The organism is Gandjariella thermophila (assembly GCF_005405885.1).
Lineage (GTDB): Bacteria > Actinomycetota > Actinomycetes > Mycobacteriales > Pseudonocardiaceae > Gandjariella > Gandjariella thermophila.
The window spans coordinates 55936-113606 of sequence record NZ_BJFL01000014.1; the positions used below are offsets into that span (position 1 = coordinate 55936).

Genomic DNA, 57671 nt, shown 5'->3' on the forward strand with positions numbered 1-57671 from the left:
CACGAACAGGTTGACCCCGTAGGCTCCGCCGGTGAGCTCCTCGGCACGGTCGATCTGCTCGGCCAGCGCCTCCGCACCGAGATAGCCGGCGGCGAGGAAGCCGAACCCACCGGCTCGCACCACCTCGGCGACCAGTTCGGGGGTGGACACCCCGCCGGCCATCGGCGCGACGATCACGGGAACCCGCAGCTCGGCGATCACCTCACCGACCCTACCGGCCCCGGCATACCACCGTTCGGGCGTGCTGCGCGGCCGCGGGCGTGCCACCGGTGTAAATACAGAGGGTAAGAGTTCGGAACACTCCGTGATGGCCCCATCGCGTTGTTCGACCGCGGGGAGACGGCGGCCCCCGCACCGAGGAGAGAACGTCCATGACCACCACCGCAGACCCGACGCCCGCGCTGCGTGACGAGTTGACCGCCGCGCTGGTCGACCGGGGTGTCCTCGCGTCGCCCGCCTGGCAGCGGGCGTTCCGTGCGGTGCCCCGGCACCACTTCGTCCCCCGGTTCGCCGTTCCCGGCCCGAACGGCCCGGTCCGTTACGACATCGCCGGCCCGGACCTCGCGGCGCAGAGCTCGGCACTGCGGCACGCCTACGCGGACACCGCCCTGGTCACCGCGTTCGACACGGAGGTAAGCCCGGCGCCCTCGGCGACCGCCGTGATGCTGGAGGCGCTGGACGCGCGCCCCGGCCACGCCGTGCTGGAGGTCGGCGCCGGCACCGGGTACCGCACCGCGCTGCTCAGTCATGCGCTCGGTGAGGAGGCGGTGACCACGGTCGACCCGGACGGGGAGCGCGTCGACCGGGTGCGCGCCGCCCTGTGCCTCGCTGGTTACCGGCCGACCGTGGTGTGCGCCGCCGAGGCGGCCGGGCACCCGGCCCGCGCGCCGTACGACCGGATCATCGCCGGCCGCCCGGTGGACCGGGTACCCGCCGCGTGGCTGGGCCAGGTGCGGGCCGGCGGCGCGATCCTCGCCGGCCTGGCCGGCCGGCTGCTCCTGCTGCGGGTGGCCGCCGACCACTCCGCGATCGGCCGGTTCCGCGACGGACTGCCCGGCCAGGCGGCCGTGCCGGACGCCGAAGGGGCCGTGGCCCGCCGGGTGATCGCGCTCTGCGCGGGGGAACCGGCCGCCTGCCGGACCACGGCATGGCCGGCCGCGCTGGACGAGCCGACCGTCGCGTTCCTGCAGCGGGTCACGCTGCCCGAGGTGCACCGGGTGGTGCTGACCGAGCCGGACGGGCCGGCGTACCTGTTCGCCGACCTGGCGTCCGGCTCGTGGTGCCGGGTCGGCCGCCGGTCCGGCCGCACGGTATGGGTGGCCGAGCGCGGGCCGCGGCCGCTGTGGTCGGAGGTCACCGCGCTCGCCGACGGTTACGAGCGCACCGGCCGGCCGCGGGTACACCGCTACGGGCTGTGTGTCACCGCCTCCGGGGAGCACATGCTGTGGCTGGACTCGCCCAGCCAGCCGGTGCGCCACATCTGATTCGGACGTCGCTGGCATGACGGGGGTCGAACGGCCTTGCACGGCCCAGTGCGGCAGTCGATCCTGGGGGCGTGACGGCTGGTCGGCGGCCGACACTTATCGCGTCGGTGCAGCGGGCGCTCCGCCTGCTGGAGGCGGTGAGCCGGTACGAGCGTGGCGCCCAGGCCAAGCAGTTGGCGCGGGAGACGGGATTTCCGCTGGCCACCACCTACCACCTGTTGCGCACCCTCGTGGAGGAGGGATACGTGCAACGGGTGGAGGGTGGTGCGTTCATGCTCGGCGGCGCCGTCGAGATGCTGCACGAGCGCGGCCACGGGCAACTTGAGCTGAGCCGCGTCCGGCCGGCGCTCGCCGCGCTGCGCGACCAGGTGGGCGCGGCCGCCTACCTGGCGCTGTACTCCGACGGCGAGGTGCGCGTGGTAGAGATCGCCGACGGGCCGCGCACGCCCCGGGTGGACATATGGGTCGGCTTCGAGGACGCCGCGCACGCCACGGCGTCGGGGAAGGCGGTGCTCCGCGCCCTGGGAGAGGAGGGCGTCCGCGAGTTCCTGTCCCGGCACCCGCTGCACGACCTCACCCCGCGCACCATCACCCGGCCCGCCGACCTGATGCGCAACCTCGACGCGCACGGGCCGATCGTGCTGGACCGGGAGGAGTACCTGCTCGGTAACGCGTGCGTGGCGATACCGTTCACGGACGGCGACCGGATCGGTTCGGTCGGCATCTCGATGCCCTCCCGCCGGCTGCTGCGCTGGGATCCGGCCATCCAGCGGCACCTGTGCGACACGGCCGAGCGGGTCGCGCGCGGCCTCACGCTCACTATTTGAAATCTCCGCCATTGGCACGAGCGGCGGATTCAGGTCTCCTGGGTAGTGCAGGGATCCCCAGGTACCGAGCACACCGGGACGGAGATGCGACCAGAAGACATACCCCAACAGAACCACGGGCTCCACGAGACGCGGTGGTGCCTGCTGAACTGCCACCGCGCGGCCAACCGCGACGAGCTGCGCTCGCTGCTCGATCGGGTACTCGACGAGTACGAGGCGATGGACTGGCTGGTGAAGCACCTGATGGAACTGCTCGCCCGGCACACCCGGCCCGGTGAGGACCCGCTGGTGGACCGCCTGCTCCGGGCGTACGCGGGCCCCAGCGCGAACTGAGCGATCCCGACCGCCCCGGACCCGGCACGGGTCCGGGGCGGTCCGGCGCGAACGAAACTGGCTACTTCTTGGCGGACTTGCCCTTGTCGCCGGTCTCGTCGGTGGACAGGGCGGCGACGAACGCCTCCTGCGGGACCTCCACCCGGCCGACCATCTTCATCCGCTTCTTGCCTTCCTTCTGCTTCTCCAGCAGCTTGCGCTTCCGGGTGATGTCACCGCCGTAGCACTTGGCGAGGACGTCCTTGCGCATGGCGCGGATGGTTTCCCTGGCGATGACCCGGGAACCGATCGCGGCCTGGATGGGCACCTCGAACTGCTGCCGGGGGATCAGCTCGCGCAGCTTGGTCGCCATCTTCGTGCCGTAGGCGTAGGCCTGGTCGCGGTGCACGATCGCGCTGAACGCGTCCACCGGCTCGCCCTGCAGCAGGATGTCCACCTTGACCAGGTTCGCGGTCTGGCTGCCCGCCTCCTCGTAGTCCAGCGAGGCGTAGCCGCGGGTGCGGGACTTCAGCGCGTCGAAGAAGTCGAAGATGATCTCTGCGAGGGGCAGCGTGTAGCGCAGCTCGACGCGGCTCTCCGACAGGTAGTCCATGCCGCCGAGTTGGCCGCGGCGGCTCTGGCACAGCTCCATGATCGCGCCCACGAACTCGGACGGCGCGATGATCGTGGTCCGCACCACCGGCTCGTGCACCTCGGCGATCTTCCCGGTCGGCCAGTCCGACGGGTTGGTCACCACCTGCTCGGTGCCGTCCTCCATCACCACCCGGTACACCACGTTCGGCGCGGTGGAGATGAGGTCGAGGCCGTATTCCCGCTCCAGCCGGTCCCGGGTGATCTCCAGGTGCAGCAGGCCGAGGAACCCGCAGCGGAACCCGAAGCCCAGTGCCGCCGAGGTCTCCGGCTCGTAGTTCAGCGCGGCGTCGTTGAGCCGCAGCTTGTCCAGCGCCTCGCGGAGCACCGGGTAGTCGGACCCGTCGACCGGGTAGAGCCCGGCGTACACCATGGGCCGCGGGTCGCGGTAACCGCCCAGCGGCTCGGTGGCGCCGCCCTTCTCCAGGGTGATCGTGTCGCCGACCTTGGACTGGCGGACGTCCTTCACCCCGGTGATCAGGTAACCGACCTCGCCGACGCCCAACCCGGAGCAGGGCTTGGGATCAGGCGAGATGATGCCGACCTCCAGCAGCTCGTGGGTGGCGCCGGTGGACATCATCCGGATCTTCTGCCGGGGCGTGATCTTGCCGTCGAACACCCGGATGTAGGTGACCACGCCGCGGTAGGTGTCGTACACCGAGTCGAAGATCAGCGCGCGGGCCGGGGCGTCCGCGTCGCCCTGCGGCGGCGGTACCTGGCGCACCACCTCGTCCAGCAGTTCGCGCACGCCCATCCCGGTCTTCGCGGACACCCGGAGCACGTCGCCCGGGTCGCAGCCGATGATGTGCGCCAACTCCGCGGCGTACCTGTCCGGCTCGGCCGCCGGCAGGTCGATCTTGTTGAGCACCGGGATGATGTGCAGGTCGTGCTCCATGGCCAGGTACAGGTTGGCCAGGGTCTGCGCCTCGATCCCCTGCGCGGCGTCGACCAGCAGGATCGCGCCCTCGCAGGCGGCCAGGGAGCGGGAGACCTCGTAGGTGAAGTCGACGTGGCCCGGCGTGTCGATGAGGTGCAGCACGTGGTCGGTGCCGCCCACCTGCCAGGGCAGCCGGACGTTCTGCGCCTTGATGGTGATGCCCCGCTCCCGCTCGATGTCCATCCGGTCCAGGTACTGGTCCCGGTAGGAGCGCTCGTCCAGCACACCGGTGAGCTGGAGCATCCGGTCGGCCAGCGTCGACTTGCCGTGGTCGATGTGGGCGATGATGCAGAAGTTCCGGATTCGCTCCGGCGACGTGAAGGTGGTGTCGGCGAAACTGCTCACTGGGTTCCTCGCGCGAACGGACAGGGACACCTCATGGTCCCATGTGGCACGGGGTGGTACCGCGCGCGGCCAGGCTACGTCGACCGGACGTCGGTCCGGAGCGGATGCCCCTCCGGCACCTCGACGATGACGATGCGCAGCCCGTCGGGATCGGCGATCCACATCTCGTGCAGGCCCCACGGCTCCTGCTTCGGCTCGCGCAGCACAGTCACCCCGCGGCCACGGAGTTCGACCGCGGTGGCGGCGAGGTCGCGGACCTGCAACCACAGCACGGTGGCCTCGCTCGGCGCCGGGCCGCCGCCCTGCCCGGACACCTCCAGATGGCCCTGGCCGAGGAAGAACACCGTGCCGCCGGGGAACTGCCTGGCCACCGCCAGGCCGAGGATGTCCCGGTAGAACGCGGTGGACCGTTCTGGGTCGCCGGCGCGCACGATGAGCCGGCTGTTCAGTACCTCCATGCCCTCCTCGGTACCGCGTCGGCCGTTCCCGCGCAGTCCGGTGGCCCACCGACCCGACGGTCACCGCCCACAGGAGCGCTATTTCAGCGCCGACGCGCTACACTAGCGCTGTGGCTACCATTCAGGTCCGGGACATTCCGGAAGATGCGTACGAGGTTCTGCGGCGGCGCGCACGGGCCGAGGGAAAGTCGTTGCAGGCCTACATGCGTGACCAGGTGATCGACATGGCGGCCAGGCGGACCAAGGCGGAGGTGCTGGCCGTCCTCGAAGCCACGCTTGCCGAGGAGCCGACCTCCGGAGTGACCGCGGAGAGCGTCGCGACTCACGTCTCGGCGGACCGCCGGTGAGCGAACTCGTCCTGGACTCGTCGGCACTGGTGTTCGCGTTGACCGGGATGATGCCGGAAGCGAGCAGCCTGCGTACCCGAATCAGCGCCGTGACATGCCATGCGCCGCACCTCATCGACGCGGAGGTCGGCAACGTGTTGCGGCGCCAGGAGTTGGCCAAGGAGATCACGCCGGCCGTTGCGGCAACCGCCTTGCGGGCGCTGCCGCACCTGGTGGACCAACGTTACGCACATACGGGGCCACTGGCGGAAGCCGCCTGGAAGCTGCGTGGGGCTGTCACCTTCTACGACGGTCTCTACGTCGCGCTGGCCATCACACTCGGGGTACCACTGGTCACCGCGGACGCACGGCTGAGCAAGGCGCCGAGTCTGCCCTGCGAGGTAGAACTCGTCGGCTGATGCGAAGGGCGGCGTCGGCACAGCACCGCCAATGCCGCCTGACAGACCAACGCGGCCCCACCTCCGGTCCGATCCGGAGGTGGGGCCGCGTCCGGCTGACTGAGGGTGCTCAGCTGTCGTTGCCGGTGGTGCTGGCCGCGCCGCGACGGCGACGCGTCCAGAGCAGGGCGCCGGTGCCGGCGCCGAGCAGCACGACCGCGCCGATGATCATCGGCACCACACCGGTCACACCGGTGTTGGCCAGCTTGCCGTTGTTGGAGGCGTTGTTGATCGGGCCGACGCCGCTGGTGCTGGTGGCACCGGCGCCGCCACTCTTCGAGGTGCTGGTGCTGGACGAGCTACCGGGCGCGCTCGGCGTGGTGGAGCCGCCGGGGTTGCCGCCGGACGGCGGGGTCACGATGCCGCCCGCGGGCAGGGTGCACACAGCCTGGCTGAGGACGATGTCCGCGCGGAGAACGGGCGCCAGCGGGCCGCCGGTCGTCACGTGCAGCGCGTTGACCTTCAGGGTGTTGCCGTCCTTCTTCTGCTCGCCGGCGACGAGGTGGATGGCGCCGGCCGTCCCCTGCGCCACCTGCTTGCCCGCGGCGTTCACGTCGAGCGGGTGCTGGGCGTCGACGACGTACTCCTGGTCCTTGATCCGCACCTTGACGATGTCGCTGTAGCCGCTCAGGCCGTGCGAGTCGCCGGTGCAGACCGCCCGAAGGACCTCGACGTAGATCAGGTCGTTCAGCAGGCTGACCTTCGCGATGCTCGCGTCGGAGACCAGCTTGCGGCCGTCGAAGTCGGACTTGCCGTTGAGCACGCCGACCTTGACGAGATCACCGGCGGGCGGCGGCACGTCCAGCTTCACCACCGACCTGTCCGCGCCCTTCGGGTAGTGCGCCATCGGCACCGGGGGCACGTTCACCTCGGCGGCGCCGCCGCCCACGTTGACGTCCGCCTGGACCGCGTACGCGTGGCCGGTGGGTCCGTCGTTGTTGCCGGTCGCGGCGGCCGGCAGGGCCGACACCGCCATCAGGGTCGCGATTCCGGCGACCCCGCCCATAACGGGCAGAATACGAGTCCAACGCACGGGAGTTCTCCCAATTCAGGATATCGGGGTGGGGACCTTCCTCTGAATCACCGTGCGCAGGCGGACCGGGTCAACGCAGGTGATCCAGATGAGGCCAGGACCATACAGCCTCCGGAAGAACCCGTGTCCACCCACCCCCCTTTTCTTCGCGGATCCTTGACCGCTCGTAGAAACAAACGTGACAACAGCGTAATGAAACTCGCCGTAACCTGAACCATTTCCGCTGCTCGCGGGCGGTAACGAGGGGAGCGCGCCGGGCGGCGGACCAATCGGCGTCGTCACACCCAAGACCACCCGAACGGGTGAAGCGCCGTGGGGCCGTCCCGGCGGGCTCGTGAGGCTGTCCGGCCGCCTGCCCCTCGCCCGCCCGGCCCGCCGGGGTTCACCCGCCGGGCCGCACCGCGTCCAGCAATTCCGGTCCCCGCGCGGCCAGCCGGCGATACGCGAGGCGCCCCCACCACCAGCCGAGCAGCGCACCGGAACCGATTCCGATCGGAATGCCGAGCCATGTCAACGTTGCCAGGTGCAGCGCATTGCCCAGACCGATCGCGAGACCGGGAGGTACCGCCGCGAACGCCAGCAGCAGCATGATGGCGAGCTGGCGGAGTACCCGCGCGCAGCCGGGGTTTCCACCGGAGGAAAACGGATTTCCATTCCCCTGCCGGGGCAGCGGGTATCCGGCGTACACGGACAGCAGCAGCACCATTCCGGCACCGGCGCCGAGCAGCGCCGGAGCCAGGCCGAGCACCCACGGGTACGCGTCTCCCGCGCCGGACACGCCGGGGGCGACCAGCGCGGCGGCCAGGGCCACCGGGCCCACCACGATCAGCCAGGCGAGCTGGCGGCCGCGCACGTCGGCCCGCTCGGCGCCCGGGGTCACCAGGGTCCGCCACAGCGCCGTGCCGTCCATCCCGTAGAGGTTGCCGGCCTGTAGGCAGGCGAACAGCACCAGCCACAGCGCGGCGTAGGGCACCAGGTTCACGCCGCTGTGCCGCGCACCCGCCGTGGAGAACACCGGCACCAGCAGCCCGACCAGCATCGACGAGAGCAGCACCACCCGGCGCCGCGCGTCCCGCCACCACATCCGCAGTTCCTTGCCGGCGACCGCGCCCACCGGGGTGGCCGGGAGCAGGCCCCGCCGCGGGTCCCGCTCGGTCCGCCGCCGGGCCCGCTCACCGCCGGAGGCGCCGGCCGGCACCGTGGTCATCCGCCGCACCAGCAGCCGCGACCAGGCCACCACCAGGACGGCGACCAGCACCGCCAGCCCGGCCAGCGCACCGAGTGCCATCGGCCACTCGCCGCGCGCCGCGGCCCGTACGGCGTCCGCGCCCCATCCGGTCGGCAGCGCCCGGAGCACGGCGGAGAACGTCGGCGACTCCCGGTTGACCAGGATCGGACCGATCGTCTGCACGGCGATGCGTACCGGGATGGAGAGCAGGCCGACCAGGGCGGCGAGCAGCACGCCGAGGTCCTTGCCGCGCCGGGAGCGCAGCACGGCGCCGAGCACGGCGAGCACCACCCGGGAGAGCACCACCGCGAACGCGAGCTGCAGCGGCACCGCGACCAGCGCGGTCACCCCGGCCGCGGGCCCGGCGCGCAGCCCGAAGCCGACCAGCCCGCACACCGCGATCAGCGTGGCCAGCGGCGCCGGCCCGACCAGCGCGGTGACCAGGAAACCGAAGGCCAGCCGGCGCGGTGGGATGGGCAGCAGCCGGAAGTGCTCGGGCTGCAGGGTCTCGTCGCTGCCGCCGGTGAGCACCGGCGCGACCAGCCAGCCCGCCGTCCACGCGGCCAGCAGCGCCGCGGCGATGTCCGTGCTGGCCTCGGGGTCGCCGAAGCCGGCGCCCATCAGCAGCGCGGTGGCCAGGCCGCCGGCGAGACCGAACAGCGCGCCGACGACCATGGCGACCGCGCGCCGGCCGCGCAGCCCGTGGGCGAGCATGCGCAGCTTCATCCGGATCAGGACGCCAACCACGACAGCCCCTCTCCTCCGCCGGTACGGCCGCCGACCAGGTGGACGAAGGCCTGTTCCAGGCTCTGCCCGCCACGGACCTCGTCCAGCGGCCCGCTGGCCACCACCCGGCCTCGGGTGATCACGCCGACGTGGTCGCAGAGCTGCTCGACCAGCGCCATCACGTGGCTGGACAGCACGACGGCGCCGCCGGAGGCGACGAAGCGCTGCAGGATGGTGCGGATGGTGGAGGCGGAGATCGGGTCGACCGCCTCGAACGGCTCGTCCAGCACCAGCAGCCGCGGCGCGTGCAGCAGCGCGGTGGCCAGCCCGATCTTCTTCCGCATGCCGGCCGAGTAGTCGACGACCAGGGTGCGCTCCGCGCCGTCGAGTTCGAGCACGCGAAGCAGTTCCTCGGTGCGCTGCGCCACGGTGGCCCGGTCCAGGCCGCGCAGCAGCCCGGTGTAGTTGAGCAGTTCCCGGCCGGTCAGCCGCTCGGGCAGGGACAGCCCGTCGGGCAGCACGCCGACCAGCGTCTTGGCGCGCACCGGGTCCTCCCACACGTCCACGCCGAAGATCCGCGCGGTGCCGGCGTCCGGGCGCAGCAGGCCGACCGCCATGGACAGCGAGGTCGTCTTGCCGGCGCCGTTCGGACCGACCAGACCGAAGAACGAGCCGCGCGGCACGGTCAGGTCGACGTGGTCGACGGCGACCGTGGCTCCGAAGGACTTGCACAGCCCGAAGAGCTGTAACGCCGGGCCGTGCGCGTCGTCCCGCCCGGCCCGGTACTGCGGCAGTGCCGCCTCGATGGATTCCACCCGATTCCTCCCCTGGTTCGGTGGTGGCGCACCCCTGCGAGGGTCATTCGGAACCGCCCAGCGACCACGGGCCGCTGCGAGCGGTCGGTGTGGCGACAGGGCTCCCGGAGCCCGCGGTGCCGGCCGAATCTTCCGAATCACACACAGTAGTGCGGCTCCACAAGAAAAGTGATATCACTTTGCTAGGACCTGCGGAAGGTCCTCTGTGTCGGGAGGTGTGACGATGACGAGTCCAACGGGGGTCTCCGCGCGGGGGACCGGGCCGGGTGAACCGCCGGTGATGATGCCGGCGGCACCGGTCGGGGAGCGCCGGGCGATCGCGTTCCCCGGTGCGCTGATGTTCCTGGTCGGGCTGGTGCTACTGGTGGTCGGTGTGCTGGCTGCCCTCGCCGGCGCTGGCCTGGGGCGCGGCGGGATGACGGTCGTCGGGATCCTGGTGGCCCTACTCGGCCTGCTGACCTTCCGCGGGCTGATCACGGTCAACCCGGGCGAGGCGCGGGTGGTGCAACTCTTCGGCCGCTACACCGGCACGGTACGCAGGGACGGATGGTGCTGGGTCAACCCGTTCAGCGGCCGACGCCCGGTCTCCACCCGGATCCGCAACCACGAGACCGCGGTGCTGAAGGTCAACGACTCGGACGGCAACCCGATCGAGATCGCCACCGTGGTGGTGTGGCAGGTGGCGGACACCGCGCGGGCGGTGTTCGCGGTGGACGACTTCGTCCGGTTCGTCGGCATCCAGGCGGAGACCGCGGTCCGGCACATCGCCAACAGCTACCCGTACGACAGCCACGAGGCGAACGGTCTGTCGCTGCGGGACAACGCGGAGGAGATCACCGAGAAGCTGTCCGCGGAGATCGCGGCCCGGGTGCAGGCGGCGGGCGTCCGGGTGGTCGAATCGCGGATCACACACCTCGCCTACGCCCCGGAGATCGCTCAGGCGATGCTCCAGCGCCAGCAGGCCGGCGCGGTGGTGGCCGCACGGCAGCGGATCGTGGAGGGCGCGGTCGGCATGGTGCAGTTGGCGCTGCAACGGATCGCCGAGCACGAGGTCGTCGAGCTTGACGAGGAGCGCAAGGCGGCCATGGTGAGCAACCTGCTGGTGGTGCTCTGCGGGGACCGGTCCACCCAGCCGGTGGTCAACACCGGGTCGCTGTACCAGTAGCCGCCGGGACTCCCGTGGCCGAGCGCAAGAGTTTCCTGCTCCGGCTGGACCCCGCGGTGCACGACGCGCTGGCCCGGTGGGCGGCCGACGAGTTGCGCAGCACGAACGCCCAGATCGAGTTCCTGCTCCGGCGGGCGCTGGCCGAGGCGGGGCGGCTGCCTTCGGACGCCGGCCGCCCGCCCCGCCGCGGCCGGCCCCGCCGGCGGCCGCAGGAGGACGGCGAGTAGCCGCAGCCGGCGTTGGCTGTGAGAGCGCGCACATCCGGGCGTGGGAGCGCGAACATGGCGGCCCGCCGACCGCTGCCGCCATGGCGTGAGAGCGCTCTCAAATTCGTCCGTTCGGGCCTGTGCCGGCGCGCTCGGCGGCACGAGGGTTCCAACGCCGGGATCGCTCGACCGCGGAAGGAAGTGACCCGGGCGCATCTGGTCCGCCCCGGCGACGCGATCACGGCCGCACGCGAACTCGCGGAAAGGAAGGCCCTGTGAGTCCCATGAGACGCATCCGCACCGCGCGCACGGTGCTGGCCGCGCTGGCCGCCGTCGCGCTCACCACCACGCTCGCCCAGTCCAGCGGGCAGGCCGAGCCCGCGACCGGGCAGCTTTACCAGGACGCCGCCGCGCCGGTGGACCGGCGAGCGGACGACCTGCTGCACCGGATGACGCTCGAGGAGAAGGTCGGGCAGATGGTGCAGATCCGGGTGGGCAAGCTGCGCGGCGACTGCCAGTGGACCGCCGGCCCGCTCCGCGAGGACTGTATGAAGACCGTGCTCGCCGACGACAAGGTCGGCTCGATCCTCTCCGGCGGCGGGGACTTCCCGGTGCCGGACAACACCCCGCAGGCGTGGGCCGAGATGACCAACGCGGTCCAGCGGTACGCGCTGGAGCACAGCCGGCTGAAGATCCCGGTGCTCTACGGGGCCGACGGGGTGCACGGGCACAACAACCTGATCACCGCGACGCTGTTCCCCCAGCAGATCGGGGTGGGTGCGACCTGGGACCCGGCGCTGGCCACCCAGCTCGGGGAGTCCACCTCGAAGGCGATGCGCGCCACCGGGGTGCTCTGGGACTTCGCCCCGGTCTCCGACGTGGCCAGGGACACCCGGTGGGGCCGCTACTACGAGACCTTCAGCGAGGACCCGTTGCTCGCCGGCACGATGGCCGCCGCTGACGTGCGCGGCCTGCAGACCAACCGGGACAAGAAGACCGCCGACCTGACCGCGACCGCCAAGCACTTCGCCGGCTACTCGCAGCCGGCGAACGGGCACGACCGGGTGCCGGCGCAGCTCCCGGTGCGCTACCTGCAGGATCAGTTCCTGCCCTCGTTCCAGGCCCAGTTCGACGCGGGCGTCGGCACGGTGATGGCGGACTCGGGCGCGGTCAACGGTGTCCCGGTGCACGCGTCGAAGTTCATGCTGACCACCGAACTGCGGCAGCGGATGGGCTTCACCGGCGTGGTGGTCAGCGACTGGCAGGACGTGCGGGCACTGGTCGACTCCTACCACGTCGCCGCGGACTACCCCACGGCGATCGCGATGGCGGTCAACGCCGGCGTGGACATGGCCATGGAGCCCTCCGAGGCCAGCGAGTTCACCCAGGACCTGATCCAGGACGTGCACAAGGGCCTGGTCAGCCAGCAGCGCATCGACGAGGCGGTGCGCCGGATTCTCACCCTGAAGTTCCGGCTCGGCCTGTTCGAGAAGCCGTACGTGGACGCCTCGGCGGCGAACGGGATCGTCAACGGCGCCGACCGTGACCTGGCCCGGCGGGCGGCCACCGAGTCGGCGGTGCTGCTGAAGAACGACCACAACGTGCTGCCGCTGGCGAAGAGCGTGGGCAGGCTCGTGATCACCGGGGATGCCGCCGACTCGCCGTCCGAGCAGTTCGGCGGCTGGACGGTGAACTGGCAGGGGCTCACCTCGGACAGCGGCCCGACGCCGCCGGTGGTGACCGTGCTGCAGGGCGTGCGCGAGGCGGTGGGCGCGGACCACGTGGTCGCCGCTTCCGACCAGGCGTCCGCCGTGGCCGCGACGAAGAGCGCGGACGCGGCGCTGGTGGTGCTCGGCGAGAAGCCGGGCGCCGAGGGGTTGAACGACAGCGAGAGCCCCGCGCTCACCGCCGACCAGCAGGCCCTGGTCAGCGCGCTGAAGGCGACCGGCAAGCCGGTGATCGTGGTGCTGGAGACCGGGCGGCCGCTGGTGCTCGGCGCCGCGGCGAACGCCGACGCGCTGCTGGAGGGCTGGCTGCCCGGCAGCGAGGGCGGCCACGCCATCGCGGACGTGCTGTTCGGCGCCGCCAACCCGAGCGGGCGGCTGCCGGTGTCCTGGCCGAAGACGGTCGGTGACGAGCCGATGTCCTACGACCAGCTACCCGGCACCAACGGCGGCACCAGCTCGAACTACGACCCGCAGTTCCCGTTCGGCCACGGTCTGTCCTACACCAGCTTCACCACCTCGGCGCCGAGCGTGCCGAGCCAGGTGGATGCGGGCGGCCGGGTCACTGTTCGGGTGACGGTGCGCAACACCGGGTCGGTGGCCGGGACGGACGTGGTGCCGGTGTACGTGCACCAGCCGGTGAGCCCGGTACTGGTGCCGGAGCGGCGCCTGGTCGGCTTCGCCCGGGTGGACCTCGCCCCCGGCGAGCAGCGAACCGTGGACCTGACGTTCGCGGTGAGCCAGCTCGCGGTGACCACCGGCGACGTGGACGCGTCCGGCCGGCGCGAGGTCGAGCGCGGCGGCTACGAGGTGGTGGTCGGCGACGCCAGGGCGCCGTTCACGGTGCGCTGAGACGGGGCGCCCGCCGCGGCCGGGACGCGGCGGGCGCCGGGGACGGAGCCGCCTGCCGCGGAAGCCCTGGTGACGGCCTGTTACCCTGTTCCGTCGTGCCGTGCGGCATTCCGCCGTGGAGGAAAACCTCACGCGGGTCGTCGCGCGAGGGCCGGTCAAGCGCGGCACAACATCCACCCGGACGAGAAGCGAGGGCATCGCATGGCCAACATCAAGTCCCAGATCAAGCGGATCAGGACGAACGAGAAGAACCGGCTGCGCAACAAGTCGGTCAAGTCCTCCGTCAAGACCGCGATCCGCCGGTTCCGTGAGGCGGCCGAGGCCGGCGACAAGGAGAAGGCCCTCGACCTCATGCGGGAGGCCGGCCGCAAGCTGGACAAGGCGGCGAGCAAGGGCGTGATCCACAAGAACCAGGCCGCGAACAAGAAGTCGGCCATGGCCAAGCGCGCCAACCAACTCTGACAGTCCGTTCCGGAACAGGCACTGAGCCTGTTCCGGAACGGTTCGACGGCGGCGCCGCCCCCTTTGGGACGGCGCCGCTCGTTGCTTCCCGCCGTCCGCCGCATCGAGGTGGTGGCACCGATCTCGGTGCCACCACCGGTCTTCGCTGTGCGCCGGCCTTCGGCGTGCCGCTGACCGTCGGCGTGCCGCCCAGGCGGTGTCAGCGGTCCCGGGCGGCGATCAACTGCAGCACGGCGCGCTCCAGCGCGTAACCGGCGTCCGCTGCGACCCCCTTCACGTCGGCGTTCACCCCGGCGACGATCTGCATGGCCGTAGCCAGCCCTTCGGGCGACCAGCCGCGCGACTGGCCGAGCGCCTTCTTCACCTTCCACGGCGGCATGCCCAGCTCGCTGGCCAGCCGGAACGGGTCCGCGCGACCGGCACCGGACACCCTGGCCACGGTGCGCACCGCGTCCGCGAGCGCGTCGGCGATCAGCACGTGCGGCACACCCAACTGGAGCGCCCAGCGCAGCGCCTCCAGGGCGCCCGCCCGATCACCGGTGACAGCCTTCTCCGCCACCGCGAAGCCGGTTACCTCGGCGCGCCCCCGGTGGTAGCGGCGGACCGCCGCCTCATCGATCCGGCCGCCGGTGTCGGCGACCAGTTGCGAGGCCGCCGCGGCCAGCTCACGCAGGTCCGATCCGACCGCGTCCAGCAGCGCGGCCAGCCCGCCCGGATCGATCCGCCCGCCGCAGCGCCGGACCTCGTCCCGGACAAACGCCTCCCGCTCCGCCGGCTTGGTGATCTTCGAGCACTGGGTGACCTTGGCCCCGGCCTTGCGCAGCACCGCAGGCAGTTCCTTGGCCTGCTTGCCCCGGCCGCCGCCGCTGTGCAGCACCACCAGAACCACACCCTCGGCCGGTTGCGCACAGTAGTTGGCTACCGCCTCGGCGATCTCCTTGCCGGCCTCCTGGGCGGCCTCCAGCACGATCACTCGCCGATCCGCGAACAGCGACGGGCTGGTCAGCTCGGCGAGTTCCGGCGGCGTGAGGTCACTCACGCGGACGCGCCGCAACTCGGCCTCCGGGTCGGCCAGCCGCGCCGCCTCCAGTGCGGCCCGCACCGCCCGCTCGACCAGCAGTTCTTCCTCGCCGAGGACAAGTTGCAGCGGCTCGGGAGTGACTGCGGGGGCGCTCACGACGCCATCCTCCCACGGTCCGCCGACCCGGATCGGACGCCGACGCGCTCTCGGATCGTGGACACCCGGTGGCCCGCGGATGGAATCGTGCCGTAGCGTAACCGCAACAGCTGAATAGCAGCTCATCCAGAGGGGCAGAGGGATCGGCCCGTTGAAGCCCCGGCAACCAGCGTCGACCGTTGGAGAACGACCACCAGCGAGGCCCGTCGACGTCAAGGTGCCAATTCCGGCCCGCGCTGCGGGAAAGATGAGGAGTGAGACCTCGCCATGACGACAACCGTCGGAGCGCCGGAGAGCGCCCACCACGCCGACCTCGACCTCGGCCCCGCCCAGTCCCTGTCCTGCCGCGAGTGCGGCCACCGCACGCCGCTCGCCGCCGAGTTCGCGTGTACCGAGTGTTTCGGCCCCCTCGAGGTCGCCTACGACTTCGGTTCCGTGCGCCGGGAGGACATCGAGGCTGGCCCGAAGTCGATCTGGCGCTACCGTCGGCTGTTGCCCGTACCGTCCGATGTGGACGTCTACCCGAACACCGAGCCGGGCTTCACCCGGCTGATCCGCGCCGACCGGCTGGCCGCCGCGCTGGGTGTGCGGCGGCTGTGGGTGAAGGACGACACCGGCAACCCGACGCACTCGTTCAAGGACCGGGTGGTCGCCGTCGCACTGGCCGCGGCGCGCCAGCTCGGTTTCACCGTGCTCGCCTGCCCGTCCACCGGGAACCTGGCCAACGCGGTGGCCGCCGCCGCGGCGCGCGCCGGCTGGCAGTCCGTGGTGCTCATCCCGTCCTCTTTGGAGCGGGCCAAGGTGCTGACCACCGCGGTGTACGACGGTGCGCTGATCGCCGTCGACGGCACCTACGACGACGTGAACCGGTTGGCCACCGAGCTGGCCGCCGAGCACGAGGACTGGGCGTTCGTGAACGTCAACGTGCGCCCCTACTACGCCGAGGGTTCCAAGACTTTGGGATACGAGGTCGCCGAGCAGCTCGGCTGGCGGCTGCCGGAGCAGATCGTGGTGCCGGTGGCGTCCGGCTCGCAGCTGACCAAGGTCGACAAGGCGTTCCGCGAGCTGGGCGACCTCGGCCTGGTCGAGCCGACCCCGTACCGCGTGTTCGGCGCGCAGGCCACCGGCTGCTCCCCGGTTTCCGCCGCGTACAAGGCGAACCAGGACGTGGTCACCCCGGTCCGGCCGAACACGATCGCCCGGTCGCTGGCCATCGGCGCCCCGGCCGACGGCCCGTACGTCCTGGATAGCGTGCGGCGCACCGGCGGCGCGGTCGAGGACGTCACCGACGAGGAGGTCGTCGAGGGCATCCGGCTGCTGGCCAGGACCGAGGGCGTGTTCGCAGAGACCGCCGGCGGCGTCACCGTGGCAACCGCCAAGAAGTTGATCGAGGCGGGCAAGATCGACCCTGACGCCGAGACGGTCCTGCTGATCACGGGCGACGGCCTGAAGACCCTGGACGCCGTGCAAGACGAGATCGGTCCGAAGGCGACGGTGCCGCCGTCGACCGCTGCGGTGCGCGAGGCGCTCGGTCACTGAATCCCTCCCTTTCGTCTGCCGGGTCGTCCGCGTCGACGACCCGGTGATGGGCACGGTCGGCCGCGGCCGCGGGCGCGCTCAGCGGCGGGGCGGTGGTCGTGGCTCGCCCCGGCGGGCGACCGCGGGCCCGTCCCGGGCGGCGACGACGGCCGTGTCACCGTCCCGGTCAGTGCGGGCGACCATCACTCCGGCGCCGTTGAGGGCGTCCAGCAGCATCGGGCTCGGATGGCCGTACGGATTGCCGGCGCCCACGCTGACCAGCGCGACGCGTGGCCGGACGGCGGCCAGGAACTGCGGCGACGAGTACCGGGAACCGTGGTGCGGCACCTTGAGGATGTCCGCGCGCAGGTCCAGCCCGGAGTCCAGCAGGTCCTCTTGGCCGGCGAGTTCGACGTCCCCGGTGAGCAGCACCCTGCCGACCGCCGTGTCGGCGCGCAGCACGACGGAGGCGTCGTTGATGGCCGTGCCGTCGTCGCCTTCCCGGCGTGACAGCCGCACCCCGTCGCGCGGCGCGAGCACGTCGAGAGTGAGGCCGGGCCAGGCGAGCCGGTGCCCGGCGCTGAGTTCCACCAGTGGCACGCCCGCCGCGGCGGTTTCTTCCCGTACCTGCTGCCATGCCCACGCCGGCTCGTGCACCGGGCCGAGCGCCACCGCGGCGACGGTATGCTCCTCGAGCACCGCGGAGAGGCCGCCGATGTGATCCGCGTGCAGGTGGGTGAGCACGACCAGGGCGACGCTCCGCACCCCGAGCCGGTGCAGGCAGCCGGCCACCGCTCCGGGTTCCGGTCCGGTATCGACCAGCACCGCCCGGCCACGGTCGGCGGTGGCCAGCGCGACCGCGTCGCCCTGGCCCACGTCGCAGGCCACCACCGCCCACCCGGATGCCGGCCATCCCGCGACGACCAGCCTGGTCGGCAGCAGCACCACCACGACGCCGGCCAGCGCGGCGGTCAGTAACAGGCGAATCCGCCGCAGCCGCACCAGCGCGACGGCCACCGCCAGCACCGCCGCCAGGAGCAGCCCGCCACCCCACCCTCGCGGCCAGGGGATCACGGCCCCGGGGATCTCCGCGGCCCGCCGACCGACCAGGATCATCCAGTGCAGTTCCGGGCCGGCCAGCCGCACCAGGAACTCGGCGGTGCCCTGGTGCACCTGCGCGCAGACTGCGGCGAGCACGCCGAGCACCGTGGCCGGCGGCACCGCCGGTTCGGCCAGCGCGTTGGCGGCCACCGCGACGAGGCTCACGTGGCCGGCGAGCCCCGCCACCACCGGCGCGGTGACCAGGTGCGCGGCCATCGGCACGGCCACCGCCTCCGCCACGCGGTGCGAGACACCGCCGCGCCGCAGCCGCTCGATCCATCTCGGGGCGAGCACCACCAGCCCGGCGGTGGCCAGGACGGACAGCGCGAAACCGGCGCTGGCGCCCAGGTCCGGGTCGAGGAACAGCAGCAGGATCACGGAAGCGGCGAGCGCGGGCATGGTCGAGTGCTCGCGGCCGAGCACGAGCGCCAGCAGGCCGATCGCGCCCATCGCGGCCGCGCGGAGCACGCTCGGTTCCGGCCCGGCCAGGAGCACGAACCCGGCGACGGCCAGGCCGCCCAGTGCGCCGGTGAGGCGGGGACCAGCGCGCGCCATCCGGAGCAGCACGAGCACCGTGCCGCAGATGATCACGAGATTGGCTCCGCTGACCGCGATCAGATGGGTCAGCCCGGCCGCCTCCCACTCCTCGGCGATCCGCTCCGGCAGCGCGCCGGTGTCGCCGAGCACCAGGCCAGGCAGCAAGGCCGCCGGCTCGGGTGCCAGCACCCGGCTCGCCCGGCGCAGGCCGGCCCGCACCGACTCGGCCGCGCGCTGCCACGGCGGGGCCGGGCCCAGGTCCGCCGGCCGGCCCCGGACCCGCAGCACCGCCACGGTGAGGTCGCCGCCACGGCTGGGCGCGAGCAGGCCGCCGGCCGTGACCTCCTGCTCGGGCAGCAGTTCCTGCCATCCCGCGGCCGGGGCGAGCAGCAGCACCTGGCCGCCCGCGCGCAGCGGCTCGCCGGCCACTTCCCCGCTGACCAGGCGGCCGCTGGCGGCCACCCGGTCCACGCCGCCCTGGCGGCCGCCGAATCCCGCCGAGCGCAGCGGCCTCGGCCGGTCGGTCAACTCGACCCGAAGGGTGGCGGCGGCGCCCCGCTGTGCCGCCGCACGTAGCGGATGGGTGGCCGCCTGGTGCGCCACGTGGCCCATCCAGCCTCCACCGGCCAACCCGCCGGCCAGCAGTGCGAGGGCGGCGGCCCGGTGCCACCGGTCGCGGCGCAGCAGGGCGACCGCGACCGTGGCCGCCACCGCGCCGCAGAGCAGCGCGAACGGCCAGCCGGCGCGGAGGCCCAGCAACGCGGCCGACCACACGGCCATCGCCGCGGGCACCAACCTGACGTCGGTCATCACACCCGCACCAGGTCCTTCAGCCGGTCGAAGCGGCTGGCGCCGATGCCGTCCACCTCGCGAAGTTGCTCGACGCGGGCGAACCGGCCGTGCCGGGTGCGCCACTCGACGATGCGCTGCGCGGTGACCGGGCCGACCCCGGGCAGGGCGTCCAGTTGGGCCACGCTCGCCGAGTTCAGGTCCACCTTCTCCGCCGGCGCGCCGGGGGTGGCCTCGCCGACGGCGGGTGCGGGCGGCGCCGGGACGCCCACCGCCACCTGCTCGCCGTCGGAGAGCCGCCGCGCGAGGTTGAGGGTGGCCAGATCGGTGCCCGGCACCGCGCCGCCGGCTGCCTGCAGCGCGTCCGCCACCCGCGCGCCCTCGGGCAGGGTGACCAGGCCGGGGCGGGCCACCCTGCCGACCACGCTCACCACAATCTGGCCACGCGCGGCGGCCGCGGTGGTGCCCCCTCCGGCGGCCGAGTCGGCGGCCCGGCCGGACGCTCCCGATGCGGTGGACCGCTGCGCCGCCGGGCCCGACGCTGCCAGGGGCAGCGCCGGTGCCGGTTCGACCACCGGCCGGTGCAGCCACACCCCCGCCGCGGCGGCCAGGGCGGCCGCCGCGGCCACCGCGGACAGCGCCACCGCACTCGGCCGGCCGCGGCCGTTGAGGAGCCCGCCGGGCACCCACCGCTCCACCAGGCTGCCGGCCCGCTCCCGCGCCGGCGAACGCCCGGCGGACTCCGCCGGGTGCGCCTCGGAGGAACCCGGCCACGACTGCGGAACCGAAGTGGCGGCGGCGCCGGCATCGAGAACCACGGCCGGCACGTGCGGCCACGTGCCCAGGTGGTCGCCGGCCGTCCGGGAGCGGCCGAGCCGGAGACGGCCGGGTGGCGCCGCCCCCGGCCCCGTGCCCTGCGACGGGTGCGCGCGCGGGACATCCGCCGGCGGTGCCTCGGGTAAGGCGCCTGGCGCCGCGGTGTCCCGAGGCGAACCGTCGGCCGGTGCGCCTTCGCCGTCACCGCGACGCCCACCGGGCGGGCCGGCCGCGTCACCGCCACGTCCGTGGGGTGGGCCGGAACCGTCACCGCGACGCCCACCGGGCGGGCCGGCCGCGTCAGCGCTGCGTGCGTCGGGCAGGCGGGCGGTATCCCGGTGCCCCGGGGACGGCGGCACTCCGCTCGGCCCCGCCCCGGCGCGGGCCGGCTCGCCGGTGGGGAAGCCACCGGCCATGGCCGTGAGCCTGGCCCTGGCCACCTCGTCACGATCGCTGTTGCGTCGCCGCGCTGGTCCGAACACGCCTCCGACGCTAGGCCCGCGTCACCCCGGACCGGCTTCCTCGACCGTCCGCTGTGGACAACAAACGCCACTGTGGACAACCGCGCCAGAAGTAGCCCAGCGACAGCGGAAACCGTCGGTGCGGGATGCGACGATGGTCAGCTACCCGCGTCCAGCCCGCCGGGGAGAACCACCACGCCGAGCACCCCGGGCCCGGTGTGCGCGCCGATCACCGCGCCCACCTCGGAGATCAGGCAACCGGTCGATCCGGGCACCCGCTCGTCCAGGCTGGTGGCCAGTTCGGCGGCCCGTTCGGGGGAGGCGAGATGGTGCACGGCCAGGCCGACCGGCCCCACGCCGGCGGCGTCCGCGGCGAGTTGGACCAACCGGGCCACCGCGCGGCCCATCGTGCGGACCTTCTCCAGCGGCACGATCCGACCGTCGTCGACGTGCAGTAACGGCTTCACCGCCAGCGCGGTGCCGAGCACCGCGGCCGCCGGCCCGATCCGCCCACCGCGGCGGAGGTGCTCCAGCGTCTCCACGCAGAAGAAGGTCTTGGTCACTTCGGCTGCCTTGGCCGCGGCCGCCTCGACCTCGGTGGCGTCCGCCCCCTCCGCAGCCCTGCCGGCGGCGTAGAGCGCGGCGAAGCCAAGTCCCATGCCGGCGGACCGGGAGTCGACCACGCGCACCCGGTCGGGCCCGACATCCTCGGCGGCCAGCCGGGCGGCCTCCCAGGTGCCGGAGAGCTGCCGGGACAGGTGCACCGACACCACCGCGTCGGCCCCCTCAGCGAGCACCGTTCGGTACGTCTCGGCCAGCTCGGCGGGGGTGGCGCGGGAGGTGGTGACGGTACGCCGGTCCTCCAGCGCGCGGGCCAGCTCGGCGGGGCCCACGTCCACCCCGTCGAGCCCGCTGTGCCCGTCGATGGTGACGTGCAGGGGCACCACCCGTATCCCGGAGCGTTCGGCGAATCCCTCGGGCAGGTACGCGGTTGAGTCAGTCACGACGGCGACGGGCACGTTCGCCGAGCCTAGATGCTTTGTTCAGCCGGCCTGGTCAGAGGTCCGGGCAGCGGGCCGGCGCGGCGATCCCCGTCGGTGGCCGATCCCCGCGTCAGTGGTGATCCCCGCGTCAGTGGTGATCCCCGCGTCAGTGGGTGATCCCGGCGTTGTACGCGGACAGCCGCCACCGCCCGTCGCCGCCTGGCCGGCGGGACAGCACCGTCCAGTGGCAGTTGCCGATCCCGCCGAGTTGCATCCAGTTCGCCTCCGGTAGTTCCAGCAGCCGGCCGGTCAGCGCGGTGATCAGGCCGCCGTGCGCGCACAGCATGGCGGTGTCGTCGAACTGGGCGTCCACCTCGGCGACGACCTCGGCCGCGCGGGCCGCCACATCGATCTTGGTCTCCCCGCCGGGCGGCCCCCAGGTGGGGTCGGTCTGCCAGGCGCGCATGCCGCCGGGCCACTCGGCGTCGACCTCGGCCGCGGTGAGGCCCTGCCACTTCCCCAGGTGGGTCTCGCGCAGCCGCTCGTCCACGCGCAACGGAACAGCGGTCACCTCGGTGAACACGGTCGCCGTGTCCATCGCCCTGCGCAGGTCCGAGGTCACCACGATCTGCGGTTCGAACCCGGCCAGCACGGGCGCGGCGAACCTCGCCTGGTTCCATCCGGTCTCGGTCAGCGCCGAGTCGAGATGGCCCTGCATGCGACCGGAGGCGTTGAAATCGGTTTCACCGTGCCGCCACAGCACCAGCCGACGGAGCGTCATCGCGGCTCCTCTTCCGCACGGGTGCCGGCGATCGCCGTCGTGTCGCCCGGGCGGCGCGCCGCCGCGCTCACGCCCGAACGTCCTCGTCCACGCTGCCCGCTGGCCGCGCGGAGTCGTCATACTGGATGCGCGGGCAGTCCTTCCACAGCCGTTCCAGGGCGTAGAAGGTGCGCTCCTCGGCGTGCTGGACGTGCACCACGACGTCGACGAAGTCCAGCAGAACCCAGCGGCCTTCGCGCGCCCCCTCGCGCCGGACCGGCCTGGTCCCCGCGGCGCGCATCTTCTCCTCGACGTTGTCCACGATCGCGCCGACCTGCCGCTCGTTGGGCGCCGACGCGATCACGAAGCAGTCGGTGATCACCAGCTGGTCGGACACGTCCAGCACCACGATGTCGTGCGCCTTCTTGTCCGCGGCCGCGTGCGCCGCGACCAGCGCGAGTCGCCGTGCCTCTTCGGTGGCTGCCACGTCCCTCCTCCCCGTGCGGCCTGACCGCCCGCACGAGTACCCCAGGGTACCTGCGACGACCAACGGATCGCCGTCACGGGCGGGGACCACCGCGGACGGTGGGCGCCCCGGATTTCGTGGGACGTCCCACTCCGGCACCCCGTCGCCGCACCGCGAGCCGAGGGCGGCGCCCGCGCGCCCACGTGTGACGTGGCGCTTCGATGAGCGCCTCCGGCGCGCCGCCGACCGGACCCACGCCCGGGTGACCTGGAGCATAGCTCACAGTTGTATCTATGGATGAAGGCAAGATGGTCGGGCTGATCGCTGTCGGTGTCGGTGTGCTCGTCGTCACGGGACTCATCCTCGCCCTGCGGCTCGGCTGACCCGAGGTCACGCGCCGCACCCGGACGTCCACATCGGACACCTGGGCGGCGGATTCCCGGCGCCGGCGGTCCCTGCTCGATGCGGTCCGCCGTCGAGGTGGAGAAGCGGCTAGCCACCCGGGGCCGTGGCCCGGTCCAGCAGCCAGTGCATGCGCACGGTGGTGCCGCGCGGTCCCGGCTCCACCTCGGCGCGGCTCGCCAGGGTCCGGATCAGCGAGAGCCCGCGGCCGTGCAGCGGGCCGGGATCGTCCGCCGGTGGCCGCCACCGCCCGTAGTCGGCGACGGTGACGCTCACCCTGACGTGCTCGGAGGAGTAGGTGGCGTGCAGATCCAGCACTCCCCCACCGCCGTGATAGGCATGCTCGACCACGTTGGCCATCGCCTCGTAGCTCGCCAACACCACGTCATGGGTGATCTCGGGGCTCAAACCCACCCGCCGCGCCCAGTCAGCGAGCGCATGTCGCAGCGGGGTTAATCGCTCGGCGACCGCCGGCACCGTCCGGCACGACAGGTCCTGGGGCCACTCCTGCCGTAGCCCGCCGCGGGCGCCGCCATCGGCGCCCACTGATCGAAACGGTTCTCGAGGGTCACGCTGCATTCCCGTCTCCTCCCCGACGTCTCGGATACCCGTCACCCCAGGAGGCGATTCCCCAGCGCCTTGACGGCTGTGCGCAGGAGGTCGGTCGCCGTGGCAGCGGAGAGCCGCGCGAAAGCGAATGGCTTTCGAGAGCGTGGTCCGTCCGCTTCGCGGAAACGCGGGAAAGTCAGCGCTCGGTCGCCCGGTACAGGCGCCGCTTGCTGATGTACTGCACGACTCCGTCGGGGACGAGGTACCAGACCGGGCGGCCGGTGGCCACCCGCGTGCGGCAGTCGGTGGACGAGATCGCCATGGCCGGGACCTCCACGAGGCTGACCGCTCCACGGGGCAGGTGGTGATCGTTCAGGTGGTAACCGGGCCGGGTGACGCCGACGAAGTGCGCGAGGCTGAACAGTTCCTCCACCCGGTGCCAGGAGACGATCTGCTCCAGGGCGTCGGCCCCGGTGATGAAGAACAACTCGGCGTCGGGATAGGTGGCGCGCAGGTCGGTGAGCGTGTCGATCGTGTACGTCGGACCGCCCCGGTCGATGTCCACCCGGCTGACCGAGAACCGCGGGTTCGACGCGGTCGCGATCACCGTCATCAGGTAGCGGTCCTCGGCGGCGCTGACTTCACGATGCCCTTTCTGCCACGGCTGACCGGTCGGGACGAAGATCACCTCGTCCAGTTCGAACCGGGACTGCACCTCGCTGGCCGCCACGAGGTGCCCGTGGTGGATCGGGTCGAAGGTGCCACCCATGATCCCGACACGGCGAGTTGTCGATCCGGACATGACTGACCAGACTACGTGGCACGCCGTCGCCGCCGGGGTGGCCGCGCGACAATGTGATCGGCGTCGTGCGTCCTGTGTCGTAGGCGCGTCGCGGCCTCGGGCGTACCGGCGCGGGAGGCGCCGTCACTCCTCGGGGGCGAGCCGCTCCCCGGTCGACGCGTCGCTCACCGCGATGGCTTCCACCGGGCACGACTCGGCGGCGTCGATCACCACGTCGTCCGGCTCGACCAGCTCGGCGAGCGGCCTGGAGCGGTCCGCGTCGAGCGTGAAGTGGTTTGGTGCGGTCGCCGCGCAGATGCCCGACCCGATACACGTCTCCCGATCGACGCCGACCCGCCAGCGAAGCTCACCCATGCCGTTCCTACCTTCCGAAAGTCCGCGCGCCCACGATCCCGCTTGCCGGGCGAGGCTCGCTCACCAGCTGACGGGGAAGGATTCCAACCCCCGTACCAGCATGCCCGTCTTCCAGCGCAGCTCGGGCTCGGGTGTGGCGAGCCGCAGTTCCCGCAGGCGGCGAACCAGCGAACCGAGCGCGACCTGCAGTTCCATTCTGGCCAGCGGAGCACCGAGGCAGTGGTGCACGCCGTGGCCGAAACCGACGTGCGGGTTCACCTCGCGGCGGAGGTCGAGGGTGTCCGCATCGGGGAAGACGCTCTCGTCGCGGTTGGCCGAGGCCACCACCGCGAGCACCGGCTCACCTGCGCGGACGAGCACACCGCCCAGCTCGATGTCCTCGGTGGCGTAGCGGGGGAAGCCGGCTGCGGCGCCCAGCGGGATGTAGCGCAGCAGCTCCTCGACCGCGCGCGGAACGAGTTCCGGCTCGGCGCGCAGCCGCTGCCAGTGCTCGGGCTGGGTGAGCAGGACGTAGACGAAGTTCGGGATCTGGCTGGCTGTGGTCTCGTGCCCGGCGATGAGCAGGCCGACACCGAGCCGCACGAGTTCGTCCTCGCTCAGCCGATCCTCCTCGTCGCGGGCTCGGACCAGGGCGCCGAGCAGGTCGTCGGTGGGAGTGGCGCGGCGCCGGGCGACCAGGCCGGCCATGTACTCGTGCAGGTTGTCCAGGTACTCCTGCACCTGCTCCCTGCTGAGCGCGGTGGTGGACAGCGCGGCGTCCGACCACCGGCGGAAGTCCTTCCGGTCCTCGTATGGCACGCCGAGTAGCTCACAGATCACCGTGACCGGCAGCGGGAGGGCGAACTCCTCGACCAGGTCGGCAGGTGGGCCGTGGTCGATCATCTGGTCGATCAGCTCGTCGGTGATCTCCTGCGCGCGCGGCCGCAGCGCCTCGACCCGGCGCATGGTGAACGCCTTGGCCACGAGCTTGCGCAGCCGGGTGTGCTCGGGCGGGTCCATGGACAGGATGCCGCCGCTGGTCGGTTCCGGCCGGGTCCGCGGCTCGTCCCGGTCCAGCACGGCCGCCCGGCTGAACCGAGGGTCACCGAGCACCGTGCGCACATCCTGGTACCGGGTTGCCAACCAAGCGTCCTCTCCGTAGGGCAGCCGCACCCGGATCAGCGGCTCCTCGGCGCGGAGTCGCGCGTACCGGGGATCGAGGTTGAGCCGGTCCGGCAGGCCGAAGGGATAGGTCCTGGGTTCGGACGTGGTCGTCATCGGTCGTCCCCCTTGCGATGGCTGGTGCGTGAGCGCTTCGCCAGCGACCCCGCCCTTTGTAAGCATTCGCTTACATCCCACCGTAGTAGTGGTCACACGTACCGTCAAACATTCGAACAGCGGCAACCGGGCGAGCCGGCGGCGCGCGGACGTCGCGCCGCCCGCCTGCGGTGGGACCACGCCCACTGCGGGGCCGGCCGCCTTCGGATAGCGGGACGTGCCGGGGTGACGGCCCCGTCCGAGGGCTGCAGAGGCGGGCCCGCCGGCACGGGGTGCGGCGGTCGTGGAACGGTCAGGCGCCGGGACGGACGTGTCCCTCGCCCCAGACGACCCACTTGGAGGAGGTCAGCTCCGGCAGCCCCATGGGGCCGCGGGCGTGCAGTTTCTGGGTGGAGATGCCGATCTCCGCGCCCATCCCGAACTCGCCGCCGTCGGTGAACGCGGTGGAGGCGTTCACCATCACCGCGGCGGCGTCCACGCGGCCGGTGAACTGCCGGGCGCTGGCCACGTCGCGCGTCACGATCGCCTCGGTGTGCCCGGACCCGTGCTCGGCGATGTGCCGGACGGCGTCGTCCAGCGAGTCCACCACGCCGGCGGCGATGTCCAGCGACAGGTACTCGGTGTCCCAGTCCTGCGGGCCGGCGGGCACGACGGCGCCGGGCTCGACACCGGCCGTGGCGGCGAGCCTGGCGAACCGCGCGTCGGCGTGCACCGTGACACCGGCGTCGGCGAGTGCGCGGATGACGCGGGGCACGAAGGCGGCGGCCACGTCCGCATGGACCAGCAGGGTCTCCGCAGCGTTGCACACGCTGGGCCGCCGTGCCTTGGCGTTGACCACGATCCGCTCGGCGACGTCCAGGTCGGCCGCCGCGTCGACGTAGACGTGGCAGTTGCCCACCCCGGTCTCCACGGTGGGCACGGTCGCCTGCTCCACCACCGCCGAGATCAGGCCGGCGCCGCCGCGCGGGATGACCAGGTCGACCAGCCCGCGCGCGGTGATCAGGTGCTGCACCGACGCCCGGTCGTGGCAGGGCAGCAACTGCACCGCGTCGGCCGGCAGCCCGCTGGTCTCAAGCGCCTCCCGCAGCACGGTGACCAGTGCCGCGTTGGACCGCTCCGCCGAGGACGAGCCGCGCAGCAGCACGGCGTTGCCCGCCTTGAGGGTCAGCCCGGCGGCGTCCACCGTGACGTTGGGCCGCGCCTCGTAGACGATGCCGACCACGCCCAGCGGTACCCGCACCTGGCGCAGCTCCAGCCCGTTGGGCAGGATGCCACCGCGCAGCACCTCGCCCACCGGGTCGGCCAGGCCGGCGACGGTGAGCAGGCCGTCGGCGATGCCGTCGATGCGCTTGGCGGTCAGCGCCAGCCGGTCCAGCAGCGCCTCGGACAGCCCCGCGGCGCGGCCGGCGGCCAGGTCGGCCTCGTTGGCGGCGAGCACCTCGTCGACCCGCCCGCGGAGCGCCTCCGCCATGGTGCGCAGCGCGGCGTCCTTGTGCTCCCGGGTGGTGACGGCCAGTTGGGCCGCGGCTGCCCTGGCTCGGCGCGCCGCACTCAACACCTGCTCACGCAGCTCCTGCGAAGCGGCGCCCGCATCTCCGGCGCCGGTCGCACTGTCCGCAGTAGACGCTGTGGAAGCAGTCGAGGCGGTCGCGGCCAGGTCAGCGGTGCTGGGCGTAGTCACACCCCCAGCCTAGTCGCGGCGGACCACGGGCCTCGACGCGGTTTCGTGTTGTCGGCACCCGTCCGTGGCGCCCCGGGTACGTGTGGTGTCCGGTCACGCGGCCGACGCTGCCCTCACCCGGCGCCGGTGTCCAGCACTTCGTGGAGCGAATGGACCGTTGGGTAGCGCTGCGCGGGCGAATGGTCCATTCGCTCCAACTCCTCCGGCCGAAACCGCCGCACATGCGGTAGGCATGGGCGCGTGGACGACGACGCACTCCGAGAACTCGCCGAGGAACGGCTCCGCGCGCTGGCCGGCACGGAGGCGCGGCTGCGCCCGCACCAGTGGACGGCAATCCGGGCGCTGGTCGCCGACCGGCGCCGCGTCCTGGTCGTGCAGCGCACCGGATGGGGGAAGTCCGCGGTGTACTTCGTGGCCACAGCGCTGCTCCGGGAGTTGGGCGAGGGTCCCACGGTGATCGTGTCGCCGCTGCTCGCGCTGATGCGCAACCAGGTCGACGCCGCCGCCCGGGCCGGGGTGCACGCCGCCACCATCAATTCGGCCAACCAGCACGAGTGGCAGGCGGTCCAGGACGGGGTCGCCGCCGGCGATGTGGACGTGTTGCTGGTCAGCCCGGAGCGGTTGAACAATCCCGACTTCCGGGACGCGGTGCTGCCGGATCTGACCGCATCGGCCGGGCTGCTGGTGGTGGACGAGGCGCACTGCATCTCCGACTGGGGCCACGACTTCCGCCCCGACTACCGCCGGCTGCGCACGCTGGTCGCCGGGCTCCCCGAGAAGATCCCCGTGCTGGCCACCACGGCGACCGCCAACGACCGGGTGGTGCGGGACGTGGCCGAGCAACTCGGACTGGGCGGTTCTGGCGCGCTGGTGCTACGCGGGCCGCTGGACCGGGAGAGCCTGCACCTGTCCGTGCTGCGGCTGCCCACCGCGGAGGCGCGGCTGGGCTGGCTCGCCGAGCACCTCGGCGACCTGCCCGGTTCCGGGATCATCTACACGCTGACCGTGTCCTCCGCCGAGGATATCGCGTCCTTCCTGCGCGACCAGGGCTACCCGGTGGCCGCGTACTCCGGCCGCACCGACCCGGGCGAGCGGCAGCAGGCCGAGGACGACCTGCTGGCCAACCGGGTCAAGGCGGTGGTGGCCACGTCCGCGCTGGGCATGGGCTTCGACAAACCCGACCTCGGGTTCGTGGTTCACGTGGGTGCCCCGGCCTCCCCGATCGCCTACTACCAGCAGATCGGGCGGGCCGGGCGGGGTGTGCGCCGGGCGGAGGTGCTGCTGCTGCCCGGCCCGGAGGACCGGGACATCTGGCGTTACTTCGGCTCGCTGGCGTTCCCGCCCGAGCCCGTGGTGCGGCAGGTGCTCGACGCGCTCGCGGCCGCCGACCGGCCGCTGTCCACGGCCGCGCTGGAGCCGCTGGTGGAGCTGTCCCGGTCCAGGTTGGAGCTGGTGCTCAAGGTGCTCGACGTGGACGGCGCGGTGCGCCGGGTGCGCGGCGGGTGGTCGGCCACCGGTGTGGACTGGCACTACGACGCCGACCGCTACCAGCGCGTCGCGGAGGCCCGCGAGCGAGAACAGGGGGTGATGCTGGACTACCTCGGCACCCCGGACTGCCGGATGGAGTTCCTGCTCCGCCGGCTCGACGACCCACACGCCGCCCCGTGCGGCCGGTGCGACAACTGCACCGGCCGGCGCTGGTCCTCCGAGGTCTCCGGGACACGCTCCACAGCGGCCCGGGAGCGGCTGCGCCGCCCGGGCGTGTCGCTGGCGCCCCGGCGGCAGTGGCCGACCGGGATGGCCGCCCTCGGCGTACCGCTGTCCGGCCGGATACCCGCCGGCGAGCAGGCCGAGGAGGGCCGGGTGCTGGGCCGGCTCACCGACATCGGGTGGGGCAACCGGCTGCGCACGCTGTTCGCCGAGGGGGTGGGCGGGACCGCCGACGAGCCGGTGCCCGACGACGTGTTCGACGCGTGCGTGCGGGTGCTCGCCGCCTGGGACTGGCCGGCGCGCCCGGTCGGGGTGGTAACCGTGGCATCCCGCCGCCGGCCCCGGCTGCCGGCCAGCCTGGCCGAGCGGATCGCCGGCACCGGGCGGTTGCCGCTGCTGGGCGCGGTACAGCCGGCCGGTGACACCTCGCCGCGAGCGAACAGCGCACACCGGGTGGCCGCCCTGTGGCGAGGGCTCCGCCTCCCGGACGAGTTGGCCATACGGGTCGCCGGCCTGGGCGGCCCGGTACTGCTGGTCGACGACCGCGTGGACACCGGATGGACCATGGCCGTGGCGGCGCGGCTGCTGCGAACAGCCGGCGCACCTGCGGTGCTCCCGTTCGCCCTTGCGGCGACCAACTGACCGGCGGCGACCAACTGACCGGCGGCGCCCGCCGAGCAGCGGCGCTAGCCCTGCGTAGCGGCGTCCGCCTAACCCGCGGCGCCCGCCTGAGCCGCGGTCAGCGGGACGCGTGCCAGCGGCGCAGCGGGACAAGGTCGTCCGCGTGCACCACCTCGCGGCGCTGTTCGGGGGCGAGTTCGTGGCTGGATCGGCCGATCAGCGCGGGTAGCTCCGTGGCGTCGAACGCAACCACGCCGCGGGCGACCACGTGGCCACGCGCGTCGACCAGGTCCACCACGTCGCCGGCGTCGAAGGCACCTTCCACCGTGGTGATCCCCGCGGCGAGCAGCGACCGGCGCCGCCCGATCACCGCTGCGACGGCACCGTCGTCCAGGTGCAGCCGGCCAGTGACGTCCGCCGCGTGGCCGAGCCAGAACCGTCGCGCAGACAGCCGGGGCCCGGCCACCGCGAACGCCGTGCCCACGTCCGCCGGTCCCAGTGCCCGTGCCGCGTCGGACGCCGCGGCGAGCAGCACCGGAATCCCGGCCGACGCGGCCAACCGGGCCGCCGCCAGCTTGGACGCCATGCCGCCGGTGCCCAGGCCGGAGGCGCCCGCGACACCGGCCCGCACACCGTCCACATCGGACTCGCCGTTCACCTCGGTGATCCGCGTGGCGTCGCCGCGCCGCGGGTCGCCGTCGTAGAGGGCGTCCACATCGGACAGGAGGATCAGTGCTTCGGCGCCAACAAGGTGCGCGACCAGCGCGGCCAGCCGGTCGTTGTCACCGAACCGGATCTCCTCGGTGGCCACGGTGTCATTCTCGTTCACCACCGGGACGGTGCCCAGCGCCAGCAGCCGGGAGAAGGTGCGCTGCGCGTTGCGGTAGTGCGCGCGCCGGACCACGTCGTCCGCGGTGAGCAGCACCTGCCCCACGGTGCGCGCGTGCCGCGCGAACGACGCGGCGTAGGCGTGGGCCAGCGCGAGCTGTCCCACGCTGGCCGCCGCCTGCTGGGTGGCCAGGTCCCGGGGCCGCCGCCCGAGGCCCAGGGGGGCGAGCCCGGCCGCGATGGCCCCGGAGGACACCAGCACCAGCTGGGTGTCCCTGGCGCACCGCTCGGCGATCACGTCGACCAGCGCGTCCAGCCGGGCCTGATCCAACCCGCCGGCCGCGGTGGTCAGCGAGGAGGAGCCGACCTTCACCACGATCCGGCGGGCAGCCGCCACCGCACGCCGCGCCTCGGACATCGGGGGCGCCGGCTGTGGCGCCTCGGTCACCCGGCCAGGGGTTCGGTCGTGACCTCGGGCGTGCATCACTCGTCCTCGATGTCGTCCGCGTCCCAGCCAGCGTCCTCGACCGGGCCCGCCGACTGCCGGTCGGCGGATTCGGCGTCGCCGCCCGCCAGACCACGCCGGGCCCGCTTCGCGGACTTGCGCTCGGCGGCGGTGGGCCGGCGCGCGCGCCCGAGGCCGGCCAGCCGCGCGTCGGTGCCCCGGGCCCCGCTCACCGCGGCGATGCCGGCCGGGGTGGACGGCTCCCAGTCGAAGGTCACGTTGCCGATCGTCACCGGGCAGCCGGGCACCGCGCCCATCCTGGCCAGTTCCTCCTCCACGCCGAGCCGGGCCAGCCGGTCGGCGAGGTAGCCGACGGCCTCTTCGTTGTCGAAGTTGGTCTGCAGCACCCAGCGTTCCGGCCGCTCGCCGCGCACCACGAAGCCGTCCGGGTCCTCCGGGTCCGGCTCGACGGTGAACCCGGATTCGTCCACCGCGGCCGGCCGCAGCACCACCCTGGTCGGCTCGGCGGGCGGTTGCGCGGCGCGATGCCGCTCAACGAGGTCGGCGAGCGCGAAGGACAACTCGCGCAGGCCCTCCCTGGTCACCGTGGACACCTCGAACACCGGCAGGCCACGGGCCTCGAACTCGGGGCGCACCAGGTCAGCCAGTTCCCGGGCGTCCGGCACATCGATCTTGTTCAGCACCACTGCCCGGGGGCGGCTGGCGAGATCACCGCCGAGCGACGGGGTGTATCGGGCCAGCTCCTCCTCGAGGGCGTCCACGTCGGACAATGGGTCGCGGCCGGGCTCGTAGGTGGCGCAGTCGACCACGTGCACCAACACCGCGCAGCGCTCGATGTGCCGCAGAAAGTCCAGCCCAAGGCCGCGGCCCTCGCTCGCTCCGGCGATCAGACCCGGCACGTCGGCCATGGTGAACACGGTCTCCCCCGCGGTCACCACGCCGAGGTTGGGCACCAGCGTGGTGAACGGGTAGTCGGCGATCTTCGGCCGGGCCGAGGAGAGCACCGCGATCAGCGACGACTTGCCCGCCGAGGGGAAGCCGACCAGGCCGACGTCGGCCACCGACTTCAACTCCAGCACCAGGTCGCGTTCCTCGCCGGGCTCGCCGAGCAGGGCGAACCCGGGCGCCTTGCGCGCCTTGGAGGCGAGCGCGGCGTTCCCCAACCCGCCACGGCCGCCCCGGGCGGCGACGAACCGGGTGCCGTGGCCGACCAGGTCGGCCAGCACCTCGCCGTCCTCGGTGAGCACCACGGTGCCGTCCGGCACCCGCAGTTCGAGGTCGTCACCTGCGGCGCCGTGCCGGTTGCCGCCCTCCCCCTGCCGGCCGTTCGAGGCGCGGGCGTGCGGGCGGAAGTGGAAGTCCAGCAGGGTGTGCACGTTGGCGTCCACGACCAGCATGACGTCGCCGCCGCGCCCGCCGTTACCGCCGTCCGGCCCGCCGAGCGGCTTGTACTTCTCCCGGTGCACCGACGCGCAGCCGTTCCCGCCGGCGCCGGCGGCGACGTGGATCACCACCCGATCGACGAATCGGGACACGGCGCTTCCTCTCTGCGCTCACACAGTTCCTGACCTGGATGTTCGTGTTGTTCGGCGGCACCGTGCGGGCCTGCCATGCCTGTCACCACACCGGCCGCTCCCACGGCCCTGACGGCCCGTGGTCGCTGGGCCGGTCCCGAACAACGCCAACAAGACGGCGAGGGGCGGGCCGGTCATCGCCGGACCCGCCCCTCGCCGGGGTTCACGCTGCAGTCGTTCCCGCGGGTCCTCAGACCTCGGCCGGGACGATGTTCACGGTCTTGCGGCCACGCTTCTCACCGAACTGAACGGTGCCCGCGGCCAGAGCGAACAGGGTGTCGTCACCGCCACGGCCGACGTTGAGACCAGGGTGGAACTTGGTGCCGCGCTGGCGGACCAGGATCTCACCGGCGTTGACGACCTGCCCGCCGAACCGCTTCACGCCGAGGCGCTTGGCGTTCGAGTCGCGCCCGTTCCGGGAGCTGGACGCACCCTTCTTGTGTGCCATGGCTGGTCAGGTCCTTCCGATGAGCCGAAGCGTCACTTCGTGATGCCGGTGACCTCGACGCGGGTCAGCTTCTGCCGGTGACCCTGGCGCTTGTGGTAGCCGGTCTTGTTCTTGAACTTGTGGATGCGGATCTTGCGACCCTTGGTGTGCTCGACGACCTTGCCCGTCACCGAGGCCTTCCCCAGAGCGTCGGCGTCCGCGGTGACGTCGCTTCCGTCCACCACGAGCAGCACGGGGAAGGTGACCTCCGTGCCCGGCTCGCCCTCAAGTTTCTCAACCTCGACGACGTCGCCGACAGCCACCTTGTACTGCTTGCCGCCGGTCTTGACGATCGCGTACATCGGGACGGAAGTCTCCTGCTGCTCGACGATAACGGGGGTCACGCGGGCGCCCATGTCCCATGGTAAGTAACAGGGCTGCGCACGACGTGGCCCACCAGAGCGGCGGGCCGACCAACAGGTTACGGAATCCGCTCGACCGAGGTCAAACCGGGGGTCCTCTTCGCCGTCGTGCCTGGTCCGGATGCCTTCCGCCGGGCGAGACAAAGGGCGGTGCCGGTCGCCGCGGGTGGGCGGGAGAAGGGCACACGCCCGGCCACACGGGTGTGAGCTTGCGCACGGCGAGCACCGCCAGCAACCCGCTCCGTGACAGCGGCCGGCGGCCGTCCCCATCCCGACGCGGCCGAGCACAACGAATGCGCGCGGCCGCCGCCGCGGAACGTCCGTGGCGGCGGCCGCGCACCCGACCACGCTGCCGCGCGCCGCACATGGCTACCGCGCGGGCACGCACGGTGCTCGTCGAACGCGCCTACCCGCGCGGGCTGCCCCGGCCGGCGAGCGGCCGGCTACGGATCAGTTCTCCTTCGCGAGGCCCAGCGGGGGGCCGGCCGGCCGGGACGCGACGCGCCGCGGCGTGCGCCGGGTCGCCCCGACCGCAGCCGGGTGCTCGCCGGGCGCGGACTGCTCGTCCCGCGCGCTCGCCACATCCCCGGACTGCTCTGCCTCGGACGCCGGCCGCTCGGCAGGCTCCTGCCGCTCGGGCAGGTGACCGTTCCGCTCGGACGGCGCCGGCCGATCGTGCTCCGCCGCCGACTCGCTCACCGGCCGCTCGGCCGCTGACTGCTGATCCGCCGGCTGGTCACCCGGCGGCTGCTCGGCCACCAGCTGCTCACTGCGCTGCTCGGTCGGCGACGCGGTGGCCGCCGGTTGTGCGCTCACCGACCGCTCGGCGCGGGAACGTGCGGCCACGAACGGCCACGCCGTGGCGCGGTCGCGGCGACCGGCTTCGGCGCCCTCGGTACCGGAACCGGCGGCGGCAGGGCCTTCCGTGGCGGGGCGACCGGCTTCGGGGGCATCCACGCCTGAGTGGTCGGTCGCGGTCACCACCTCGGCCGCGGTCTCCTCGGCGTGCGGTTGGTCGGTGACCGGCTCGGACGCTGGACGCTCACCGGCCGCCGCGTGCTCGCCCGCCTCACCCACCGCTGGTGCCGGGCCCTCCGGCGCGGCGGCGCCGGACTGGTCGGTCTCCGGCGCGGTGACCGTGCGCTCGACTGCCTCGCCGGCCGGCGTGGCGACCTCCGGACGCTCGGTCGCGGGCTGGTCCTTCGCCGGTGCGGTCACCGGCGCCTCGGCCACCGCCCGCTGCGGCGCTCCGCCAGGCTCCACACCCGGCTCGCCACCCCCGGCCACCGGACTAACGCCCGCATCAGACCCAGCATGATCTACCGAACCACTGGCCGCCGGCCACTTCCGCACCTCCGGCTCGGCCCGCCGGACCGGCTCAGCCTGCCGGACCGGCTCAGCCTGCGACTCCGGCTCGGTTCGCTGCTCTCGCTCGCCCGCGTCCGCCACCGACGCGTCGCTCGGCGATCCGCCCGCCGGCACCGGAGCCGGCGGCGCCGCAGCCGGCGTTTCCGCGGCCGCCGGCTCGGAGCCCGCTGGCTCCCCGGCCCCCGACTCGGCCGCCGGCGACTCACCGGGCGCCTCCCGGACGGGCGTGGCCGCAACATCGGTCGCGGCCGGGCCGGAGACGACGACAGCACTCTCCGCCGCGGGGCGCCCCGTGTCCGGAGCGCCCGGCTCGCGGTGCGCGCTGCGCTTGGTCCGGCGGCCGCTGTCGGTCGCCGGCTCCAGCTGCGGCGCGGGCGCCGCCGGCACGAGGGTCTCCGCTTCCGGTTCGCCGCCCTTGCCGCGGCGGGACTTCCGTGCCTGCCCGCCGCCCTGGCCGCCACCGCCGTGCGAGTACACCGGCTCGGTGGACACGATCACACCCCGGCCGCGGCAGTGCTCGCAGGTGGTGCTGAACGCCTCCAGCAGGCCGGTGCCGACCCGCTTGCGGGTCATCTGCACCAGGCCCAGCGACGTCACCTCGGCCACCTGGTGCCGGGTGCGGTCGCGGCCCAGGCACTCGGTCAGCCGGCGCAGCACCAGGTCCCGGTTGGACTCCAGAACCATGTCGATGAAGTCGATGACGATGATCCCGCCGAGGTCGCGCAGCCGGAGCTGGCGGACGATCTCCTCGGCCGCCTCCAGGTTGTTGCGGGTGACGGTCTCCTCGAGGTTGCCGCCGGACCCGGTGAACTTCCCGGTGTTCACGTCGATCACGGTCATCGCCTCGGTGCGGTCGATGACCAGGTAACCGCCGGAGGGCAGCCAGACCTTCCGGTCCAGCGCCTTGGCCAGTTGCTCGTCCACCCGGTACTCGGTGAACACGTCGACGTTGCCGACGTGCTTGCGCAGCCGGGCGACCAGGTCCGGAGCCACGTGCTGGACGTAGGCGTTGATCGTCTCCCAGGCGTCGTCGCCCTGCACGACCAGCTCGGAGAAGTCCTCGGTGAACATGTCCCGCACGACCTTGATCAGCAGGTCGGGCTCCTCGTAGAGGAGCTGCGGGGCCTTGGCGCCGGGCTGCTCGGCCTTGCCCTTGATGACCTCCCACTGCGCCTGCAGCCGGCGGACGTCGCGGTTCAGTTCCTCCTCGCTGATGCCCTCGGAGGCGGTGCGGATGATCACGCCGGCCTCGTCCGGCACGATCCGGCGGAGGATCTCCTTCAGCCGCTTGCGCTCGGTGTCCGGCAGCTTGCGGCTGATCCCGGTGACCCCGCCGCCGGGCACGTAGACCAGGAACCGGCCCGGCAGGCTGATCTGGGTGGTCAGCCGGGCGCCCTTGTGCCCGACCGGGTCCTTGGTGACCTGCACGAGCACGCTGTCGCCGGTGGAGAGCGCCTGCTCGATCTTGCGCGCCTTGCCCTCCAGCCCGGCGGCGTCCCAGTCCACCTCGCCGGCATACAGCACGGCGTTGCGGCCCCGGCCGATGTCCACGAACGCCGCCTCCATGCTGGGCAGCACGTTCTGCACCCGGCCGAGGTAGACGTTGCCGACCAGCGAGCCGGACCCCGCGCTGGTCACGAAGTGCTCGACCAGCACGTTGTCCTCGAGCACGCCGATCTGGATCTGGTCGCCGCGCTCGCGGACCACCATCCTGCGGTCCACCGACTCCCGCCGGGCCAGGAACTCGGCCTCGGAGAGCACCGGCACCCGCCGCCGGCCCGCCTCGCGGCCGTCCCGCCGGCGCTGGCGCTTAGCCTCCAGGCGAGTCGAGCCGCGCACGCTGCGCACCTCGTCCTGCGCGGCCGGGGCCTCCGCCTTCTCCTCGCGGGCCTCCCGGACGTGCACCACCGTGTTCGGCGGATCGTCCTCGCTGGGCGAGGCCTCCTGACCGGACGCACCCTTTCGGCGCCGCCGCCTCCGCCGCCGCTTGGTGCCGTTGTCCTCGCCCTTCTCGGCGTCCTCCTGCTCCGCCTGGGCTTCCTCGGCGTGCTCCTCCGCCGGTGGCTCGCTCTCCCGGTCCTCGCCGGCGGAACCCTCGGCCGAAGCGGTCTCCTCGCCGCCCTGCCCGCCCCGGCCACGACCCCGACCGCGACGGCCACGGCGGCGGCGCCGGCGGCGACCGCCCTCGCCGTCCTCGGTGTCCTCGTCGTCGGCGTCGACCTCGGCGGTGTCGGCGCGCCCGACGTCCTCGGGCTCCTGGACCACCGGCGACACCGGCTCGGTCACCGCCTGCGGCGGCAGGAACAGCGGGGCGGGTGGCACCGGACGAGCGGACACCGTGTCCGCCTCGGACGACTCCACGGCGTCGTCACCGGGCTCGTTCGGGTCCGGCAGCAGCGCCTCGGCGACGCGCAGCGCGACCTCGCGGCTGACCGACGACTGCGGGCTGCGTACCGGCTCGCCGATCTCCTCCAGCGCGGTGAGGACGTCCCGACTGCTCGCGCCGATCAACCGCGCCAACGCATGCACCCGCACCTTCGCCGCCAGTTCACCCAAGACGGCCTGGGTAGGTGTGGTCGCATTCCCGCCGGCGTTGCCGGCGGGCTTTTCCATGTTCGACATCTAGCTCCTCCGCCCCCGGGCGCGTCCTGGCGAGGACGCGGCCGCACGGGGGCCCTGTTCGTTCTGTCTCCGCCGCTGCCAGCGGCGGGAATCCTTCCAGCGCCACCCGGGCCCGGGGCGCGCCCGGGCACTCAGACGGCAGGTCCCGCTACGACGCCCTGGCCCGACTCCCCGTCCCGTGTGGCTGGCTGGGGCGCCGCCACCGGGGCCAACGGATCGGCGAGGCGCCCATCGTCGTCGAGCTGGCCCTGGGCCATCCGGGTCGCCTTCGCGGGCACCGGCGGTTCCAGGCCGGCGACGACGCGGAGCGCGCTCAGCACGTCGTCTGGTCGTACCGCCGGCGTTGCCTGCCGTACGACCGTGACAAGTATCCCACACGGTCTCCCGGGTGCCGGCCAATCATCCGTTCGAGCGGCGCGGGTACCGATTTGACTACCGTGAGCAACATTATCGGCCGTCCGCTCGCCACGGCCGGGAACCGATGTCCCGTTCGAGGCAATTTCCTCGTCATCAGGAAAACGCCGCCGGAGCGGCCCGGATTCCACCCGGTCAGGTGACCCACCCGCCCCGGCGACGCTCGACGCCGCCTCGGCGGTGACCACCGCGGGACGGACGTCGATGGTGCGCCGGCCATCCTTGGTGAGCCGCTGCACCTCCACCCGGTCCGCGGCCAGCAGCCGGTCCACCGCCTCGGCCAGCGCGCGCGGGTCGACACCGGGCAGTTCGATGCGCCACAGGCTGGCGTCCAGCCGATCCGCCAGCGATCCGCCGCTGGCCGGCACCACCTGCAACACGTCCAGGCCGTCCGGCAGCGCCGCATCCAACTCGGCGCGCAGCACCTCCGGGTCCACCCGCTCGACGAGCTGGATCTCGACGTACTCGGCCTCGCTGGCCACGCCGGTGGGGGCGGCGCCCGCCCAGGAGATCTTCGGGTGCGGGTTGAAGCCCTGCGAGTACGCCATGGGCACGCCCGCCCGGCGCAGGGCGCGCTCGAACGCCCTGGCCACGTCCCGGTGCGAGGTGAACCGCAGCCTGCCACGCTTGGCGTAGCGCAGCCGAAGCCGCTGTACCGGTGCCGCGGACGGGTTGGGCTCGTGTTGCCGGCTCAGTTCTGCTCCCCTCGATGGTGCGCGGGTACATCCTCCTGGACGGTACCGACGCCGGTCAGGTGCCGTCCCGCTTGTCTGTCCGCGTCGGCGTGGCTACCGTCCGGCACGATCGGCGGCGGGCAGCCCCGGCCCGCCACACCCTGGAGGTTCCGCGTTGCCCCTGCTGCACCGTGCCCGCGTCGCGGCGGTGAGTGCCGCGCTGGTCGCCACGAGTTGCCTGGCGGTGGTTCCGCCGGCCGCCGCGGACCCGGGCGCGGATCCGGGCGGCTGCGTGGATCGCGGCCCGATGCTGCGTTACCTGGTGGTGTTCGACCGGGGGACCCCCGGCCAGACGGCGCACGCGGCGATCGGCACCGCCTGCGGGAGCACGGTCGTCTACTACCCGCAGATCGCGGTCGCCGTGGCCGCCTCGCCCGATCCCCGGTTCGCCGACCGGATGGGCCGGGACCACGCCTACAGCGCGCAGGCGGAGGCGCTGGCCGGCGGCGGAGGGCGGGTCCGCCGCAAGCCGGACGAGACGCAGAGCGGCCAGCTTCCCGCCGGCGGCACGGTGGACCCGGCGGACCGCACCGCCGAGCAGTGGGACATGGCGATGATCCGGGCCGACCGGGCGCATGCGATCACCGAGGGCAGCCGGGACGTGCTGGTGGGCGTGCTGGACTCCGGCGTCGACCCGACCCACCCCGATCTCGCCGCCGCCGTCGACCCTGCCCGCTCCGCCGGGTGCACCACGGGCGCACCGGACCGCGACCGGCCGGCGTGGGTACCGACCACCTCGCCGCACGGCACGCACGTCGCCGGAATCATCGCCGCCGCGGACGACGGCCGGGGCATCACCGGGGTGGCCCCCGGGGTCCGGCTGGCCTCGGTGAAGGTGGTCGACGACGACGGCTACATCTACCCCGAGGCCGCGGTATGCGGGTTCATGTGGGCCGCCACGACCGGCATGACGATCACCAACAGCAGCTACTTCGTCGACCCGTGGGTGTTCGCCTGCCCCGACGAGCCCGGCCAGTCGGTGGTGTACGAGGCGGTGCGCCGCGCGGTCGATTACGCCGCGTCCCGCGGCGTGCTCAACATCGCGGCCGCCACCAACACCGGCGCCGACCTCTCCGCCCCGGAGACCGACGCCAGCAGCCCGGACAACGCCGCCGAGCAGCGCACCCGCCGGCTCGGTGACGGCTGCGACGTGCTGCCGGCCGGGCTGCGCGGCGTGGTCACCGTGTCCTCGGTGGGAGCGCGGCGGCTGAAGGCCGGCTACAGCTCCTACGGCCTGGGCGTGGTGGACCTCACCGCGCCGGGCGGCGACCGCAGGCAGCGGCCGGACGGGCCTGGCCGCGGTTGCGTGCTGTCCACCGTGCCGGGCGGCTACCGCTACTCCTGCGGCACGTCCATGGCGGCACCGCACGCCGCGGGGGTGGCCGCGCTGCTCGCGTCCAGCCACCCGCACAGCACGGTGACCCAGCTCACCCGGATGCTCGGCCAGCAGGCGGACACCGTTCCCTGCCCGGCCGACTACGACCTCAACGGCACCGGCGTGCAGGACGCCTACTGCACCGGCTACTCCGGGTACAACGGCTTCTACGGGCACGGCCTGGTGGACGCGCTGGCCGCGGTGACCCCCGGCGCGGCACCCAGCCACTGACAGCCTGTTCCGGAACTGGACTGACTGCGATGCTCATTTGCGGAACGCGCGCGATCGCGGGGGCGAGGCGAGCCACCAGGACAAGCCGGGGCGTGCGCGGTCACCGGCGAGCCCCGGCGACACCATCACGGCGCAGCGTTCTCAGAGCAGGCCCTGAGGGTTCAGCTTCGCAGCGCCGGGTTGCGCACCGGAGACCCCTTGCCCACCGGGGTGATCGGCAGCAGCGCGGTGCCGCTCGGGCCGACCTGGATGTCGGTGCCCATCGACGGGCACACCCCGCAGTCGAAGCACGGCGTCCACCGGCAGTCGTCCTGCTCGCGCTCGTCCAGGGCGTCCTGCCAGTCGGCCCAGAGCCACTCCTTGTCCAGGCCCGAGTCCAGGTGGTCCCAGGGCAGCACCTCGGTCTCGTCCCGTTCCCGGGTGGTGAACCAGTCCAGGCTCACGCCCAGCGGTTCCAACTCCGCCGCGCAGGCGTCCACCCAGCGCTGGAAGGAGAAGTACTCGCTCCACCCGTCAAACCGGCCGCCGTCGCGCCACACCCGCTCGATCACCCGGCCGACCCGGCGGTCGCCGCGGGACAGCAGGCCCTCGATCAGACTGGGCTTGCCGTCGTGGTAGCGCATGCCGATGTTGCGGCCCAGGCTCCGGTCGGCGTTGACCGCCGCCCTCAGCTTGCGCAGCCGGTTGTCCACCGTCTCCGGGTCGGCCTGGGCGGCCCACTGGAACGGGGTGTGCGGCTTGGGCACGAACGCGCCGATCGAGATGGTGCACCGGATGTCCTTGCGGCCGGTGGCCTCCCGGCCCGCCCGGATCACCTCCTGCGCCATGCGGGCGATCTGCAGCACGTCCTCGTCGGTCTCGGTGGGCAGCCCGCACATGAAGTACAGCTTCACCTGCCGCCAGCCGCTGGAGTATGCGGTGGTGACGGTGCGGATCAGGTCCTCCTCGCTGACCATCTTGTTGATCACGCGACGGATCCGCTCGCTGCCGCCCTCCGGGGCGAAGGTGAGCCCGGACCGGCGGCCGTTGCGGGACAGCTCGTTGGCCAGGTCCACGTTGAACGCGTCCACCCGGGTGCTGGGCAGGCTGAGGCTGGTGTTGGTGCCCTCGTACCGGTCAGCCAGTCCCCTGGTGATCTCGCCGATCTCGGAGTGGTCCGCGCTGGACAGCGACAGCAGGCCGACCTCCTCGAACCCGCTCGCCTCGAGTCCTTTCTGGACCATCTCGCCGATGCCGTCGAGGGACCGCTCGCGCACCGGCCGGGTGATCATGCCGGCCTGGCAGAACCGGCAGCCCCGGGTGCAGCCGCGGAAGATCTCCACGCTCATCCGCTCGTGCACGCTCTCCGCCAGCGGCACCAGCGGTTGCTTGGGGTACGGCCAGTCGTCGAGGTCCATGGTAGTGCGCTTGAACACCCGGTACGGCACCCGGTCCCGGTTGGGCACCACCCGCTGGATGCGGCCGTCGGGCAGGTACTCGACGTCGTAGAACCTCGGCACGTACACACCGCCGGTCTCGGCCAGCCGGGCGAGTAGCTCGTCCCGGCCGCCGGGGCGGCCCTCGGCCTTCCAGTCCCGGACGATGGCGGTGATCTCCAGCACGGCCTCCTCGCCGTCGCCGAGGACGGCGGCGTCCAGGAAATCGGCGATCGGCTCCGGGTTGAACGCGGCGTGCCCGCCGGCGATGACGACCGGATGCTCGTCGGTGCGGTCCGTGGCGTGCAGCGGAATGCCGGCGAGGTCCAGCGCGCCGAGCAGGTTGGTGTAGCCGAGTTCGGTGGCGAAGCTGACGCCCAGCAGGTCGAACGCCCCGACCGGACGGTGACCGTCCACAGTGAACTGTGGGATGCCGTGCTCACGCATCAGCGCCTCGAGGTCCGGCCACACCGCGTAGGTGCGCTCGGCCAGCACGTCGGGCTGCTCGTTGAGGATCTCGTAGAGGATCATCACGCCCTGGTTGGGCAGGCCGACCTCGTACGCGTCCGGGTACATCAGCGCCCACCGCACGCTGGTGGCGTCCCAGTCCTTGACGGTGGCGTTCAGCTCCCCGCCGACGTACTGCACCGGCTTGGACACCCTCGGCAGCAGGGGCTCCAACTGGGGGAAAACGGACTCGACGCTCACGACGATCCAGGGTAACGGCAGCTCCCGGCGGGCACCGGCCGGGCGCGGCTCAGCCTGCCAGGACGGGCAGGTTGGCGTGCACGGTCCGCACCGCCTGCCCGGCCATGCCGTCGCGGAACCCGACCGCGGAGCCGTCGGCGAACCCGATCCGGACGAACCACTCCGGCACCGGCGTGCGGCCGCGCGGTACCGCGCGCACCTCCCGGACCTGGTCGATCGGCGCCTCCCGCAAGCCGGCCAGCGGGCCGGTCGCCGCGTCCGCGGCGGTGTCGAACCGGTCCTGCACGTTCCGGGCCAGTGAGCGGGCCCTGCCGAGCTCCCCGGCGGCTTCGGCGGCAGGCGCTTCGGCGGCCGCCAGGTGGGCGCTCTCGACGACCACGGCGACCCGCCGGGTGGTCAGCAGCAACCAGGTCTCGGCACCGCCGAGGACGAGGTGGTCGGCGCAGCGCGCGGCGGCCTGCTCCGGGTGCCGCGCGTGGCCCGCCCCCACACCGCCGGGTCGTGCGCCCACTCGTCGTTCCAGAAGCGGCCCTCGCTGACCGCGAGACGGTGGGCAGCGGCCACGCCGGCTCGGGCGCGCGCACCGCCGGCACCGGCCCCGCCGGCGCGGCGGGTGCGGGACACACACCAGGATCGGCTCGTCCGGGCGGCACCACGAGTGGCGGATCGCCAGGACCCCGTCCAGCTTGGGCGACCCCACGCTGCTTCCTTCCGCTCGCGCTACCAGGAGAAGCCGCGTTCCTCGGTCTCGCGGCGCTGCTGCTCGGACTGCCTGCCGGTGGCGGCGTCCTCACCGACTCCGTACGCGCCGTCGGCACCGAGGTGGATGGCGGCGTCGACCGCCGGTCGAAGCGGACGAAGGTCACCACCGCGGCGGATGACCGGAAACCCGCCCGCGGTCAGCGCAGCAGCAGCCGGCCGAAGCGGTGGGCGGCGACCACCGAACCGGCGACGGCCATGACGGCGAAGTAGGCGGCATGGCCGAGCATCGCGGGAGTCACCCAGCCCGTGGTGAGGCCGCGCAGCATCTCGACGGCGTGGTACAGCGGGAAGCACTCCACGACCAGTTGCAGCGGCCTCGGGAACACCGACAGCGGGAAGAACGTGGTGGAGAACAGGAACATCGGGATCAGCGCGAGCTGCACCAGGTCGAAGTCCTGCCAGGAGCGCATGTAGGAGGTGGCGGCCATGCCGACCGCGGCGAACGCGAACGCCTCCAGCAGCGCCACCGGCAGCGCGAGCAGCCCCCACGGCGAGGAGATCAGCCCGCCGCCCGCCATCACCAGCAGGAAGCCGGCGGCGTAGGTGCCGCCGCGCAGCAACGCCCAGGAGATCTCGCCGACCGCGATGTCCACCGGGCCGAGCGGGGTCGCCAGCATCGCGTCGTAGAGCTTGGCGTACCTGTACTTGAAGAAGATGTTGAACGTGGCGTCGTACACCGCGCCGTTCATCGCGGACGCGGCCAGCAGCGCGGGCGCGACGAACGCGACGTAGCTCATCGGGTGCCCGTCCGGGCCGGTGACCTGGCTGACCAGCCTTCCGAAGCCGACGCCCAGAGCGAACAGGAAGAACAGCGGCTCGAAGAACCCGCCGAGCAGGGTCAGCCACGCCCTGCGGTTGGCCAGCGCGGAGCGTTCCAGCAGCACCCGTGCCCGGCCGGCGTACAGGCCGGTGGGCAGCACCCGGAGCAGCAGGGCACGCCGCGGTGGTGCCGGAGTCCGCGCCGCCCGCGCCGCCTCGGCAAGGTCCCGTGCCACCGTCGCCCTCCTCACCGTGTCAGCCGTCGCCGGAACCGCCACCGGGCGAGCAGCACCCCGGTGGTGACCAGCACCGCCAGGTATGCCACGTGGCCCAGGCTGGGCAGCGGCAGCCACGTGCCGAACGCCGCACCCCTGGCCAGTTCGGTGCCGTGCCAGATCGGGGTCAGCCAGGCCACCGGCCGCAGCCACGCCGGGAGCTGGCTGATCGGGAAGAACGTGCCGCCGAGCAGCCACATGGGCAGCAGCACGAACCGGAACAGCGTGCTGAACGAGTCGCCCTCGTCGTTCACCGAGGCCGAGTACGCGACGATGGGTGCGCTGAACGCCATCCCGGTGAGCACCGCGAACAGTAGTGACAGCAGCACCCCGGGCCCGGTCAGCGCGCCGAACACGGCGGCGACCGCCAGGTAGACCGCGCCGGAGACGGCCAGCCGCACCGCGATCCAGAGGAGCTGGCCGGACACCAGCTCGCCGGTGCCGATCGGGGTCGCGATGATCCCCCAGTACGTCTTCTGCCACTTGAACGAGGACAGCACCGGGTAGGTGGACTCGAAAGCGGCGTTCTGCACCGCCGCCGCGACCAGCAGCCCGGGGGCCAGGTACACCAGGTACGGCTGCCCGCCGGTGGCCTCGCTCGGCGGCACCTGGGAGCCGAAGCCGAGACCCATGGCAAGCAGGTAGAGCACCGGCTGCAACACGCTGGACACCACGGTGGCCCGCCAGTTGCGGCGGTACCACGTCCACAGCCCCTCCACCACGAGCAGCGCGGCGCGCGACCCGCTCGGCGCGCGGCCGGCCGGGGCCAGTTCGACCACCATCCGGAACTCCCTATTCGACCAGGCTGCGGCCGGTGAGGTGCAGGAACACGTCCTCCAGGGTGCTGCGGCGGACCAGTGTGGACACCGGCCGCAGGCCCTTGCCGTGCGCGGCGGCGAGGGTGGCCTCGCCGTCCGCGGTGTAGAACAGCAGCCGGTCCGGCAGGGCCTCCACCCGCTCGGCCATGCCGTCCATGAACGGCTCCACCGGGGGTTGCTCGCCCGGCGGGAAGCGCAGTTCCAGCACCTCCCGGGTGGAGTAGCGGGAGATCAGCTCGGCCGGCGAACCCTCGGCCGCGATCCGGCCCTCGTTCATCACCACCAGCCGGTCGCACAGTTGCTCGGCCTCGTCCATGTAGTGGGTGGTGATGATCAGCGTGACGCCGGACTGCTTGAGCCGGAACAGCCGGTCCCAGAGCAGGTGCCTGGCCTGCGGGTCGAGCCCGGTGGTCGGCTCGTCGAGCAGCAGCAGGTCCGGGTCGTTGACCAGCGAGCGGGCGATGGTCAGCCGGCGCTTCATGCCGCCGGAGAGCGGGTCGACCTCGTCGTCGGCCCGGTCGGTGAGCTGGGCGAACTCCAGCAGTTCGGCGGCCTTCGCCCGCAGGTGCGCCCGGGACAGGCCGAAGTACCGGCCGTAGACCTGTAGGTTCTGCCGCACGGTCAACTCGGTGTCCAGGTTGTCCTCCTGGGGCACCACGCCGAGCCGGGCGCGGATGCGGGCGCCGTCGGTGTCCGGGTCCATGCCCAGCACGGTCAGCTCGCCGCCGGAGCGGGGCGACACGCAGCCGATCATCCGCATGGTGGACGACTTGCCGGCGCCGTTGGGGCCGAGGAAGCCGAACGCCTCGCCCCGGCGCACCTCGACGTCGATCCCGCGCACGGCCTCCACCGGGCCGAACCGCTTCACCAGTCCGGCAGCCTTCACCAGGGGGCAGACGTCGGTCACGTCCCGGACGGTAGCCGCCACCACCGACAGCGGCAGCGCATTATCGGCCGGCTCACCCCCGTCCGGCGACGTCCCGTGGCGGCACCGCGCGCGGCCACGGGTCGTCAGCCCGGTTGGATCTCGCGGTGGAACCAGACCTCGTCCCGCTCGTCGCCCGGTGCCACCCGGATCGCCCTGGGTAACCGGCCGACCTCCCGCCAGCCACGCCGCCGGTAGTACTCGGGCAGGCCGGTGCCGTCCCGCGCGGACAGGAACAGGCGCTCGATGCCCTGCTCCCTGGCCTGCTCCACGCAGGCGTCCAGCAGCCGCGCGCCCCAGCCCCTGCCCTGCAGGTCCGGATCCACCATCAACCGCACCACCCGGCCGCTGTGCTCGGTCATCCGCCGGGCGCCGCGCTCCAGGAACGCCACGCCGACCAGGTCCGTGCCGCGCCACACGACGAGCATGGTCGACCGGGGGTCGCTCGCCTCGGCAGCGGCGAACATCGCGGCGGCCCGCACCTCGGCGGGGTCGACGTCCGGGGTGAAGTCCACCGCGCCGCCCGCCCGGGACACGCGCAGCCAGAGATCGGCGAACGCGTCGATCAGGCCGGAGGTGACGGCCTTGACACGCACCGGTCCGCCGACCACCTCGGCCTGGGCGGGTTGCGCGGGATCAGTCACTGTCCCTGGTGCCCTCTTCGGATGTGTGCGAGTCACCGACCGGCGGCCCGGTCAGTGCTTGTTCCTGAACGCGCGCCGCGATCGCGTCGCCGGGGCGCGATCGGGACCCGGCACTCCGGTCGTGCCTGACCAGGCACCCCGCCCCCGCGATCGCGGGGCTTCGCCCTGGCGCGTTCCCACACTCGTCATCGCAGGGTCGGTCCGGTTCCGGAACAGGCTGTCAGAGGTCGGGGAACCAGAGCTTGATCTCCCGGCCGGCGGACTCGGCGGAGTCCGAGCCGTGCACCAGGTTGTACTGCACCTCGAGGCCGTAGTCGCCGCGGATGCTTCCCGGGGCGGCCTTCTCCACCGGGTCGGTGCCGCCGGCGATCTGCCGGAACGCCGCGATCGCCCGGGGCCCCTCGACCACGGCGGCCACCACCGGGCCGGAGGTGATGAACTCCAGCAGGTCGTTGAAGAAGGGCTTGCCGTCGTGCTCGGCGTAGTGCTGCTCGGCGAGCGCCCGGTCCACGTGGCGCAACTCCAGTGCGACCAGCTTGAGCCCCTTGCGCTCGATCCGGGAAATGACCTCGCCGACCAGTCCTCGGCCGACGCCGTCCGGCTTGACCAGGACCAGGGTGCGCTCGCTCACGGCCGTCAATCTCCTTCTGCGACTCCTGTGCTCGGTGCGGGCGCTCGGCCGCGTCACCGTCGATGCCGGCGCCTCGGCGGCGCTCCAGCGCAGCGTAGCGGCCCTACCCACGACCGTGTGCGGCAGTCCACCCTCGGGTGAGCGCCTCCCGCGCCTCGGCTCACGGAGCCAGCAGGGCCACCGTGGGAAAGTAGCTCCGATACCGGGCGGCGTCCCTGGTCAGCAGGCGCATCCGGGACACCGCGGCGTGCGCTCCGATGAAGAAGTCGGGCAACGGAGAGCGCTTCGCGCCACCCCGCCTGCGGTATTCCAGGAAGCACTTGCCGGCAAGGAAGGCGGCTGCCCACGGCAGCGGCACGCGGACAAAGTCCTCTGCCGGCAGGGCGTCGTCCAGTTCCTCGATCCGCGAGAATCGCACGGAGACCTCGGCGTAGACGACCGGGTTGATGACCAGCGGACCCTCTTCGGCGGCCCTCCGCAGCGTGTCGGCCGACCAGGTGGCCCATTTCTCGTCCTCGGTGAGCACGTCGAGCAGCACGTTGGCGTCGACCAGGGTGGCCCCGCTTGGCGCCGACTCACTCGCCACGGGTGAGCGCCATGATCTCGTCAGTGGTCAGATGGACGTCGCCCCGCCCGCGCAACCGTTCGACGATGCGGGACCCGCGGCTTGGTGCACTGTCGGACTTGACCACGCGGACCCCGTCGTCCGTCACCACGAACTCGACCTCGTCGCCGGGATGAAGGTCGAGGCGTCGCCGGACGTCGAGCGGGATGGTGACCTGCCCCTTGCTGGTGAGCCGCATACCAGGAGAGTAATACCAGTCCAAGTATTACCACCACCTGCTCTCGGTGAGCCGGCCGCGAAGGACACCGAGGTTCGCGGCGACGGGCGCGTGACCGCCGCCGTGGTCAGGCGGTCAGGAAGCAGGCGGCTGCTGGCCGGGCAGGCGGCCTGCGGCCAAGCGGCGAGCGACGTCCCGGCGCACCCACAGCACGTACCCCCAGACCAGGGCGAACACCACCCCGATGAACCCGAGCGCGGTCTGCAGCACCACGCAGCCGATCAGCGCGACCTGCAGCGCCACCGCCACCCACAGCCCCCAGCGGAACCGCACCAGGCCCGAGGTGACCAGCAGGGCGGCGACCAGCGCCAGCACCACACCGCCAGCCACGCTGCCCAGCCCCCCGCCGAGCCGGGCCACGACCAGCAGGGCCAGCGCCACCACGATCGCCTCGATCACCAGGATGCCGGACTGCACCGCGCGGAAGCTCCGCCACGGATCGCGCCGCGGCGCCGCGGGCCGCTCCGGTCCATCGGTCATGCCGGCTCCTTCGTTCCGCGGCTCCACCGGGGTCACTCCGGTTCCTTGCCGAACAGGGCGCGGGCGTCGCCCGCGGTCACCACCGACCCGGTCACCACGACGCCGGCGCCGGCCACCGGCTCCTCCGGGTCCTCGGTCCGCTCGGCGAGGTGCACCGCGGTCTCGATGGCGTCGGCCAGCCGCGGTTCCACCACGATCCGGTCCTCCCCGACGACCTCCTTGGCGATGCCGGCCAGCTCGTCCGGGTCCAGCGCGCGGGGCGAGGAGTTCGTGGTGAGCACGATCTCCGCGACCACCGGCTCCAGCGCGGCCAGGATGCCCCGGGCGTCCTTGCCGGCCAGCACGCCGACCACGCCGACCAGCCGGCGGAAGTGGAACTCGTCCTGCAACGCGGTGGCGAGGGCGCGCGCGCCGTGCTCGTTGTGCGCGGCGTCCACCAGCACGGTCGGCGCGGAACGGACCCGTTCCAGCCGGCCAGGCGTGGTCACCGAGGCGAACGCCTCGCGCACCGGGTCGATGGCCAGCTGCTTCTGCGCGCCGGCGCCGAAGAACGCCTCGGCGGCGGCCAGTGCCAGCGAGGCGTTGCGCGCCTGGTGCGCGCCGTGCAGCGGCAGGAAGATCTCGTCGTAGACGCCGCCGAGGCCCTGCAGCGCGAGCCGCTGGCCGCCGACCGCGATCTCCCGCTCCAGCACGCCGAACTCGGAGCCCTGCCTGGCCACCGTCGCGTCCACGTCCGCGCAGCGCTCCAGCACCACCCGGGCGGCCTCCGGGACCTGCTCGCCCATCACCGCGATCGCGCCCGGCTTGATGATCCCGGCCTTCTCCCCGGCGATACCGGCGATGTCGGAGCCGAGGAACTCGACGTGGTCGACGCCGATCGGGCAGATCACCGCCACCCGGCCGTCCGCGACGTTGGTGGTGTCCCACGATCCGCCCATGCCCACCTCGACCACGGCGGCCTCCACCGGGGCGTCCGCGAACGCGGCGAACGCCATCGCGGTGAGCACCTCGAACTTGGTCAGCGGCGGCCGCCCCTCGGCCCGCTCCCGATCGTCCAACATGGACACGTACGGTTCGACCTCGCGGTAGGTGGACACGTACAGCTCCGGGCTGATCGGGCCGCCGTCCACGCTGATCCGCTCGGTGGCCAACTGCAGGTGGGGGCTGGTGTACCGGCCGGTGCGCAGGCCGAGCCGGGTGAGCAGGGCGTCCAGCATGCGCGAGGTGGACGTCTTGCCGTTGGTGCCCGCGATGTGCAGCACCGGGTAGGTCCGCTGCGGGTCGCCCAGCAGGTGGACGAGCGCGGAGATCCGGTCCAGCCCCTTGACGATCTTGTTCTCGGGCCAGCGGGTGTCCAGCTCGGACTCGACCGCCCGCAGCGCCGCCAGCGCAGCGGGATCGGTACTCGGCACGCTCGAACTCCCTCTCCGCGTCGACACCTTTCGTCGGCTTGCGAGTCTACGGCCGGCCGTTCTCCCGCTCCCGCCACCCAGGTCAGGCATGGTCACCCACTCCGGCGACCAGCGGGTTCAGCCGCTACCACATACCGTAACGTCTCACTACACACCGTTGTTTCCCGAGCGTTTCGGGGGTCGGAGGCGCGCGGGCGGAGATGGTCGGGGGCTCCCTGATGCGTGCCTCAAGCCGCGGCAACCAACTGGTGCGCCTGGAGGACGCGATCGCGGTCGCGCGCGAACTCGCGGAAGGGAGGGCCACATGACCGAAAGCACCGCGCGGGTGCCGTTCGGCAGCGAGCTGCGCCGGCTGCGCGCGCAACGCGGGGTGTCGCTGGCCGGGCTGTCCCGGCTGGTGCACTACAGCAAGGGCTACCTGAGCAAGATCGAGAACGGGGACAAGCCGGTCACCATGGACGTGGCCCGCCGCTGCGACGCCGCGCTCGGCGCGGGCGGCAGCCTGCTCGCGCTGGTCGACGTGGTGCCCCGGCCGCGGGTCGGCGACCGGCCGGTGCCGCCCGTGGACGCCTGCCCGTATCGCGGCTTAGCCCCGTACGGGGCGGCGGACGCCCGGTGGTTCTTCGGCCGCGAACGCGCCACCGCCACGCTGGTGGCCCGGCTGGCCGACCGGGTGCAGCGCGGTGGCCCGCTCGCCGTGGTGGCCCCTTCCGGGGCCGGCAAGACCTCTCTGCTGCACGCCGGCCTGCTGCCCGCGCTGACCCGCGGTTCGCTGCCGGCGCCCGGCTCCGCCGAGTGGCCGGTGGTCGCGTTCACCCCGACCGCCCACCCGGTCACCGAACTCGCCGGGCGGGTGGCCGAAGCCACCGGCTCCTCGGTGCCGGACGTGCTGGCGGAACTCGCCGCGGGGCCGCAGCGGTTCGCCGCCGTGCTGCGCGACCGCCCGACCGGGCCGGCTCCGGCCGGCAGCCGCCTGGTGCTGGTCGTCGACCAGTTCGAGGAGGTCTTCACGCTGTGCGCGGACGATGGCGCGCGGCGGACCTTCGTGACCAGCCTGTGCGCGGCCGCCGGTACCGGCATCTCCCGGCACGACGACCCGCCGGCGCTGGTGGTGCTCGGCGTCCGGGCCGACCACTACGCCTCCTGCCTGGCCCACCCGCCGCTGGTGGCCGCGCTGCAGCAGGGGCACCTTCCGCTCGGCCCGATGAGTACCGCGGAGCTGCGCTCGGCGATCGTCGAGCCGGCCCGGCTGGCCGGCCTGGAACTGGAGCCCGGCCTGGTCGAGCTGATCCTCGCCGACCTCGGCGAGGACGGCCACCCGCCGGACGCCCTGCCGCCGCTCTCCCACGCGTTGTGGGCGTCCTGGCAGCGGCGGGACGGCCGCCGGCTGACCATGGCCGGCTACCAGGACGCCGGCGGGGTTCCCGGCGCGCTGGCCAGCACCGCGGAGACCGCCTACGCCGGGCTCGCCACCGCCGAGCGCCCGCTGGTCCGCGAGCTGATGACACAGTTGGTCGCGGTACCCGAGGACGGCGACCCGGTGCGCCGCCGGGTCCCGCGCGGGGACCTGGAGCGGTTCGGCGGCGTGCTGGCCGCGCTGGTCTCGGCGGGCCTGGTGACCGTGTCCGGCGGCGAGGTGGAGATCACCCACGACGCGGTGCTGCGCGGCTGGCCCCGGCTGCGGGACTGGATCGAGGACGACCGCGCCGGCCGCCTGGCCCGCCGCCGGCTGGCCAGGGACGCGGTCGAGTGGCACGCCCACGGCCGCGATCCCGACCTGCTCTACCGGGGCGCCCGCCTGGCCACCGCCCGGGAGGGGACGGCGGCGGACGTGCTGCCGCCGGCCGAGCGGGAGTTCCTGGACGCGAGCCTGCGGCGGGAGCGCGGATGGCGCGGCGGCGGACAGGGGCGGGACCGGCTGTGGCGGCGGCTGGTGGCGGCCCTGGCGACGCTGCTGGTGCTCGCGCTGCTCGCCGGCGCGCTGGCGCTGCGGCACCGGCAACGCGCGCTGGACCAGCGGCGGCTCGCGCTGTCTGGTGAGCTGGCGGCCGAGGCGAGCATGCTGGCCGGCCAGCCGGACGCGGCGATGCTGCTCGCCGTCGAGGCCTACCACCAGGCGCCCACCCGGGAGGCCAGGGGCGCGCTGCTGTCCACCCAGGCCCGGCTGTTCGCCGGCCGGCTGGCCGGGCACCAGGGGCCGGTGTACGGGGCGGCGTTCAGCCCGGACGGTGGGCTGCTGGCCACCGCCAGCGCCGACCACACCGTGCGGCTGTGGGACGTGGTGCAGCGGCGGCAGGTCGGCGACTTCACCGGGCACACCGACGCCGTGGTCGGCGTCGCGTTCTCACCCGACGGGCACCTGCTGGCCAGCCTCGGCGCGGACCACACCGTGCGGCTGTGGGAGGTGGCCAGCCGGCGGCAGGTGGACACCCTGCCCGGGGCGGCCAGCCGGATGACCGGCGTGGCGTGGCGCCCCGACGGCCGCGCCCTCGCCGTGAGCGGCGAGGACCGCGTGGTGCGGCTGTGGGACGTCACCGCGCATCGCCTGCTCGGCGCGCTGGTGGGGCACGCGGACGCGGTCGAGGCGGTGGCGTGGAGCCCGGACGGGCGCACCCTGGCCACCGCCGGCGCTGACCGCACGGTGCGGCTGTGGGACGTGGCCGGTCGCGGCGAGATCGCCTCGCTGGTCGGCCACCCCGCCGCGGTGTACGGGGTGGCGTGGAGCCCGGACGGGCGGACCCTGGCCAGCGCGGGCGGCGACGGCGCGGTGCGGCTGTGGGACGTTGCCACCCGGACGCCGCTGGCCAACCTTACCGGGCACACCGGCACGGTGTGGAGCGTGGCGTGGAGCCCGGACGGCACCACCCTGGCCACCGCCGGCGACGACCAGACCGCGCGGGTGTGGGACGTGGCCAGCCGGCACCAGTTGGTCACGCTGGCCGGCCACACCAGCGCGGTGCACATGGCCGCGTTCGCTCCCGACGGCCCGCTGCTGGCCACCACCAGCAGCGACGGCACCGCGGTGCTGTGGGACCTGCGGGCCTCCCTGCTGGTGGCCCACCCCAGCTCGGCGGTGTTCGCGGCGACCTTCCTGCCCGGCGGCCGCGGCCTGGCCACCGCCGGCGACGACGGCGCGTTACGGCTGTGGAACGTCACCGACCGCAGGCAGGCGGCGGTGCTGATCGGGCACACCGCACCGGTCCGCGCGGTGTCGGCGAGCGGCGACGGCCGGCTGCTGGCCAGCGCGGGCGACGACGGCACCGCCCGGCTGTGGGACGTGGCCAGCCGCGCCCCGGTGGCCACCCTCACCGGGCACGCCGGCCCGGTGCGGGCCGTGGCGTTCAGCCCGGACGGCCGGCTGCTGGCCACCGGCGGCGACGACGGCACCGCCCGCCTCTGGGACGTGGCCACCCACCGCCTGCTCGCCACCCTGACCGGCCATGCCGGCCCGGTGTACGCGGCGGCGTTCAGCCCGGACGGCGAGACGCTGGCCACCGGCGGCCAGGACGGCACGGTGCGGCTGTGGGACGCCGAAGGGCGCCGCGAACTCGGCGCACTCGGCCGGCCCGGCGCGGTGCGCGCGATCGCCTGGAGCCCGGAGGGCGACCTGCTGGCCAGCGCGGGCGACGACCGGGCGATCACGCTGTGGGACATGGTCCGGCAGCGGCGGCTGGCCACCCTGGTCGGTCACTCCGCACCGGTCTACGCCATGGCGTTCAGCCCGAACGGGCACCTGCTGGCCACCGCGGGTGCGGACCGGACCGCGAACCTGTGGCGGATCACCCGGCACCGCGAGCCGGCCACGCTCACCGGGCACACCGGCCCGATCCGCGCGGTGGCCTTCGACTCCACCGGCAGCATGCTGGTCACCGCCAGCGAGGACGACACGATCCGGCTCTGGGACCCCAGCCCGGAACGCGTCACCACCTGGGCCTGCCGCATCCTCGGTCGCCCCGACCGGGCGCGCTGGGACCAGCTTCTCCCCGACGTCCCCTACCAGCCCGCATGCGGATGATTTCCGAATCGACCCGGAAACCGGCGGCGCAGGCCAGTGCCCGGAAAAGGGTGTGAACCGCCCGTTACGCTAATCTTGCAGGCCAGGCGAGCCACGTACGGGGGCGGTGATGGGCTCGCGTGGAGTCTGGTGCATCAACCGCGGTAGAAGCTGGATGAGGTGGCGAGCGCGTGTCCGAGACCACGCCGAACGTGCCCGACCGGCCGTCGCTGGACGGCCTGGACGCGAAGTGGGCTGACCGGTGGGAGCGGGCCGGTGTCTACCGGTTCCACGCCCCCGGTGACCGTGCGGCGGTATTCTCCATCGACACGCCGCCGCCGACCGTCAGCGGGTCGCTGCACGTCGGCCACGTCTTCTCCTACACCCACACCGACATCATCGCGCGGTTCCAGCGGATGCGCGGCAAGCACGTGTTCTACCCGATGGGGTGGGACGACAACGGCCTGCCCACCGAGCGGCGGGTGCAGAACTACTACGGGGTCCGCTGCGAGCCCAGCAAGCCCTACGACCCGGATTTCCGCGCGCCGGAGCCGGTGGGCAAGAAGGGCGACCGGGGAGTGCAGAGCATCTCCCGGCGCAACTTCGTCGAGCTGTGCGAGCAGTTGACCGCGCAGGACGAGAAGGCGTTCGAGGAGACCTGGCGCAAGCTCGGCCTGTCGGTGGACTGGTCGATGACGTACACCACCATCGGCCGGCACGCCCAGCGGGTGTCGCAGACCTCCTTCCTCCGGCTGCTGCGCGCCGGCGAGGCGTACCAGGCGGAGGCGCCCGTGCTGTGGGACGTCGGGTTCCGCACCGCGGTGGCCCAGGCCGAACTGGAGGACCGGGACCACGCCGGCGCGTGGCACCGGGTGGCCTTCCACGGCCCGGGCGGGCAGCCGATCCACATCGAGACCACCCGGCCCGAGCTGATCCCGGCGTGTGTCGCGCTGATCGCGCACCCGGACGACGAGCGCTACCAGGGCCTGTTCGGCGGCACGGTGCGCTCGCCGATCTTCGGGGTGGAGATCCCGGTGCTGGCGCACCCGGCGGCCGAGCCGGAGCGGGGCGCCGGCATCGCCATGTGCTGCACCTTCGGTGACCTCACCGACGTGCAGTGGTGGCGGGAGCTGAAGCTGCCCACCCGCACCGTCATCGGCCGCGACGGCCGCATCCTCGCCGACCCACCGTCCGGTTTGGACGATCCGGAGGGCCGCAAGGCGTACGCGGAACTGGCCGGCGCGACCGTGCACACCGCGCGGGAGCGCATCGTGGCCATGCTGCGCGAGTCCGGCGATCTGGACGGCGAACCACGGAAGACCGTGCGCCCGGTGAAGTTCTACGAGAAGGGCGACAAGCCGCTGGAGATCGTGTCCAGCCGGCAGTGGTTCATCCGCTCGATCGCGCACCAGGACGTGCTGCTGGAGCGCGGCGCCGAGCTGAACTGGCACCCGTCCTACATGAAGGCCCGCTACGACGACTGGGTGCGCGGTCTCAACGGCGACTGGCTGATCAGCCGGCAGCGGTTCTTCGGCGTGCCGTTCCCGGTGTGGTACCCCCTGGACGAGGCAGGCGAGCCGCGCTACGACGCGCCCATCCTGCCCAGCGAGGACGCGCTGCCCATCGACCCGTCCTCGGACACTCCGCCGGGCTACGCCGAGGACCAGCGCGGCCGGCCGGGCGGGTTCGTCGGCGACCCGGACGTGATGGACACCTGGGCGACATCCTCGCTCACCCCGCAGATCGCCTGCGGCTGGGAGACGGACCCGGAGCTGTACGCGCAGACCTTCCCGATGGACATGCGTCCCCAGGCGCACGACATCATCCGCACCTGGCTGTTCGCCACGGTGCTGCGCGCCGAACTGGACGGGCACACGCTGCCCTGGAGGCACGCCACGCTGTCCGGCTGGATCCTGGACCCGGACCGCAAGAAGATGAGCAAGTCGAAGGGAAACGTGGTCACCCCGATCGACCTGCTCGAGCAGTTCAGCCCGGACGCGGTGCGCTACTGGGCGGCGAACGGGCGGCCCGGCACGGACACCGCGTTCGACCAGGGCCAGATGAAGATCGGCCGGCGGCTGGCCACCAAGCTGCTCAACGCCAGCAAGTTCGTGCTCGGCTTCCCCCGGCCGGCCGGCGGCGCGGCGTGCACCGAGGCGCTGGACCGGGCGATGCTGGCCGCGCTGGACGACGTGGTGCGGCAGGCCACAGAGGCGCTGGAGGCGTTCGAGTACACCAGCGCGCTGGAGCGCATCGAGCGGTTCTTCTGGTTCTTCTGCGACGACTACGTCGAGCTGGTCAAGCAGCGCGCCTACGACGAGGCGGGCGGGCCGGCCACCGAGTCGGCGCGGCTGGCGCTGCGCACCGCGCTGTCCACGCTGCTGCGGCTGCTCGCGCCGTTCCTGCCGTACAGCGCGGAGGAGGCGTGGTCGTGGTGGCACGACGACTCGGTGCACACCAGCCCGTGGCCCACTCCCGGCGCCGCCGAGGGTGACGCGCGGGTCATCTCGCTGGCCAGCAGCACGATCAGCGCCATCCGCAAGGCCAAGTCGGACGCCAAGCGGTCGATGCGCGCCCCGGTCGAGTCGGTGCGCGTGGTCGGACCGCGCGGTGAGCTGCGCACCATCGAGACGATCTCCGGCGACCTGCGGGCCGCGGGCAACGTCGAGTCGCTGGAGCTGACCCCGGACGACGACCACGAGTTGCGCATCGAGGTCAGCCTCGCGGACGCCTGATCCGTGGGCGCCCGCGGCGCCAACCGTCTCAGACCGGTGCCGCGAACGCGGGTGGCGGCCGCCCTCCCCCGGACGGCCGCTACCCGAAAGTCTGTGGCACAGCTCACAATTGCGTCCTGGGGTCGCTGCGTTCCCGCAGCACAACGTCGTGACCTCGCCCCACGTCAGGTGCGGCGATCGCGTGCTGCCGGCGGGCCTGAGCGCGGGGGCGCGTCGGCAGCACATCCCCGCGGGCCAGCGCCCGGCCACCGATGACGTCCCGCCGCGGCGTGCGCCGACCGCCTCGGGCGTCCGGCGGGCGAGGGACGCGGACAGTCGCCTGACCGGCGGGGCTTGGTGAACGGCGGCCGCCCGGCGGAGGATGTATCCATGACCCGCGAGGCGCCGCAGCAGGACGTCGACGAGACGCGACTGGACATCGACAAGCCCAAGGACTGGGCCGCCGGGGTGACCGGGGTGCTCGTGTCGGCGCAGCACGGGCTGGCGCAGATGGGGTTGGGCCGGTCGGTGCGCACCCTGCGGCTGGTCAACCAGCGGGACGGGTTCGACTGCCCGGGCTGCGCCTGGCCCGAGCCGCACGGCCACCGCAAGGTGGCCGAGTTCTGCGAGAACGGCGCCAAGGCGGTGGCCGAGGAGGCCACGCTGCGCCGCGTCGGGCCGGAGTTCTTCGCCGCCCATCCGGTCGAGGAACTGGCCCAGCGCAGCGACTACTGGCTGGGCCAGCAGGGCCGGCTCACCCGGCCGATGGTGCTGCGCCCGGAGGCCACCCACTACACGCCGATCTCCTGGGACGAGGCGTTCGCGCTGGTCGCCGACG

Annotated in this window: 48 protein-coding genes, 1 pseudogene and 1 riboswitch (2 of these 50 only partly in view); of the genes and pseudogenes, 15 read left to right on the forward strand and 34 right to left on the reverse strand. The window is 73.2% G+C overall.

The features are described 5' to 3' along the window. A protein-coding gene (locus tag FFT21_RS15160) for an NAD(P)H-dependent flavin oxidoreductase (protein ID WP_137814515.1) crosses the window boundary here: on the reverse strand, positions 1–201 show its 5' end (the start). 849 nt of this gene lie to the left of the window's left edge; only the first 201 of its 1050 coding nucleotides appear in the window; it begins with the start codon at positions 199–201; its stop codon lies off the left edge, out of view. Between the two features lie 170 nt (positions 202–371). On the opposite strand from FFT21_RS15160, the gene FFT21_RS15165 reads away from it, so the two are divergent. The 3 genes from FFT21_RS15165 (at position 372) to FFT21_RS15175 (ending at position 2644) form a co-directional block, all read left to right on the forward strand. After that, the gene (locus FFT21_RS15165) at positions 372–1484 is read left to right on the forward strand and encodes a methyltransferase domain-containing protein (protein ID WP_137814516.1); all 1113 of its coding nucleotides are present in this window, start codon (positions 372–374) and stop codon (positions 1482–1484) included. A 71-nt stretch (positions 1485–1555) separates the two neighbouring features. Next, positions 1556–2311: an IclR family transcriptional regulator gene (locus FFT21_RS15170; protein ID WP_137814517.1), complete on the forward strand. Its 756-nt coding sequence runs from the start codon at positions 1556–1558 to the stop codon at positions 2309–2311. 84 nt (positions 2312–2395) lie between these two features. Beyond that, positions 2396–2644 (forward strand): hypothetical protein, encoded by a 249-nt coding sequence (locus FFT21_RS15175; RefSeq protein WP_137814518.1) that lies wholly within the window; start codon positions 2396–2398, stop codon positions 2642–2644. Positions 2645–2705: 61 nt separating this feature from the next. Here the strand turns inward: FFT21_RS15175 and lepA are convergent, their stop codons facing one another. Continuing rightward, positions 2706–4556 carry a translation elongation factor 4 gene (gene lepA, locus FFT21_RS15180; protein WP_137814519.1) on the reverse strand — a complete coding sequence of 617 codons (1851 nt, stop codon included), beginning with the start codon at positions 4554–4556 and terminating at the stop codon, positions 2706–2708. A gap of 74 nt (positions 4557–4630) precedes the next feature. Next, complete coding sequence (locus FFT21_RS15185) at positions 4631–5014, reverse strand: VOC family protein (RefSeq protein WP_137814520.1); 384 nt, start codon at positions 5012–5014, stop codon at positions 4631–4633. Between the two features lie 110 nt (positions 5015–5124). Here FFT21_RS15185 and FFT21_RS15190 point away from each other — a divergent pair, with 110 nt between their 5' ends. Both FFT21_RS15190 and FFT21_RS15195 read left to right on the forward strand, forming a co-directional pair. Continuing rightward, positions 5125–5361, forward strand: a complete 237-nt coding sequence (locus tag FFT21_RS15190; protein ID WP_137814521.1) for a FitA-like ribbon-helix-helix domain-containing protein — start codon at positions 5125–5127, stop codon at positions 5359–5361. Then, positions 5358–5759, forward strand: a complete 402-nt coding sequence (locus FFT21_RS15195) for a type II toxin-antitoxin system VapC family toxin (RefSeq protein ID WP_137814522.1) — start codon at positions 5358–5360, stop codon at positions 5757–5759. The genes FFT21_RS15190 and FFT21_RS15195 overlap by 4 nt, the downstream gene beginning before the upstream one ends. Positions 5760–5868: 109 nt before the next feature. Here FFT21_RS15195 and FFT21_RS15200 read toward each other — a convergent pair whose 3' ends face one another. The 3 genes from FFT21_RS15200 to FFT21_RS15210 form a co-directional block, all read right to left on the reverse strand. Continuing rightward, positions 5869–6768 carry a choice-of-anchor P family protein gene (locus FFT21_RS15200; RefSeq protein ID WP_137814523.1) on the reverse strand — a complete coding sequence of 300 codons (900 nt, stop codon included), beginning with the start codon at positions 6766–6768 and terminating at the stop codon, positions 5869–5871. 445 nt (positions 6769–7213) lie between these two features. Further along, entirely contained in the window at positions 7214–8806 is a 1593-nt protein-coding gene (locus FFT21_RS15205) for a hypothetical protein (RefSeq protein ID WP_137814524.1), read from the reverse strand. Further along, on the reverse strand, positions 8791–9600 hold the full coding sequence (locus FFT21_RS15210) for an ABC transporter ATP-binding protein (protein ID WP_371856803.1): 810 nt from the start codon (positions 9598–9600) through the stop codon (positions 8791–8793). Before FFT21_RS15210 ends, FFT21_RS15205 begins: the two co-directional genes overlap by 16 nt. 223 nt (positions 9601–9823) lie before the next feature. Here FFT21_RS15210 and FFT21_RS15215 point away from each other — a divergent pair, with 223 nt between their 5' ends. The 4 genes from FFT21_RS15215 to rpsT all read left to right on the forward strand — a co-directional run bounded on the left by FFT21_RS15215 (position 9824) and on the right by rpsT (position 14009). Further along, positions 9824–10765 (forward strand): SPFH domain-containing protein, encoded by a 942-nt coding sequence (locus FFT21_RS15215; RefSeq protein ID WP_371856804.1) that lies wholly within the window; start codon positions 9824–9826, stop codon positions 10763–10765. 14 nt (positions 10766–10779) lie between these two features. Beyond that, positions 10780–10992 (forward strand): type II toxin-antitoxin system antitoxin, encoded by a 213-nt coding sequence (locus FFT21_RS15220; protein WP_137814525.1) that lies wholly within the window; start codon positions 10780–10782, stop codon positions 10990–10992. A 263-nt stretch (positions 10993–11255) separates the two neighbouring features. Beyond that, on the forward strand, positions 11256–13547 hold the full coding sequence (locus tag FFT21_RS15225) for a glycoside hydrolase family 3 N-terminal domain-containing protein (protein ID WP_225978436.1): 2292 nt from the start codon (positions 11256–11258) through the stop codon (positions 13545–13547). 201 nt (positions 13548–13748) lie between these two features. Further along, complete coding sequence (rpsT, locus tag FFT21_RS15230) at positions 13749–14009, forward strand: 30S ribosomal protein S20 (RefSeq protein ID WP_137814527.1); 261 nt, start codon at positions 13749–13751, stop codon at positions 14007–14009. A gap of 199 nt (positions 14010–14208) precedes the next feature. On the opposite strand, the gene holA is transcribed toward rpsT, so the two are convergent. Beyond that, positions 14209–15186, reverse strand: a complete 978-nt coding sequence (holA, locus tag FFT21_RS15235; RefSeq protein WP_137814528.1) for a DNA polymerase III subunit delta — start codon at positions 15184–15186, stop codon at positions 14209–14211. A gap of 119 nt (positions 15187–15305) precedes the next feature. After that, positions 15306–15440: riboswitch (SAM riboswitch) on the forward strand. A 13-nt stretch (positions 15441–15453) separates the two neighbouring features. Here holA and thrC point away from each other — a divergent pair. Next, positions 15454–16725 carry a threonine synthase gene (gene thrC, locus FFT21_RS15240; protein ID WP_137814529.1) on the forward strand — a complete coding sequence of 424 codons (1272 nt, stop codon included), beginning with the start codon at positions 15454–15456 and terminating at the stop codon, positions 16723–16725. A gap of 78 nt (positions 16726–16803) precedes the next feature. On the opposite strand, the gene FFT21_RS15245 is transcribed toward thrC, so the two are convergent. The 10 genes from FFT21_RS15245 to FFT21_RS15290 form a co-directional block, all read right to left on the reverse strand. After that, entirely contained in the window at positions 16804–19152 is a 2349-nt protein-coding gene (locus FFT21_RS15245; protein ID WP_137814530.1) for a DNA internalization-related competence protein ComEC/Rec2, read from the reverse strand. Further along, positions 19152–19958: a ComEA family DNA-binding protein gene (locus FFT21_RS15250; RefSeq protein WP_225978431.1), complete on the reverse strand. Its 807-nt coding sequence runs from the start codon at positions 19956–19958 to the stop codon at positions 19152–19154. The genes FFT21_RS15245 and FFT21_RS15250 overlap by 1 nt, the downstream gene beginning before the upstream one ends. A gap of 608 nt (positions 19959–20566) precedes the next feature. Continuing rightward, positions 20567–21427: a DegV family protein gene (locus tag FFT21_RS15255; RefSeq protein ID WP_137814531.1), complete on the reverse strand. Its 861-nt coding sequence runs from the start codon at positions 21425–21427 to the stop codon at positions 20567–20569. Between the two features lie 130 nt (positions 21428–21557). Next, positions 21558–22172 carry a histidine phosphatase family protein gene (locus tag FFT21_RS15260; protein ID WP_137814532.1) on the reverse strand — a complete coding sequence of 205 codons (615 nt, stop codon included), beginning with the start codon at positions 22170–22172 and terminating at the stop codon, positions 21558–21560. A 67-nt stretch (positions 22173–22239) separates the two neighbouring features. Beyond that, positions 22240–22638: a ribosome silencing factor gene (gene rsfS / locus FFT21_RS15265; RefSeq protein WP_137814533.1), complete on the reverse strand. Its 399-nt coding sequence runs from the start codon at positions 22636–22638 to the stop codon at positions 22240–22242. Positions 22639–23109: 471 nt separating this feature from the next. Beyond that, positions 23110–23565: an ATP-binding protein gene (locus FFT21_RS15270; protein ID WP_225978432.1), complete on the reverse strand. Its 456-nt coding sequence runs from the start codon at positions 23563–23565 to the stop codon at positions 23110–23112. 199 nt (positions 23566–23764) lie between these two features. Next, positions 23765–24370: a nicotinate-nucleotide adenylyltransferase gene (gene nadD, locus FFT21_RS15275; protein ID WP_137814535.1), complete on the reverse strand. Its 606-nt coding sequence runs from the start codon at positions 24368–24370 to the stop codon at positions 23765–23767. A 123-nt stretch (positions 24371–24493) separates the two neighbouring features. Next, entirely contained in the window at positions 24494–24724 is a 231-nt protein-coding gene (locus tag FFT21_RS15280; RefSeq protein WP_137814536.1) for a ferredoxin, read from the reverse strand. A 60-nt stretch (positions 24725–24784) separates the two neighbouring features. After that, entirely contained in the window at positions 24785–25981 is a 1197-nt protein-coding gene (locus tag FFT21_RS15285; protein WP_137814537.1) for a cytochrome P450, read from the reverse strand. 292 nt (positions 25982–26273) lie between these two features. Then, positions 26274–27551 (reverse strand): glutamate-5-semialdehyde dehydrogenase, encoded by a 1278-nt coding sequence (locus FFT21_RS15290; protein ID WP_225978437.1) that lies wholly within the window; start codon positions 27549–27551, stop codon positions 26274–26276. Positions 27552–27902: 351 nt separating this feature from the next. Between FFT21_RS15290 and FFT21_RS15295 the strand changes: the two genes are divergently transcribed. Continuing rightward, positions 27903–30014, forward strand: a complete 2112-nt coding sequence (locus FFT21_RS15295; protein ID WP_137814538.1) for a RecQ family ATP-dependent DNA helicase — start codon at positions 27903–27905, stop codon at positions 30012–30014. A 97-nt stretch (positions 30015–30111) separates the two neighbouring features. Here FFT21_RS15295 and proB read toward each other — a convergent pair whose 3' ends face one another. The 6 genes and pseudogenes from proB to FFT21_RS15325 form a co-directional block, all read right to left on the reverse strand. Further along, positions 30112–31239 carry a glutamate 5-kinase gene (gene proB / locus FFT21_RS15300; RefSeq protein ID WP_137814574.1) on the reverse strand — a complete coding sequence of 376 codons (1128 nt, stop codon included), beginning with the start codon at positions 31237–31239 and terminating at the stop codon, positions 30112–30114. Positions 31240–31304: 65 nt separating this feature from the next. Beyond that, complete coding sequence (gene obgE, locus FFT21_RS15305; RefSeq protein WP_137814539.1) at positions 31305–32822, reverse strand: GTPase ObgE; 1518 nt, start codon at positions 32820–32822, stop codon at positions 31305–31307. A gap of 229 nt (positions 32823–33051) precedes the next feature. Continuing rightward, a complete protein-coding gene (gene rpmA / locus FFT21_RS15310) occupies positions 33052–33309 on the reverse strand; it encodes a 50S ribosomal protein L27 (protein ID WP_137814540.1) in 258 nt (85 codons plus the stop codon). Between the two features lie 32 nt (positions 33310–33341). Then, the gene (gene rplU, locus FFT21_RS15315) at positions 33342–33650 is read right to left on the reverse strand and encodes a 50S ribosomal protein L21 (protein WP_137814575.1); all 309 of its coding nucleotides are present in this window, start codon (positions 33648–33650) and stop codon (positions 33342–33344) included. A gap of 1431 nt (positions 33651–35081) precedes the next feature. Then, positions 35082–37700, reverse strand: a pseudogene (locus FFT21_RS15320) (translation initiation factor IF-2 N-terminal domain-containing protein); the annotation flags it as partial. Positions 37701–37831: 131 nt separating this feature from the next. Next, positions 37832–38809 (reverse strand): TIGR03936 family radical SAM-associated protein, encoded by a 978-nt coding sequence (locus tag FFT21_RS15325; protein ID WP_307722938.1) that lies wholly within the window; start codon positions 38807–38809, stop codon positions 37832–37834. Positions 38810–38963: 154 nt separating this feature from the next. On the opposite strand from FFT21_RS15325, the gene FFT21_RS15330 reads away from it, so the two are divergent. Further along, the gene (locus FFT21_RS15330; RefSeq protein ID WP_137814543.1) at positions 38964–40454 is read left to right on the forward strand and encodes a S8 family peptidase; all 1491 of its coding nucleotides are present in this window, start codon (positions 38964–38966) and stop codon (positions 40452–40454) included. Between the two features lie 161 nt (positions 40455–40615). On the opposite strand, the gene FFT21_RS15335 is transcribed toward FFT21_RS15330, so the two are convergent. The 11 genes from FFT21_RS15335 to folC all read right to left on the reverse strand — a co-directional run bounded on the left by FFT21_RS15335 (position 40616) and on the right by folC (position 50125). Continuing rightward, positions 40616–42577 carry a TIGR03960 family B12-binding radical SAM protein gene (locus FFT21_RS15335; RefSeq protein ID WP_137814544.1) on the reverse strand — a complete coding sequence of 654 codons (1962 nt, stop codon included), beginning with the start codon at positions 42575–42577 and terminating at the stop codon, positions 40616–40618. A 49-nt stretch (positions 42578–42626) separates the two neighbouring features. Further along, the gene (locus tag FFT21_RS15340) at positions 42627–43088 is read right to left on the reverse strand and encodes a hypothetical protein (protein ID WP_137814545.1); all 462 of its coding nucleotides are present in this window, start codon (positions 43086–43088) and stop codon (positions 42627–42629) included. A 388-nt stretch (positions 43089–43476) separates the two neighbouring features. Continuing rightward, positions 43477–44334 (reverse strand): ABC transporter permease, encoded by an 858-nt coding sequence (locus tag FFT21_RS15345; protein WP_137814546.1) that lies wholly within the window; start codon positions 44332–44334, stop codon positions 43477–43479. A gap of 11 nt (positions 44335–44345) precedes the next feature. After that, positions 44346–45155, reverse strand: a complete 810-nt coding sequence (locus tag FFT21_RS15350) for an ABC transporter permease (RefSeq protein WP_137814547.1) — start codon at positions 45153–45155, stop codon at positions 44346–44348. A gap of 10 nt (positions 45156–45165) precedes the next feature. Then, positions 45166–46098, reverse strand: coding sequence for an ABC transporter ATP-binding protein (locus tag FFT21_RS15355; RefSeq protein ID WP_225978433.1), 933 nt, complete (start codon positions 46096–46098; stop codon positions 45166–45168). 104 nt (positions 46099–46202) lie between these two features. After that, the gene (locus FFT21_RS15360; RefSeq protein ID WP_137814549.1) at positions 46203–46760 is read right to left on the reverse strand and encodes a GNAT family N-acetyltransferase; all 558 of its coding nucleotides are present in this window, start codon (positions 46758–46760) and stop codon (positions 46203–46205) included. Between the two features lie 220 nt (positions 46761–46980). Continuing rightward, entirely contained in the window at positions 46981–47391 is a 411-nt protein-coding gene (gene ndk, locus FFT21_RS15365) for a nucleoside-diphosphate kinase (protein ID WP_137814550.1), read from the reverse strand. Between the two features lie 160 nt (positions 47392–47551). Continuing rightward, positions 47552–47977, reverse strand: coding sequence for a type II toxin-antitoxin system VapC family toxin (locus FFT21_RS15370; RefSeq protein WP_137814551.1), 426 nt, complete (start codon positions 47975–47977; stop codon positions 47552–47554). Beyond that, on the reverse strand, positions 47967–48194 hold the full coding sequence (locus FFT21_RS15375) for an AbrB/MazE/SpoVT family DNA-binding domain-containing protein (RefSeq protein ID WP_137814552.1): 228 nt from the start codon (positions 48192–48194) through the stop codon (positions 47967–47969). The genes FFT21_RS15370 and FFT21_RS15375 overlap by 11 nt, the downstream gene beginning before the upstream one ends. Before the next feature lie 114 nt (positions 48195–48308). Further along, on the reverse strand, positions 48309–48713 hold the full coding sequence (locus FFT21_RS15380; RefSeq protein ID WP_137814553.1) for a DUF4233 domain-containing protein: 405 nt from the start codon (positions 48711–48713) through the stop codon (positions 48309–48311). 32 nt (positions 48714–48745) lie between these two features. After that, positions 48746–50125 carry a bifunctional tetrahydrofolate synthase/dihydrofolate synthase gene (gene folC, locus FFT21_RS15385; protein ID WP_307722937.1) on the reverse strand — a complete coding sequence of 460 codons (1380 nt, stop codon included), beginning with the start codon at positions 50123–50125 and terminating at the stop codon, positions 48746–48748. Positions 50126–50429: 304 nt separating this feature from the next. Between folC and FFT21_RS15390 the strand changes: the two genes are divergently transcribed. The 3 genes from FFT21_RS15390 to FFT21_RS15400 form a co-directional block, all read left to right on the forward strand. Beyond that, positions 50430–54140, forward strand: a complete 3711-nt coding sequence (locus tag FFT21_RS15390) for an nSTAND1 domain-containing NTPase (RefSeq protein ID WP_192909553.1) — start codon at positions 50430–50432, stop codon at positions 54138–54140. Between the two features lie 170 nt (positions 54141–54310). Then, positions 54311–56854 carry a valine--tRNA ligase gene (gene valS, locus FFT21_RS15395; protein WP_137814556.1) on the forward strand — a complete coding sequence of 848 codons (2544 nt, stop codon included), beginning with the start codon at positions 54311–54313 and terminating at the stop codon, positions 56852–56854. 369 nt (positions 56855–57223) lie between these two features. Beyond that, positions 57224–57671: the 5' end (the start) of an FdhF/YdeP family oxidoreductase gene (locus FFT21_RS15400; protein ID WP_137814557.1), read on the forward strand. It continues 1862 nt past the right edge of the window; only the first 448 of its 2310 coding nucleotides appear in the window; the start codon lies at positions 57224–57226; the stop codon falls past the right edge of the window.

Coding starts and splice junctions, on each gene's coding strand:
- thrC (WP_137814529.1), top strand. CDS start 15,454: ATGACGACAACCGTCGGAGCGCCGGAGAGCGCCCACCACGCCGACCTC.
- rpsT (WP_137814527.1), top strand. CDS start 13,749: ATGGCCAACATCAAGTCCCAGATCAAGCGGATCAGGACGAACGAGAAG.
- FFT21_RS15285 (WP_137814537.1), bottom strand. CDS start 25,981: ATGACGACCACGTCCGAACCCAGGACCTATCCCTTCGGCCTGCCGGAC.
- FFT21_RS15260 (WP_137814532.1), bottom strand. CDS start 22,172: ATGACGCTCCGTCGGCTGGTGCTGTGGCGGCACGGTGAAACCGATTTC.
- FFT21_RS15375 (WP_137814552.1), bottom strand. CDS start 48,194: ATGCGGCTCACCAGCAAGGGGCAGGTCACCATCCCGCTCGACGTCCGG.
- proB (WP_137814574.1), bottom strand. CDS start 31,239: ATGTCCGAGGCGCGGCGTGCGGTGGCGGCTGCCCGCCGGATCGTGGTG.
- FFT21_RS15380 (WP_137814553.1), bottom strand. CDS start 48,713: ATGACCGATGGACCGGAGCGGCCCGCGGCGCCGCGGCGCGATCCGTGG.
- FFT21_RS15175 (WP_137814518.1), top strand. CDS start 2,396: ATGCGACCAGAAGACATACCCCAACAGAACCACGGGCTCCACGAGACG.
- rplU (WP_137814575.1), bottom strand. CDS start 33,650: ATGTACGCGATCGTCAAGACCGGCGGCAAGCAGTACAAGGTGGCTGTC.
- FFT21_RS15390 (WP_192909553.1), top strand. CDS start 50,430: ATGACCGAAAGCACCGCGCGGGTGCCGTTCGGCAGCGAGCTGCGCCGG.
- nadD (WP_137814535.1), bottom strand. CDS start 24,370: ATGTCCGGATCGACAACTCGCCGTGTCGGGATCATGGGTGGCACCTTC.
- FFT21_RS15245 (WP_137814530.1), bottom strand. CDS start 19,152: ATGACCGACGTCAGGTTGGTGCCCGCGGCGATGGCCGTGTGGTCGGCC.
- FFT21_RS15350 (WP_137814547.1), bottom strand. CDS start 45,155: ATGGTGGTCGAACTGGCCCCGGCCGGCCGCGCGCCGAGCGGGTCGCGC.
- FFT21_RS15165 (WP_137814516.1), top strand. CDS start 372: ATGACCACCACCGCAGACCCGACGCCCGCGCTGCGTGACGAGTTGACC.
- FFT21_RS15225 (WP_225978436.1), top strand. CDS start 11,256: ATGAGACGCATCCGCACCGCGCGCACGGTGCTGGCCGCGCTGGCCGCC.
- rpmA (WP_137814540.1), bottom strand. CDS start 33,309: ATGGCACACAAGAAGGGTGCGTCCAGCTCCCGGAACGGGCGCGACTCG.
- FFT21_RS15280 (WP_137814536.1), bottom strand. CDS start 24,724: ATGGGTGAGCTTCGCTGGCGGGTCGGCGTCGATCGGGAGACGTGTATC.
- FFT21_RS15185 (WP_137814520.1), bottom strand. CDS start 5,014: ATGGAGGTACTGAACAGCCGGCTCATCGTGCGCGCCGGCGACCCAGAA.
- FFT21_RS15215 (WP_371856804.1), top strand. CDS start 9,824: ATGACGAGTCCAACGGGGGTCTCCGCGCGGGGGACCGGGCCGGGTGAA.